We start from the raw sequence: 57,346 nt of genomic DNA on the forward strand, positions 1-57,346 counted from the left end.
GTGTTCAGAGATGTTGAGCTGACGGGCGATCGCCTTGTTCCCCAGTCCCGTTGCCAACAGTTGCAGCACTTCCACTTCGCGAGGAGTGAGAGGGGCATCCAGATCCTCAGAATGTACGGGTTCATTCGATTCAGGCAATTCCTGAAGCAGAACGTCAGATACATCAGGATGCAAAACTACCAAACCCGCCGCGATTGCCTCAACCGTGAGAATCATTTCGTCCGTTGTGATATCCAGGGGTAGAATTGCGCGAACACCTGATTTCAGCAGTGCTGTGGCAGAGTAGGCTTCAGTTGGGGTCACCAGGAGAGCGATCGCTACTTCCTCTTGACTGGTCAGCATCTCCAGGTTGGTATCTGTCAGCAGGGCAAACTCCAGTACCACCACATCGGTCTGTTGAGAGCGGAAGAATTGCTCCAGCGTCGTCAGATCGACTGTACGTCCGACGACTTGAATCGTTGGCTCGCGGACTAGCATTGCCTCCAGCCCTGCTTGCATGATTAATGAGCGAGTCACGATCAAAACACGAATCACCGGAGCTTCCTCACAGGCAGGGTTAACGTTCACCGACGGTTAGAGTCAACTCGATTAGCTGTCCGCCCCGAATCATTTGTGCAGTAATGGGCTGACCGACCTGCTCTGACCGAAGCTGCGATCGCAGCGCTTGCACATTGGCGATCGCCTCACCCCTCAACGTTAATAAAATATCTCCAATGAGTACTCCAGCGCGATCGGCGGGGCTATCTGCTTCCACACTCACGATTAACACACCCACCTCTTGAGTGAGGTTGAGTGACTGTTTCAACTGTTTCGTCAACTCCACAGGCTGTAGTCCTACGCCCAAATAGCCCTGTGTAATTCGTCCGTGCTGCACCAACTGATCCACGACGCGATTCACCGTTGTGATCGGAATGGTAATGGCAAAGCGACCGCGTGAATGCGTCGTATTGATTCCCAAAACATGACCCTGAGTATCGAGCAGCGGACTGCCAGAAAATCCTGGAAACGGTCGAATATCAGGACGAATTAAGCGATCAATTCGACCGCCTGTCCAGCTTTGCCACTCTCCTCCCAGTGATGCTAGAATGCCGCAGCTAGCGCGAATATTACCATCATCCGAACGTCCAAGCGCTAACACTAAATGCCCAACTCGCAGTGTATCCAGGTCGCCCAACTCAGCAGTCGGTAGATCAGGCGCATCAACGCGCAGCACTGCAAGATCTGTTCCCGGATCTGTGCCCACAACAGTTGCAGACAACGCACCCTCTGGAGTCATCAGCGTCATATCTCTTTTGCAGCGCACCGCATCAACAGTGGTGACAACAAGTCCCGATCGCCAATGAACTCCACTAATGGCAAAGCGTCCCGATGGTAAGGTGACAATCATCGGAGCAGCTTGGGTGATCGCATTTGCCAGTTCATCCGAAAAGTCTGATAGGGTCGTCATGGCAATTCTCCAATGCTTTTCCTTAGAATGCCAAATCGTTCTGGTTATCAGCATCAGGCAAATCGGTAGCCATGCCCCTAGAAAAATGGCTAGGGAGCCAGTCCGTCCAACCTTTGAGCATTCGTTAGGATAGGGAAGCTGTTGGATTTCCGTGTTTAGTTAGAAGCATGATCGCAATTTTGGGTTGGAGTTCGTTAATTTGGAAACCTCAGGATCTCCCCTATGAAGGAACTTGGCAGCAGGGTGGCCCTGTGCTTCCGCTAGAGTTTACACGGGTCAAAACTGCCCGTCCACTCACATTGGTACTTGATCCGGTGAATGGCGCTGATTGTCCTACACAGTTTGTTTGGAGTTCGCGGACAAATCTTGCTGATGTGATTCAAGACATCCAAGATCGAGAAAATGCAAGTCCAGAAGAAACTGGCTACATCGACCTACAGCAAAATCTGAGTTCTATCGAAGACTATCCCGAACAAGTTAATGTCGATCGCATTGTGCGGCAATGGTGTCACAAACAGCAAATTCCCGCCGCAGTTTGGACAGCAATTCCTCCTAACTTTACCGAAGAATTAGGAGTTGAATTTTCTGTTGAGACGGCAATGCAGTACCTTGAGCAAGTTCCTAAATCTGACCAGGATAGCGTCGTGGAATACATTCAAAACACACCACGAGAAATTACCACTCCATTTCGGCAACATGTAGAAACTGTATGGGGGATACGGTAGAAATTTATCCTTACAGCCATTTCCAGTTGGATAAACCACAAATCTCTGTAGGGGCAGTTCGCGAACTGCCCCTACGCTATGGCTTACCCATCCGAAAATGGCTGTAAGAAACCCTCCAAATTATTACAGCAACACAGGTAACAAGTCGGTTTGAATCATGAGTGCTGCATGGACGGCTGCCAAGATGTGATGAGTTGATGAATAGATTTTTGGGCAGTGGCGATCGCCAATTGTCGTTCTTCCGCTCCCATCGCCAAATTTTCTGCATGGATAAAGGCAATCTCAGTGATGCCAAGCAATTCAAACACTGCCCGCAAGTAGGGCTCCTGAAAATCTAGTGGCTCGCCTGCATAACTGCCACCTCGCGTGGTGATGACTACTACTTTCTTGCCTTTCACGAGTCCCTCATAGCCATCAGAACTAACCACAAAGGTTCGCCTTACCCGAACAATTTGATCCAGATAGGCTTTGAAATTGGCAGGAACGCTGTAGTTATACATAGGAACACCAAAAACCAGAAAGTCCGCTGCCAACACTTCATCAATTAACTCATTCGAGATCGCCAAAGCAGATTCTAAGGCTAGAGTCATCCCAGCGGGAGGGGTAAATGCTGCTGCAATCCAAGCTTCATCAATGGGTGGAATGGGGTGTCTTCCTACATCCCGATAGGTGATGTGTCCTTCTGGATAAGTGTGTTGCCATGCATGAACAAACTGTTTAGTTAATGCACGAGAGATAGACCGTTCTCCTCTCGGACTTGAATCTACTTGTAGAATATGTGCCATGTTTAGACATCCTTTGTGTAAGTTTGATACTTGAATTAGTAGTGAAAGATGTGTTTGACCTGATCAATCGACCAGGCACCTAATAAAATTCCGAGTGCCCCGACAAATCCCATCAGCGGAGGTGCAGGTAACGGCAGTTTTAACCACCCGAATAAAACACCCACAATCCAACCTGCAACTAACGAGAGAATAAATTCCTTCATGATTTGAACCTCTGATTGATTAGATGAAAAACCTATGTATCTTAACGAGTTGAAGAATTCGTTTTTATCAGAGCGTCTAGCAGAAATAGAACGCAGCCAGTCGTGAAAAGACAACACGCCATTAAAATGAGAAATGATCTTGGCGAAAAACTTATCCAAGTATTGTTAATCGCATCCCATGTGAATAGAAGTGAGCCAAGCAAAAACAGGAAATTACCCAATACGCTGTAAGAAGGCATGAGAAACCATTACTCCAAATCGTATGTTTCTACAGAAGCTCATGAGGTTGGCGTTTCTTCTGCTTGAGTGCTTGATAAACAGCAATGAGTAAGGCATTGCTGACCAACAAAAGAGCTCCAAATCCGATAAGGGTATTGACAATACCAAAGCGATCGGAGAGCAAGCCAATTAAAATCACAGGAATGCCATATCCCAGATAGGCACAGACAAGATAGCCGGAAATGGCTCGTGCTGGTTGAGCGCTATCTAGTCGCACGACTTCAGCCAATCCACCCAGGTAAGTAAATCCGTAACAAGCTGTACCTGCGATCGCCACCCCAATCAACACCAAACTCAAAATTTCAAATGCTGTACCCAACGTAAACAAGGCATATCCAATTACCAGTAGCAATGAACCGAGCTGGAGCGATCGCCGTGCTTCCATGTGTCGGGCAGCAGGTTGAAAAAAAACTCCTGCAATCACAATGATGAATAACATTGGACCCGACCAGTTGGGTAGCCCATAATGCGTGAGTTGAGCGGGTAAGATGATGCCTACAATGCCTGCTAATGACCAAGCAAGGGCGATTGCTAGTCCTGCCCAGATTGTCGCTGAAGGAAATACAGGCAGTCGAATCAGGGGAGTTGATGTAGTTGCCTGTTCAGGAATGCCAAAAGTTAAGCCGATGCAACCAAGAATCAAACCAAAGACAACCCAATAGCTAAATGGAACCAATGAATCCTGAATGGAGAGAACTGCATTGGTAAACAGGGCACCGCTAGAAAATCCTAGAGCAGTGGTTAAGCTGACGTAAGCAGCAACTTTAGCGGAGTGCTGAGGCATCAGAGTAGATAAATAAGCGGTTCCGGTTCCCGTAATTAACCCCACCCCGACTCCTTGCAACACCCGTGTTATTAACAGGGTGTAAATTGTAGGTTGGGCAATCATCAAAAACGTGGCAACACAGACCAATAACAAGCTGGTGAGAATCACCGTTTTGCGTCCAATTCGGTCAGACGCTCCACCTAGCAAAATTAATGTGGGTAGCAGCCCCGCCACATAGGTCGAGAAGGCGATCGCCGAGATGCTACTACCAAATCCCGCTAGTCTTGCATAAGTACCATACAAAGGAATTTGTAGATTGGTGGCATGGGTGATCAGAAAAATGGCGATCGCGACAATTAAAGCAGGTCGTTTCATCGCTAGTTCCTACATACAGGAAATTTTTTACGTTGAATTTTAGAAGCCTTGGTTTCTAAAGAAAAACCTTTATAAAAAGAGTAGGCGATCGCCATTGACTTTGTAAAGAGATTTTTTTACTTTGTAGGTGTGGTAAAGATCTAACTATGGTCAAGAAAACGCAAACTCAAGAAACGGCTGTTCGGACGCGGCGGGCGATCGTTCAACTCTTAAAGCAGGAGGGCAGCTTGGATGCAGAAACCCTTGCTGCTCGTCTGGGAATTACAGCGATGGCAGTGCGGCAGCACCTTTACGCCTTGCAGGGTGAACAACTGGTGACCTACCAGGAACAACCGCGACGCATGGGACGACCTGCAAAACTGTGGCAGTTGACCCCGGCCGCCGATCGCCTCTTTCCTGATGGTTATGCAGAACTCACTTTAAGTTTGCTGAATTCTGTCAAAGAAGCGTTTGGTGAAGCAGGGCTAGACCGCTTGTTAGAAGTTCGCACTCGGCAACAGCTTGAAACTTACACTCAGCAAATGGAAGGTAAGCTAGCACCCGACACAACTGCGGAGCAAACGCTCAAGCAACGTCTACACAAATTAGCTGAAATTCGCACTCATGAAGGCTACATGGCAGAGGTGCAGGCTCAACCAGATGGCTCATTTTTGTTTGTGGAGAATCACTGCCCGATTTGCGCTGCTGCTACTGCCTGCACTGGACTCTGCGCCAAGGAGTTAGAAATCTTTCAATCTATCTTGGGAAATGAAATTAACATTGAGCGTGTAGAACATATCATTGCCGGAGAACGGCGTTGCGCTTATCAAGTCAGCTTAAGCATGTTGCAAATATAGGTAGGGACGCACCGCAGTGCGCCCTTACAGAAATTGGTGTGTTGCGAAATCTATTGAAATCGGTATTAAACAACTCCTGGGTCAAGGAGTAAAATCTCTTTGCTTGGATAGACTGAAGTAATCGTGGGGTAGGAGCGATCGCAATGAGCAGTTCTGATTCGTCCAGCGGTGTAGAGGGTCAGATTGGCAAGGTGCTCCTGATTGGAGTCACTGGAGGTACAGGGCACCATGCGATTCAAGGGCTGCTGGAGCAGGGCATTACAGACCCACGAATTCTTACCCGTAAGCTTGATTTAAGCCGACCCTCTTTGGCTCAACTCAGCCAAGCCGGATTAGAGCTAGTGGAAGCTGATCTGGATGATGCCACTTCTCTAGCTAAAGCCTTTGCAGGAGTTGAGCGGGTTTACTGTCATGCGACAGCCGGAGATTCTGCTAAGCCTGACCCTCGTGAGGTTTCTAGAGCCAGAGTATTAGCCCAGGTGGCTCAAGCAAGCGGGATTCGCCATTTCGTCTACAACTCTGCTGGAGGAGCCGATCGCCATTCAGGAATTGGACATATCGAGCAAAAGTATCAGGTAGAGCAAATCCTTCAACAAGCTGGACTCCCGACTACGATGCTACGAGCCTGCTTGTTTATGGAGGAATTTTGGAAGCGGTATACGCGTCCATCTGTGCTTAAAGGCTCATTCTCCTTCGCAGTGCAACCGACTAAGCCCCTTCACCTGATCACCACTAAAGATATGGGACGGGTGGCTGCTTATGTGATGAAACATCCTGAACAATACATTGGCAAAGCGATCGAGCTAGCTGGAGATGTGTTGACACCCCGACAAATGGCAGACGCATTTGCCAAAGCTCAGGGAAAACCAGTCGTCTATAAGGAAGTGCCGCCGTGGATCTTTCTACTCCTGTTTCGCAAGTCACTGTTTGACCTGATCCAGTGGTATCGCAATCATGGCTATCAGGCAGATGTGCCCCACCTGCGGGATCAGGAGTTTCCCGGCTTACTAACAACTTTTCAGGAGTTTCTGGAAGAAAGCCATTGGGCAGACGAAACGTTGACGATACCTAATTGAGAGCAAACTGTTATGAACCAGACCCACCGCATTACACCCGATCGCTTTGACGCGGCTCTATTTGATTTAGATGGGGTGTTGACGGCAACGGCTAAGCTTCATGCGGCCTGCTGGAAGCGCTTATTTGATCAGTTTCTCAAGCAGCACAGCGAAACAACGGGTCAACCTTTTGCGCCATTTGATCTGGCGAATGACTACCAGCTTTATGTTGATGGCAAGATGCGGTATGTCGGCGTGGAGAGTTTCTTGGAATCGCGAGGTATCCAGCTACCTCATGGCGATCCGTCCGAGTCACCCAACTATGACACTGTGTGTGGGCTGGGCAACTTTAAGGACAATTATTTTGATGAGGTGCTGCATTCTCAAGGGATTGAGGTGTACGACGGCTCAGTGACCCTGGTTCGCCATTTGCGCCAGCAGGGATTGAAGACAGCGGTTGTATCCTCTAGCCATCACTGCAAAGAAGTGCTCAAAGTAGCTGATATTGAAGACTGCTTTAGTGCGATCGTCGATGGCAATCTTGCTGACGAACTGCACCTGGCTGGCAAGCCTGCTCCAGATGCTTTCTTGCTAGGAGCCCAACAGCTTGGAGTTGAGCCAAGCCGAACGGTGGTGTTTGAAGATGCGCTTTCAGGAGTTCAAGCCGGTCAAGCCGGTCAGTTTGGTCTGGTTGTGGGAGTCGATCGCGCTCAACAGGCTGATGCCCTGCTGCAACATGGAGCCGATATTGTAGTTCAAGATTTGAGTGAGTTGGTGCTGTGAGCCAATTCCGTCTCTAGCTGGTCATCGAGCCAAAAGCCAACGGGAGCAAGCGTCTGTCCCGATGAGCATTTGGCACTTTTGTGAATATTCTGGCTTGCCGATGGACAGATTGGAAAAGTGAAGTTTGAATATGGGAAACCAAATTTTCTGCTTGTCCTATTAGCAGGTAACCGGTTGGCTGCAAACTGAAATGGAACCGAACCAATGCTCGGATTTGAGTTTCTGACGTGAGGTACATCAGCATATTTCGACAAAGCAGTAGATCGATGCGGGGCAGGGGTGGAGCTTGAATCAAGTTGCGAGTCCGAAAGATAACGGAGTGATAAAGCTGCCGCCGCCAACAGTAGCCCTCCGCTGTAGGCTCAAAATATTTCTCCAAAAGGTCAGGGGGAACTGGCTCAACGGCATAAGAGGAGTAGCAACCTCTTTGGGCTTGCAGGATGGCCTCTGAATCCACATCTGATCCGTAGATTCGTACTCGTTGCTGAAATTGCTCTATTCCCAAGGCTTCTGCTAATAGGATTGCCAATGAGTAGGTTTCTTCTCCCGAAGCACACCCTGCACTCCAGATCCGAATCGGTTCGTCGGGTGCTTTGCTTGCAATGATTTTGGGGATCACTTCATTCTCTAGATGATCCCAGACGGGGCGATCGCGAAAGAAGGAAGTGAAGTTAATATAAACAGTATTTAAGAGATGGGTAACTTCATCCGGTTGCTGCTTTAAATAGTCAAGATAGTCCTGATGATGCTCAACTCTCACGTCCCGCATCCGCAGCCGAACTCGACGCAAGAGGCTAGGGCGCTTGTAACCCGTGAGATCAATCTGCTGAACTTGCTTAAGATACGTCAGTAAGTCTTCCAGGTCAGCCGAATCAGTGAAATCAGTTGTTTCTGTTGGTGAAACGGTTATGTTAGGAGGCAAACAATGGTACATGAATAGCAGCTAACCTGAATCTATGGGTTGAACTGAACAAGCTAACGACTGTCTAAATCTTAGATGCTCTCCTATCTGAGGCTCTGTCCAGTTTCGTACAGGAGAAAATCTTGATATCCTTCTGTTGGTTGAAATGGGCGACTGGACGGTGGACAATCTCTCACCTATGTACGAAGTGCGATCGCCTCCTGTGGAGCTATGCTATGGGTACGAGCTACGAGATTGCTATGGCTGCTAGAAATCGTCTGCTTGATTCTCTACCCCAACCCTTATTTGAAAAACTGACTCCTGCTCTCAAAAAAGTCTCGCTACAACTGGGCGATCGCCTGCATGATCCGGGTGAGATCATCTACGATCTCTACTTCCCTCTAGATTGCGTGCTGTCGATCACGTTGATGATGAGTAATGGCACAACGGCTGAAACGGGACTGGTCGGAAATCGGGAGGTGCTAGGGGTCAACGCCTTTATGGGAGGTCGAGAAACGACGCAAACCACCTATATTGTGCAACACGCAGGGGATGCCTTAAAAATTGATGCGCGGGTCTTGCTCAAAGAGTTTGATAGTAATAAAGACCTGCGCGATGTGATGCTACGCTACACCCAAGCCTTTATTGCCCAAATCTCACAAACTACTGCCTGCAACAGTCTTCACAAGTTAGACCAGCGATTGGCTCGCTGGTTGCTAGAAGTGCATGACCGCGTAGAGGCAGATGAGATAGCTTTAACCCAGGAATTTATTGCCGATATGCTGGGGGTGCGTCGTGCTGGAGTCACCCAAACTGCCCAAGCGCTTCAGGATCGTCGTCTAATTCGCTACCAGCGTGGGCACATTCATGTCCTAGATCGACCCGGATTAGAAGCCTCTGCGTGTGAGTGTTTCCACACCGTTAAGGAGGAATACGATCGCTTGCTGGGTAACCATCACAAAGTACTACCGTAACGCCACAGTTTTGGGCAAAGCAAGCAGGAAATGAGCCAGGAAACCCATGTGCTGAGAAGCGCGATCGCACTTATGCGCTTGAAGCGGGATTTTGCAAACACTTATCCAAACTGTTAGACGTTGGTAGGTTGATTGCAACAATAGCCTGTATCACTAAGCACACCCCTAACTATAACCCTTGCCTGTTGTATCGAGTCTCTGTAATCGACCAAAATTATCATAGGACAGGTTTCACTGTTGAGCCTTGGATTTTATCCAAAATCTGGGCTGTTAGATCTGCCCACACCAAGATGCATTTTATGAAAAGCCTCTTCGTAATCCTTTGAGGTTTATTATGACCGCTAAAAATCAAATATTGGCTGCTCTCTCTGCGGATGTGCGCGATCGCCTTGCGCCTCATCTCGATCGTGTCAGCTTAAAGCAGGGTACGCTCGTCCAGTCCTCTGGTGAGCCAATATCCTCCCTTTATTTCCCGATCAACTGCCTCTTCTCTATCACAATCACGATGCAAAATGGTGCAACAGCAGAAGTGGGGATGGCTGGTAGTCGAGATGTGTTGGGTGTTAACGCTTTTATGGGTAAAGAGGAAAGTACCCAAACAGAATACACGGTCCAGGTTGCAGGTGATGCGATGAAAATTGGTGCTCAAGCTCTGCGGCAGGAGTTTAACCGCAACGGTGAGCTACACGATTTACTGTTGCGCTATACCCAAGCATTTCTGGCACAGGTTTCTCAAACCGCGGCCTGCAACTCTCTGCACACGCTAGAACAACGCCTACCGCGCTGGCTGCTTGAAACGCAGGAGCGAATTCACTCCGACCGTCTACCTCTAACACAGGAGTTTATGGCTACGATGCTGGGTGTGCGACGGGCAGGTGTAACGCAGGTGGCGCAAAAGCTTCAGGAGCGGAAACTGATTCAATATCGTCGAGGAAATGTCCAGATTATCAACCAGGATGGGCTAGAAGCCTCTGCCTGCGAGTGTTTCAGAATGGTTAAGGCTGAATATAATCGCTTGCTAGGACAGCAATAATGGAGCGATTCATCCCGTCTTTCTCGCGTTATATCATTTCATTGGCAACCAAAGAGATGAACCAGCTACTTACACCATCCCCTCGCATTTTTGTCCTTGACTCAGACGACGATGCCCGACCGCTCTTAAAGCATAACCTCCAAATCTGGGGCTATTCAGTGACGCTAGCGCTTGATGAAGTGGATGCCCTTGAACGAACTCAGGGAAAAGGCGATCGCTTTGACCTGATTTTAATTAGCCAGGTCGGAGAAACGATCGATCGCTGGATGGCGATCGGACAAAAGATTCGTCAAAACACAGTCCTTGACAGTCGCACGCCAATTATCGTCATGGCAGAGCGGTACGGGGCAGACCTCGAAGGGCAAAACATTCAGATGGGCGACAATGAGTATGTGACCTATCTAGAAGACGGGCAACAGTTAAAGCGCATCCTCCAGCAGCTATGTCCGGTCTATTAATGCTGTCCATTCTGTTGCTGCTGTTGCTGTACCAAAGTCGCAACGGTTCTAATTAATGCCTCCGGCTCAACGGGCTTGGCAACATGCCGCTGAAAGCCCGCTTTGATGGCTTGCTGATGGTCGATTTCTGCGGCGTATGCGGTTAGGGCGATCGCCGGAACCTGACCGCCCTGATCGGGTGGGAGTAACCTGACTCGCCGCAGCAGGGTATAGCCATCCATATCTGGCATTCCAATATCGCTGAGCAACACGTCGGGTGTCGATTGAGATAACAGAGCTAGGGCTTCGTCTGCGGAGGTCGTCGATAAGACTTCAGCACCCGCTTGCTCCAGCACAAAAGCAGCAAACTCCAAAGCATCTGGCTCATTATCAACCACTAAAATTTGGGTGCCTTGCAAATCAAAAGAATCCTCTAAAGGCTGCCGGTCTAGCTCTGCTGTGGGCTGAGCAGACGTAAGCGGCAGTCTCACGGTAAAGGTTGCACCCTGTCCTTCTCCAGGGCTGTCTGCCAACACCGTTCCCCCATGTGCCTCGACAATCTGACGCACGATCGCCAGTCCTAACCCCAGTCCCCCAAATCGGCGAGTCGTTGCGCTGTCAGCCTGCTGGAAACAGTCAAACACGCACGGCAAAAAGCTTGGGTGAATGCCAACGCCTGTATCGCTCACCTTGATTTGAGCATGGTGATCCAACTGTTCTAATCGCACAGTGACCTGGCCCGCTTCCGGTGTAAATTTAACTGCGTTTGAGAGCAGATTCCAGATCACCTGTTGCAAACGGGTTGAGTCTCCCAAAACCGATGGAATCTTAGTGTCCAGCGTTGCTTCTATCTCGATTGACTTAGCCTGGGCTGCTAGTTGCACCGTTTCAATGGCGGCTCGAACAGTCGCCGCTAAACTGACTTGGCCCACATTCAAACTGAGCTTGCCTTGCAAAATTCGAGAGACATCCAGCAAATCATCAACCAACTGGGCTTGTAGTCTGGCGTTACGCTCGATGGTCGTCCAGGCTTTTTCAGTTTTGGCTGCGTCAAGATTGCCTCTCCGAATCATCTGAACCCATCCCAGAATCGGGTTAAGCGGCGATCGCAACTCATGCGATAGGACGGCCAAAAACTCGTCTTTAATCCGGTTGACCCGTTCAGCCGCTTCTCGTGCGGCTTGTTCTCGCTGTAAGATTTGCTCTCGTTCAATCTCAATTTGCTTGCGATCGGTAATGTCACGAGTTGTTCCCGCTACCGCTTGCACAGTGCCATCTGGGTTGAAGATCGGCACAAAGATATCTTCGTAAGCTCTGGTGCCAAATGCGGTTGTGTAAGATGACTCGTCTTTGAGCGGCTGTCGCGTGGCGATCACGTCCTGAATTTTCTTTTGCAGACGTGCGGCTAGCTCGGTTGGATAATCGAGTTCAAAGAAGTTTTTGCCCACCGCTTGGTACAGCGTTTTTTGCCAAAGGTCAAGTAAGGGTTGATTGGCGTAGGTGAACCGTCCTGAGAGATCAAAGGTGTAGATAAAATCTGGCACGGAAGACGCAACGGCATCAAACTTTTGGAGCTGTTGCTCCAGCTCGGTGGAAAGCTGCTTCAAGGATTCTTCTGCCTGTTTGCGATCGGTAATATCAATCAAGGCACCCGGAAAGGAAATGGGTTTGCCTGTTGCATCATATTCAACTCGTCCCCGTGCCCTGAGCCAACGCTCTTCTCCACAAGTCGTTTGAATGCGGTACTCAGCCGCATATTCCCTGCCTGTTTCGATCGCCTGCTGAATCGCAGCAGAAACGCGAGGGCGGTCTTCTTCATGGATGGACTGGACAAAGAACTCAAGCGGCAATCCCTCAGTTGTCGCAACGTCTGGGTCAACCCCAACCAAATAAGCAAACGCTCCATTTACCACAACGCGATCGACAGGGATATTCCAACGCCAGATGTAAATCGCTCCTGCTGCCAGCGCAGACTCTAACTGCACGTGCGCTTCTCGCAGCGCCATTTCTGCATGCTGACGTTCGGCTTCAGCACGCTTTGCTTCGGTGATATCCCGTGAGATTGCTACCAGTTGCACAACCTGACCAGCGGCATCACGCACGGGTGTAACAATGGTATCCCACCATTTGGGTGTGCCCTTAGCAGTAGGGAGATAGCCTTGAAATTGACCTGTGTTTCCCATTTTGGCAGCGGCGATCGCAGCTTTTGCTTTTTCATGGTCTTCACCCTGCCAACGGTCAACCCAAATGGTATTCAGGATAGAGGACGGATCATCGATTTCTAAAAGGCATAGCCCACCTTTACTGATATAGAGAATTTCACTAGTCAACGCTAAAACCTTGATGCAGTCTTTGCTGCTCTCCAAGATGCTTTGCTTTAACTCTTCACTCTCTCGCAATGCCTCTTCCGCTTGCCTGCGACCCCGCAAGGCGTTTTGTTGTTCGCTAATATCGCTAATCAACGCCACAAAACCCTCAACGCTGCCCGACGCGGCAAACTGAGGCACGTAGGTTGCCTCTACATGACGGATTCTGCCATCTTGAAGCAAAACCTCACGCTCGAATGTGACTTGCTCTCCTGTCAGGACTTGCTCTACATAAGGGCGAAGGGTGGCATACACCGTTTCCCCTAACACTTCCTGGATTGCCTTGCCACAAAGGTTGGTTACAAAACCCCCAAACCATTCTTCGTACTTTTGGGTGGTAAAGCGATATCTCTGCTCAGAATCGACAAAGGCAATGGAAGCGGGGATGACATTCGTGATCGATCTCAGTTCCGTTCCTGGCAGCAAACTTGCTTCAGCCTTCTGGTACAGGCTTAGACTCTGCAAAGCTGCTGCCGCAAAGCCTGCAAGGCTGGTCATTAAGCGCTGATCGCCCCAGTCAAACCGTTGCTGCTCAGTATGAGACAAAACCCAGAGAGTACCGAGCGGCTGATCGTTTACCCGGAGCGGCAAGACGAGTTCTTCAACAAAAGGATGTTGAAAAGAATGCAGGTGGGTGAAGTAACGTTCAGGATAGGTATAGAGTTGAGGGGCTTTGTGGTCTAGACAGACACCGCAAGGACAAAGGCTTTTCGGCAGTATTTCTCCCTCATGGTCAGCTAAGGCTCCGGTAACCGCAATCCAACGAAAGACTTCCTCCCCCTCAGCAGTGACCTCTAGTAAGCTCACCCCGGCGGTTCCTGCCTGGCACAAATCTCTCGCCACAGTCACCAGCGTTCTTAGCATGGTTTGTGACTGTGCTGCTAGCTGCTGCGCCAGCGTATGAAGGGCTTGAGTCTCAGCCTCCAGGTTTGCGGCTCGAAGCGATCTCTGAGCTAACGCCTCCGTAATTAGAATGTCCTCCAAACTCACAGAGGACGATGTTTTAGACATCCCTTTCTCCTTTTGAAGAAGACTGCCTTAACAGGTTCTTCCTGGGTTCGCCGATCGATTTCAAGTTCGATTTCATAATCTGACCAGCGTTAGTGCCATCGGTAAAGACATACAGTGCCTTTGCTCCCAGCAATTCACAGCCTTAGGGGAAATGTCTAGTTCTGCAGCAGATTTCTCCTGGGAGTTGAGATACTGTTGGAGGTGACAAGCCAAGTCTGGAATGGGCAGGAGTTTTGTGAGGGACATTGGCTTGCATCATAGGGCAGAGGGTGTAACTTTACCTACATTCCTAGGGCAGAGGTTGCACGACAGCTAAGGGCAGCTTTCGAGAAAGACACAATTGATACGGATACGTCGTTGGAAAGACGCAGCAACCTAACTGCCTCTTTAGGATCGACAAAAGGCTAAAGGCACATACTGCTGCCTATGTCTCTGGCACAGATCTTGCTCAGAGCAAAACAGCTTTAAGCAATTTATTGCACTGCTATTTATTACACGGCTGTTGGCTTGCGGTTGTAGAGCAGGTTTCGCTATCCCTCACAACTGGCAACCCCTTTAAAGATCGAATTCCCGCAGAGAATTTAGACGAGGATTTAGACCATGACGAATAGTTCACTAACTCGCCCCCTGGCTGTTGTGACGGGTGCCTCTAATGGCATCGGTTATGAACTCGCTAGGCAGTTTGCTCAAAAAGGCTTTGACTTGCTGGTGACCGCAACTGGAGCCAGTATCAATGAAGCGGCTCAAGCATTCAAGCAATTTGGTGCAAACGTTGAAACAGTCCAGGCCGATCTGGCTACCTATGAGGGGGTTGAGACGCTTTACAGCAAAATCCGAGCGATGGGGCGACCTGTGGAGGCGATCGCCATCAATGCAGGAGTTGGGGTCGGGGGTGAGTTTTCTCATGAAACGGAGTTAAACGACGAACTCAACCTGATCAATCTAAACGTCGTGTCGTCAGTTCACCTGGCTAAGCGAGTAGTGAAAGATATGGTCGATCGCGGCAAAGGACGGGTTTTGTTTACCTCCTCGATCGCTGCCCTCATGCCTGGCCCCTTTGAAGCAGTCTACGCTGCATCCAAAGCGTTCATTCACTCCTTTGCCGAGGGGCTTCGCAACGAGTTAAAGCACACCGGAGTCACGGTTACTTCGCTGATGCCAGGACCGACAGATACCAACTTCTTTCACCGGGCTGGAATGGATGACACCAGAGTAGGTGCCAACAAAAAAGACGATCCGGCTGAGGTTGCCAAGCAAGGGTTTGAGGCATTGATGACTGGCAAGGATTCGATTATCGCAGGGTCACCCATGACCAAGCTTCAGGGCAACGTGAGTAAGGTTTTGCCAGATACGCTCAACGCTGAACTACACCGTCAGCTTACGGAACCCAGCTAAGCCAACAAGTAACCGTATTGCTTCACTTCTTAAAGGGCATGAACTCAAAAGCGATGAACAATGGTTAGCGAATGCGGAAGTAAATGATTGGTAAAGTGAGCGACTAACTCTAGGGCATTGCACAAATTGAGAATGATGCAGGAATTCCCAATATGCGAATCGCCCACCGTAGGGGCACGACAATGCCGTGCCCCTACGAAAATTATTCGTCAAATGAGCAGCGCCAACTCTAGTGTGTCGTTTACTTTGCCCCAAGGCAGCGAATGCTTCAACCCTGCTCCACCAGAGGGGCACGAGCCTCACCACTACTATTTTTGGTCATATGTCTTGGATACAGAACTTGATTTCAAACCCGATATGAATCAAGAGCAACTGCTGGATGCGATCGCCAACTACATCATTCAGCAAGTTCGGTTAGTCAAAGTTTATCAGCGTTAGTAACAGGTGATCAGCAAACTTGTTGGTAAAGAAAATGATAGAAAATAGATTAAATTCAGAGATGTTATATCGAGAGCTTGGCAGTACGGGAGAGCAGGTTTCTGCGATCGGGCTGGGGGGATGGCATCTCAGCTTGAAGCATGTAGATGAAGACTTGGCAACCCGAATTGTTCGCACGGCGATCGATCGCGGTATCACCTTCATGGATAACTGTTGGGATTACAACGATGGAGCCAGTGAAGTTCGCATGGGGAAAGCGCTTCGGGATGGCTATCGCGACAAAGCGTTCCTAATGACAAAGATTGACGGCCGCTCTAAAGCAGAAGCTGCCAAACAGATTGATGAATCCCTCAAGCGATTACAAGTTGATCACGTTGATCTATTGCAGTATCACGAAGTTTTGCGATTTGAAGACCCTCATCGCATTTTTGATGAAGAAGGTGCTCATGTTGCTGTCTTGGAAGCTCAGAAGGCAGGAAAAATCCGATATATCGGTTTCACCGGACATAAAGATCCCTACATTCATCTGCACATGTTAGAAGTGGCGAACCAGCAGGGTTTTAAGTTGGATACGGTTCAAATGCCGCTAAACGTAATGGATGCCCATTACCGCAGTTTTGCCAAGCTCGTCGTGCCAGAACTGGTTAAACAAAACATTGGCATCCTGGGCATGAAGAGTATGGCAAATGGAATTTTGCTCCGGTCAAATACAGTAACGCCGATCGAATGTCTTCACTATGCGCTGAATCTACCCACCTCCGTTGTAATTACGGGCATGGACAGCCTGGAGTATCTTGAGCAAGCCTTTGAAGCGGTGCGAACCTTTCAGCCTATGACAGACGATCAGGTACAAGCGTTACTCACCAAAACAGCCGAAGCCGGAGCAAGAGGCGAGTTTGAGCCATTCAAAACCTCCTCTATTTTTGACGGCACTGCCCAGAATCCAGCCTGGCTGGGAGAAGAACCTCAACGCCTTCAACAACTGATGTCGGCAGCAGGATAAGGTTAACAGCATGAACATTACTCAAATCCAGCTTCCTTTGGAACTTTGTAGAACTTAGAAATCAGATATGACCTATACAACAACAGTCGACGCAACAACAGTCGGTGAAGCAACTTCACACTTTATGCAGACGCTCCAACAAATCGAGAAAACAGGTGAGGTTGAACCACTCGTCGAACTATTCTCAAATGATGCAGAGCTAACGAATCTTGCAATGCTAGAACCCCTCAAAGGAAAAGAGGGCGCTCGTCAATTTTGGCAAAAGTACCTTTCGGTGTTTGACCGTATCCATTCTGAATTCACTCATGTTGTTGAAGCCAACGATTCTTCAGTCTTAGAGTGGGTTTCAAAAGGAGCACTATCAACCTCTGAGGAGATTACTTATCGGGGTGTCAGCATATTAGAATTCAATCACGGAAAGGTGCAGCACTTTCGCACCTACTACGATTCAGCCGCCTTTTTGCCACAGGGCGCAAAGCACGGATAGAAGCAATAAAAGTAGTTTTTCCTAATAGGAGATGATAATGCAACTTAATCTGACTTTGTTGTGGGTCACTTTGTCGTTTGTGGTGGTAGGGGCGATCGCACTACTGCTTCAGCCTGCGATCGACTTTCATTCGTCACTATAGTATTCGTCACTATAGTATTCGTCACTATAGTATTTCTAATCTGAAGATGTTGCAGTAGATAGGGACGCACTGCGGTGCGCCCTTACAGACATTGCTGCGTCGTGAAATCTGTTCAACTCGACAAGATTGGGGACAGATTACGACTAGACGCTTGTATTGCAAACTACAAACTACATTTAGATATACGTTGTTCAGGCGTGAAACTGTTCTGAATATAGAGTTAATAGTATTGAGTGCGTTGCTACAAAAATAAATATTTGCTTCCATTGTTAATAGATAGGATATGCCAACCTCAGTTGAGTTCAAACTATTAGCGCCTCACAACAAAGCTGCCGTACTCATAGGTTCATTCTCCGACTGGAATGAAATTCCGCTGCAAAAGGATGATAAAGGCTATTTTCGTACATCCGTTGAGCTAGATGATGGCGTTTATCAATACAAATTTCGAATACAGTCTAAAAGCTGGTCGCATGAGCCGGACGAGTGGGTAGAGATCAACGACCCTTATGTGACAGAAATCGATGCATCCACTAGCAATGGAGTAGTGCGAATTAAGGATGGAGAACGCATCGTTGATGACTATGTGTGGCACCACGATGACAAACTCTTGCCTGAGAATCACGAATTAGTCATTTATGAGTTATTAGTTTCTGACTTCTTTCACGGCACTCAGGATAACCACCAGGGTCACTATACAAATGTGATTGAGAAGTTAGACTACTTGTGTGAGTTGGGCATCAATGCGATCGAACTCATGCCCGTCAACGAATCTCCTGGTCACTACAACTGGGGTTATATTCCCAGCTATTTCTTTGCACCAAAACCAGAATACGGATCAACCCAAGAATTGAAGCACTTGATCGATGAGTGTCATGTCAGGGGTATTCGCGTCATTTTAGATCAGCTTTACAATCACTCTTCAGAAGAAAGTCCACTGTTACACATCGATCGCGATTACTGGTATTACCACGATCGCCACCATCCAGATGCTGACCCCCAGGATTATTGGGGCCCTGAGTTTAATTACGAGTACAAAGATGAAACACTTGGTATTCGTCCAGCCTGGGAATTCATGGGTGATGTGCTGCGGTTTTGGGTGCAGGAGTATCACATCGACGGAATTCGCTACGATGCCCTGAAAGAATTGGATAATTTTGACTTTCTCCATTGGATGACCGAAGGCGCGAAGCAGGTCGCGGGACAAAAGCCTTTTTACAACATTGGGGAACACATTCCAGAAAAACCCGAGTTAATCAGTCCGAACGGTCCAATGGATGGCTGTTGGCACGAAAATTTTTACCAGACGTTGAAGCCTCCCTTGTGTGGGGAGGCTTTTGACCTTGACCAAATTAAGCAGGCGATCGACCCCACTCAACAGGATTATCCGCAGGGGTTAATAAAGGCGGTTAGTTACCTGTGTAATCACGATCAGAAGCGACTGTTACTCGAATTGGGCGATCGCGATATTCTTGACGATGCTGCCTTCAGTCGAGCAAAACTAGGTGCAGTACTGTTGATGACCGCTGTGGGCGTGCCCTTAATTTGGATGGGCGAAGAGTTTGGAGACTGCACGCCAATCAATGCAGATGAGCCAGATCAACAGCTTGGCTGGTTGTTGTTGCAGGGCGATCGCAATCGCGATTTGTTTGAGTACTACAAAGGATTAATCGCTCTACGGAAACAAAACCTGGCACTTCAAACGGCTAACATTGACTTCTTTCACGAGAACCCAGAGGATAAAGTCTTTGCCTACGGTCGTTGGAATGACCAAGGCGCACGAGTGGTAGTTGTCGCCAGTTTTTCTGATCAGTTCCGAGCAGATTACCAAATCCCTCACTTTCCTGCAAACGGAACCTGGCACGAGTGGACAAAGAATTACAAAGTTGAGTCGCAGAATGACCAGCTAACAATTAACTTGGGTGAATACGAAGCCCAAGTATTAATTTGGCAGTAACACCAAGGGTTACGCTTTTATGATCTCACTATGGCTGCGTTGCCTATTTGACAAACAACTTTCGTAGGGGCACGGCAATGCCGTGCTACCAACAAGGACGATTGCGATGAACACTCAAAAAATAATCCCGGCGATCGCCACCCAAATTATGCTCGTTGCATTCTCTATTTTCCTACCGCTACGGGCTGTCGCGCAGTCTACCCAACCGACTGAAGCCGATCAAGACAATATTTATCACGAAGATGAAAACTTACCGGATGATGCCGATGTTTTCCCTCGGATGGGACATACTGCCGGAACTGAGCAGGAAAACAATAACTGTCGAGCCAGCGCTTGGGGATCAATCATAACCACAGTTCCAGGTAACGCGTTTGTAGAAATCGATAACCGTACTGTCGATCGCACTGGTGAATCCTGGTTTCAAGTCACAAATTTAAACTGCTGGATTCACGAGAGTCGCATTGATCTGTTGTAGTTAGCTGTAGCTAAAAGAGAACAATGGACTTTTACGACTCATGCTTCAACTCAACACGCTACGGCTAAAACCAATCCACATTGTATGGATTGGAATGGTGATTGCGATCGCCGGATGCACTTCACCTCAAGCTCAAATGCGTGAGTCATCTCCCCCGGTTACAACACCCACAGCGGTTTCTCCAACGCCATCAACGCCTGAAGATGCCCTGGATCAGGAAGACTGGCTTGACCTTCTCCCAGGAGAAACTGTTCGTGACCTTTCCTTTACTCAAACGGGAGCATTATCCTATCAGGGCACAATCCTACAGTCTGAAATCCCGGTATCCACCAGTAGCGACGGTGCCGTAACTTATGCAAAACGGTTAATTGTCTCACCGACCTCTCCATCCGGTCGTTACACCATTCTCAAAGCCTGTGAAGAAGTCACAGACGAAGGGCTATGTTGGGCAATCTATAAAGTCGATCGCGCTCAGCAAACCGTTCAAACTGTGAGTATTGGCAAATATGGTGGGCTCGACTGGGTGCAGTGGTCTGCTGACGATCGCTATGCTGTTTTCCTGGAAAAACTGGAAGGAACAGCCTGGTTTATCATAATGGACTTACAGTCAGGAGAATCGAGCATTTCCGACGAAATACCTGCACAGCCCGAGTTAGACAGCTTCACCTGGACGGGCGATCGCACCTTTACGGTCACCCTTGCTGACCAGTCCCAGTTTCAGGGAGACATTGAAATTTACTTTCCGCCGAAATAAACGGGGTCTTGGTCACGTCGATGCTTCATGGGAATCGGCGGTCCTTGTCTGTCGCCCGCTAAAGCTGCCGTTTTCTCTAGCGCTTCCCTGAGTCGCTTAGCAGCATAGATGGACATATCGCGGGGGACATTGATGCGATCGCGCAAGTAGCGCAGTCCAAAATCTGAGCCATCGGGTGGAATACACACTTCGCCAGTCATCATTGAAGTCAGGGCACAGCGGAGAGCCTGATCAAATAACTCATCATCGGCGGGGTTTACCCGAACGATATTAGTGCGATGTTTGATCACGTAATACAGGGCTTCTCGGCGAGAGTTTGGAGGTTCTGGATAAGTCACATCCGGTAAGCCTAACCAGGGTCCATTATCCACTCGGTGCTGATTGGCGCGTGTTTGAGGTTCACGATTTTCCCAACAGCCGCCCATTTGCGGCGGCAAGTCGTGAACGTGAGTGTGAAAGTCACTTTGGGTGCCGCGATAGGTGGGTCGGCTTTCCATTGCAGCAAACCAGTCTGCAAAGCGAGGATCTTCCTCCCGCATGGAGTAGCCTTTGTAATAGTACAAACTGGCATTCATGCGCTCCACATACGGTGTGAAGATCACATCAGCAGTACCAAATTCTTCAAGAAAATAGGGTCCGGGAGTGCTGCCGAGGGCACGCTCAACTTTTTCCACCACGTTGACAAATTGCTGACGGCTACGCTGCTCTTGTGGAGGTGACGAAGGATAGCAAAGCCAGCTACACCAGGCGCGAAACAGCAATCGTTCCAATTGCCGCAGGGGAAGTACCCTGGAGTCTTCCATGCCCTGACCCAACGGACCAAAAGCCCGTTCCAGAGCCAGCAAAATGTCATCACTTTCGGTGGTCAGCCGTCCGTCTAGTTCGAGAGCGGGTAGCATCCCGGAGGGCACTTTGCGTTTGTACCAGCTTTCCTTTTCCCCGTAGCAAAACATTGTTACTTTCTCAATGCGATACGGGATTTGCTTTTCCTCAAGCCATAGCCAAACTTTTTGACAGTAGGGGCACCAGGCATGATTATCACGATACAAAGTCACCCGCACATCTGATTCGCTTTGGCCAAACAGACGCAACCGGGCTTGAGCATTGGTGGGGCCATTAACGGTATCGATCTGAAAATCTGTGAGGGCTTCGAGGTCTGCCCAACCGAGGGGAGCAAGGGTCATGCGATCGCGTTCTATAAGTCGTAAGTCATCTCAAAGCTAGCTTACAACAGCTTCACATGTGGGACTATTCCAGGACTTTACCAGCTATCCTCTTGCTCATCGGAGCCATTCCAAACTTCCAGATCGAGGTCATTGAGATAGAGCAAGGCGCTACGAATTTGCGGCACTGTTCCCTGAAGCTGGAGGTCAAACCAACCATCCTCTCGGGCATTTGCGCTTAGCAAAGCTGCCGAAATGTTGACGGTCAACCCATAATCAGAAATCAGGTTAGAAATGACAGGTTCCTGCTGGTAGCGCTTAGGAATTCGCACTCTGATGCGAGTTTGCGTCCGCCTTTGATCGTCAGATAGGGTTGTCATAGAACCTCCTGCCTTAAGCTTTACTCTGCATCTTTAATCGCTGTTTTCCGTTCCAGAATTTCTTTGAGTACCAGCGTTACAACGGCTAGCAAAGCCAGCAGCACTGCCGCTGCATAGGCGGACTGGGTTTGATATTGCTTATAAGCTTCTTCAACAAACAGTGGCAGGGTTTGGGTTTTGCCGCGAATACTACCTGAGACGACAACGATCGCCCCAAATTCTCCCATTGCTCTGGCGTTGGTCAAGATTAAGCCATAAAGCAAGCCCCACCGAATCGAGGGCAGCGTCACCCGCCAAAATACCTGCCAACTGCTTGCTCCCAGCGTTTTAGCTGCTTCTTCTAGTTCTGGCCCCATTTCTTCTAAAACGGGTAAGACTTCGCGGGCGACAAAGGGAAGGGTGACAAAAATCGTCGCTAGCAGCATTCCTGGAATGGCGAAGATAATTTTGATTCCGGCAGATTCCAGCAACGGCCCAAACCAGCCATTTCGCCCGTACAGCAACACAATCATCAAACCCGCGACGATGGGGGAAACGGAGAAGGGCAGGTCAATAATACTGATCAGCAGGGTGCGTCCGGGAAAGCGTTTGCGGGCTAGCGCCAGGGCTGCACAAATACCAAAAACGGTGTTGAGCGGAACGGCGATCGCTGCCATCAGCAGTGTCAGCTTTAGCGCATTCACAAACTCTCGCTGTCTGATTGTTTCAAGAAATCCTTCCATGCCGCCATCAAAGGCTTGCACAAACACATTGATTGCTGGAACCAGCAACACCAGCGCCAGGTAAACGACCACAATTCCAATCAGAACTAGCTTTGGCCATTCCCCTCGTTTGGCTAATTCTTTACTGTCCGTCTTAGGGGATGGCTTACGCGAGAATGGATTAAAAACTTCAGATGTCATAACGCCGTCCCCACGCTTGTAATAGATTAATTGCCAGCAAAATCACCAGTGAAGCACCCAGCATGACGGAACCAATTACTGTTGCGCCAGCATAGTCATACTGCTCCAAACGCTGAAAGATTAGCACCGGAGTGATCAAATCCTTAAACGGAACGTTTGCTGCCACAATCACAACTGAGCCATATTCCCCTACAGCACGAGAAAAGCCCAGCGCTACTCCTGTCAGAATCGAGGGCAGCAGTGGTGGCAATAGCACTCGCCAAAATGTTTGAAATTGGGATGCGCCCAAACTCCAGGCGGCTTCCTCCAGTTCAGGTTCTAGTTCTCTTAAGACGGGCTGAACGGTGCGAACCACAAACGGCAGTGAGATAAATAGCATTGCGACCGCAACGCCAAGGCGGGTGAAGGATACTTTAACGCCAAAGGGAGCTAGCAGCGAACCAATCCAACCGCTATCGCTGTAGATCGTTGCCAGAGTTAGACCTGCAACCGCAGTAGGCAGGGCAAAGGGTAGGTCAATGGCGGCATCTAAAATGCGTCTAAATGGAAACTCATAGCGCACCATGACCCAGGCGATGATCACGCCCATCACACCGTTGATCGCGGCTGTTACCAATGCGGTGACAAAGGTGACATCATAAGCAGAAAGCGCGATCGGAGAAGTCGCGATGCGCCAAATTTCAGCCGGACTAAGTGTGCTGGCTTTCAGCAAAAGGGCGATCACTGGCACAAACAGCATAATCGTCAGATACACCCAAGTAAACTGCCAGATAAATGGCAGTCGGGGAACTTGACGCAGTCTGCTGAGAAAAGATGCAGACTGAGAGTTTGAAGAAGGGGTCATTAGTCAAGACTCTAGTAACATGGGTCAGAATTAGCTATTGACGCGATGTGCAGATTGCAATTTGGACATCGCGTCAATGATTAAAGACAAAACAAACTAAGCACCCGCTTGAATCTGGTCAAAGACGGCACCGTCATCAAAGAATTTTGCCTGAATTTCGTCCCAACCGCCAAAGTCATCAACGGTGAATAGGGTTTTAATTTCGGGATAGTCGTTAGCAACTTCCGCTTTGACGCTTTCTTCAACCGGGCGGAAGCCAACCTTTGCAAATTCTCGTTGTGCTTCGGGGGTAAACAGGAATTGTACAAAAGCCTCTGCAACTTCACGAGTGCCGTGCTTGTCTACGTTGGCATCGACTACTGTGATTGGATTGTCGATGGAAATGTTGACATCAGGGATCACGTATGGTAGTTCTTCCCCATTCAATTTTGCCAGCAGCACCTCGTTTTCGTAGTTGATCAGCACATCTCCCTGACCTTGCTTGAAGAATACATCAGTCGCTTCACGCGCATCTTTGGGCAGAACAGGAGCGTTTCCATAAACTTGAGTGACGTAATCTAAAGCGGCTGCGTCATCTCCGCCCGTCTGGTTGATTGCGCCCCACATCGCCAGGAAATTCCACCGCGCGCCACCTGAAGTTTTAGGATTGGCGGTAATGACAGCTACATCTTCTTTGGTCAGGTCCTGCCAACCTTGAACTGCTTTGGGGTTGCCTTCACGAGTTACCAGTGCAGCGACAGAGGAGTGAACGATTGAGCCGTTAGGAGCTTCTTCTTCCCAGCCTGATTCAATCAGTCCGGCTTCTTCGATTTTTTTGGTATCAAGGGCGAGAGCAAGAGCTACGACATCTGCCTCTAAGCCATCGATGACTGCGCGAGTTTGAGAGCCGGAGCCGCCATAGCTCTGATCAAAGATAACTTCCTGTCCGTCATGCTCGGCTTTCCACTGCTCGTTAAATAGAGGAATAATTTGCTCGTAAGCCGCCTGGGTGACAGCGTAGGAAACCAGGGTTAGCTCAACGGGTCCGCTTGCCGCTTCACCACCGGATGTTGATTCGCTTTCGGTTGTGCTGGAGGGGCTGCAAGAAGCGATCGCTAAACTCAGCCCTATTCCTACTAAAAACAGGGAGATTGGCCGCTTAAGCAGACGCAGCGATCGCCCCAGCGTTAGCGGGGACAACCCACCCGCAACTGGAGATTTCAACCTTCGTAAGCCAAAAAATCGAGTGAAACGCTGCCACAGGTACATGAGAGAATACTCCTATTAAACACCGGTTAACGGATCGGAATACCGGATTTAGTTTGAATAAGACTGTACCATATATAAAATACAAGTGAATCATAAACGAATTGAATTTCGGGTTCGATATAAAACTAAATTTGTCAGAATATTTGCCAGAATGGGGTATTCCCTAATCGAGCAGCAATGGCATGGCAGTGAAAGCCAAGCAGTCTTTAGAACCCGATTCTTTGCAACTGCTGATTCAGGGCAATTGCCTGTTTCGGGGAATGGATATGGACTGGCTGGCGAACTATGTGTCGCCTGAGCAAATTATTCGAGAAAAGTTATACTCCAGTCGTCCGGTATACACAGCTTTTCGACCAGGGGTATCACTAGAGTTTTTGTATGCAATTTCGGCGGGCGGCCCGGTTATCGTTCGCAGTACGCCACTGGATCGGGTGATTGCGCTGAGCTATCCGGGAAGCTGCTTTGGAATGCGAAATCTTGCATTTGCCTATGGCAAAATCTCCCAGGCGTTTCCCAGTCTGGTTGAGGCGTATAAAACGACCGATGTGTTCAAAATTCCACTTGCGTCGGTGCAAGCACTTTACGAGGAAAGTGAAGTGTTTCGCGATCGCTATCACCTGCTGTTTGAGCTACGGGCTAAGTTTGAATATCATTTGCTCAATTGCAGCACCCATCCACCTCAAGCAGTGGCGGCTTTGCTGCGGGCGCTGATCTATCAGGAGCGATCGCTGGGAAATCAGCCCCAGGCAGACGGCACCTTTATGTTTGATTTGCCGATTGACATCATTGCCCGCGCCAGCCAGCTCAATCACCGCACCGTTGAGCAAGTGCTAAAAGGAATGCGGCAGGTGAAGCTGATAGATTCCGCAAAATCCACCGATCCTTCCAGCGATACAGTACGAGTGCTTGATCCCGAAGGGCTAAAGGAAGTCTATGGGGCAACCCGCGATAAAGTGTCCTGGTGGCCCCTGCGTTGAAAACTTGGCTTCTCGTCAGCTTCTCGTTCCCAGGTTTTACCTGGGAACGAGTATAACCAGCATATTCTCTTCCTGAACCTGTATGACTGTTTCCTTACCCTCACCTATTCCTGTAGCTCTAACTATCGCCGGATCAGATAGCGGTGGTGGTGCAGGCATTCAAGCCGATCTCCGCACCTTTGCCTTTCATCGGGTGCATGGCACCAGTGCGCTCACCTGCATCACCGCACAAAACACGTTAGGGGTGAGTCGGGTAGATGCGCTGCCTGCGGAGTCGGTGGTATCTCAAGTCGCAGCAGTCGTGGAAGACATTGGTGTTCAAGCAGTTAAGACCGGAATGCTGCTGAATCAGGAAATTATTGCAGCGGTATCTAAGCAGGCAGCAGAAATTCACCTGCCCAATCTAGTTGTCGATCCGGTGATGGTGTCGCGTACGGGGGCGCAACTGATTGACGATGAGGCGATCGCCACCCTCCAAAACGACCTGCTTCCTTTGGCGACCATTCTCACGCCCAATCGCTACGAGGCACAGATTCTCAGCGGTTTAGAGATCAAAACGTTAGAAGACATGCAGGCTGCTGCCCAAAAGATTTTTCAGCTTGGGGCAAAGTCTGTGTTAGTTAAAGGCGGCGGTATGGAAGGCGATTTGCGCGGGGTCGATGTGCTATTTGATGGCGATCGTCTCGATACTCTACAAACTTCAACCGTTAACACGACTGATACCCACGGAACGGGGTGTACTTTGTCAGCGGCGATCGCGGCTAACCTTGCCCTTGGTAAAGACCTGCATTCAGCCGTGCGACTAGCAAAGGATTACGTCACGACTGCCCTAAACTATTCTTTGCGGATTGGCAAAGGACAAGGACCCGTCGGGCATTTCTTCCCACTAATTCGTTAATCCTTCCAGCTTGACTCCCAATCTGGGCAGGTTTCCGTCTCCGAGCCATAGGGGTACATCGCGCAAACTAGGACATTGCCACCATACATCTGTCCGTGATAGTGGCGACAACCGACACAGGCAGGATGCTCATTCAGCATCGGCTCCAGCGTGTGAGTGACGGGTTCTGCGGCTTCACTCAAAGTAGCCTCTAGCCCGGTAAAAGCCTGCAAAATTGACTCGATCCACGGGTCTAGCTCTGCGTCGAGGTTCGCGAGTTCAGGGGCGATCGCGCTTTCGAGTTCAGACGCAACATCTTCAGAAAATTCTGCGAAGGCATCTAGAGCTTCAGTCATTTCTTTCGTGGCTTCCAGGAAAAACTGCTCTACTCCGGCGGCGACCGTCTCAAACATCTTCACCCAATCGTGCGACCAACCTTCCATAATTTCCCAAACCTAAGCTGCAACTGAACTTATAGCCCTGACGTGTAGATGAGGTGGACATTGCTCACCCTACAGAAGCTAAATTCTTGATCTTGAAACGCTAGTAGCCCACCCTGTAAAAGCTTTATCCCTGAGGATTTGTTGGGTTCCGCCCTGCTCTACCCAACCTACAGTTCTGCCATCTACAGGTTGTGTAGGTTGGGTGAAGCGCAGCGTAACCCAACATTCTAAGCTTGACACGCTACTACGACTACTGCTCATCCTTCACCCTTTATTTTTCCCTTAGTCTCGCTTCAGCCGTCGCAGTTCTTCCTGTAGTTTTGTGACCTGATCGCGCAAATCATCAACTGCTTCGGGGGGCGCTTCGGATGGAGCTTCGTCTTCAGAGAGAATTTCGATTCGGCGGGGTTCGCCAGGTCTAGCATCAGTTGGGGGATTTGCTGGAGCCTGTTGCGCCCGATTCACCATTTCATCGACCAGCCGCTTTGCTTCCTCGGTGGTCATTTCGCCGCGTGCCACCATTTCATCAGCAATCTTTTGGGCTTGCGATCGCAACTCGGTTAGCGTCATGCCAGCCTTTTCGCCTGCATAGGAGGCGATCCCAACCCCTAAGTAAAATGCCTTTTGGACTAAATCTCCAAAGCCAGCCATCGCTACAGCGACTCCTTAAATATCACAGGAAATGATCAAGAGAGATGCTTCCAGAATAGGAGTAAATCTGCCAAACTGCCTACCCGACTTTACAAAAGTCTCTCAAACCCAGGGCTTCTTCAAGTACCCCTCAACAAAAGTGACCCGGAGACCACGCCTATCACAAGCATCCCGTATTGCTGCTACCTTCCGGTCCTGACAAAGTTTGGGCGTTGTGATCGCATGGGTCCAGGTCAGCTTTAGCATAACACGTCCAGGAGGCGTGAGACAGGTCAACCGACTTTAATGGCACAATTTTCTGGGTGACTTCTCTAGGGGCTAAAGGACGACTAAAAAAGTAGCCCTGCATGGCATCGCAATCGATCGATTGCAGGAAATTCCACTGCTCCAATGTTTCTACCCCTTCGGCAACCACTCCCAAATTTAAACCGTGTCCTAAGGTGACGATCGCTTGAATCATCGCTGCATCTTTAGGACTGGTGGCAAAATCTTGGATAAATTCGCGTGCGATTTTAAGCGTGTGGAGTGGAAACTGCTTTAGTGTAGCGAGCGATGAATAGCCTGTACCAAAATCGTCAATTGAAATATAGATGCCCATCTCTTGCAATTCTTTAAGGACTGAGATAGTCAACGGCAAATCGTGCATCGCGATTGTTTCAGTAATTTCTACTTCTAAATAGTGCGGATCGAGTCCTGTGTCTGATAAAACTTGAGTGATTAGCCGAGCCAAATTGGGTTGAAACTGGCGACCTGAGAGATTTACGGCAATCCGAATAGGGGGAAATCCGGCTAGTTGCCACGCTCGATTTTGGGCACAGGCAGTTCGCAGCACCCACTCACCAATGGTGTTGATTTGTCCGGTTTCTTCGGCGATCGCAATAAACTGATCGGGAGGAACAAGTCCACGTTGCGGATGCTGCCAGCGAATCAGTGCCTCTAGCGCCACAATTTGTCCGGTTTGTAAATTGACTTGGGGCTGATAGTGCAACAGGAACTCACCTCGCTCCAACGCTCTGTAAAGGTCGTTGACCAATACCAACTGATCTAACGCCCGGAGGTTCATATCAGCAGCATAAAGCTCAAAACTGTTTCTGCCTCGTTGTTTGGCTCGATACATCGCAGTATCTGCATTCTTAAGCAATGTCTCAGCATCTTCACCGTCATAAGGCGCAAGTGCAATCCCGATGCTCGCTGTGATGTGTAACTCCTGCTGCTCAAACTGGAACGGAGCTTCCAGCACAGTGAGAATTCTTTGAGCAATTTTAGTAATATCTTCTGCGGAATAAAGGTGGGGCAAGATTAGGGTAAATTCATCGCCGCCCCAACGAGAGATGGTGTCACTTTGCTTTAGGCACCTAGCGATTCGTTGTGCCACCTGTTGTAATAGTTGATCTCCAATGGCGTGTCCCAATGTATCGTTAATCGACTTAAACCGATCTAGATCTAGAAACATAACCGCTAGCATCTCTTCATACTGATGAACATGCTCTAGCGCCAAGGTGAGACGCTCGTCAAACAGTAATCGGTTAGGCAACTCAGTCAATCGGTCATGGGAGGCTTGATGTCGTATCGTATCTTCTACGCGCCTTTGCATCACTGCCATATATAGATGAGTTCCCAAAGCTTGAGCCAGCTTAATTTCCTCTGGAGTCCAACTTTGAGGGATTGTTTGCTGCCACGCCGCGGATGCATCCTGTATGTGACTGCCGTGTTCATTCTGCTCCAACCAATGCTTCCATAGGATTTCTGGACCAATCTCCTGACGAAAGATGCTTAAACACCCAAGATATTGCTGTTGATATTGAAGCGGCACGATTAGAATGGCGCGAATCGAAGTGGCTTCAAATGCAGGGGCTAAAGCTTGAAATTGAGCATTGTGGTCACGACTGTGAATGCTACAAGGATAGTGATTGGGGGAAACTGTGTTGTACTGACTGTGCTGACTAATCGGGCAAGGAACAGGTGCAGTGACCGCCAGGCGAGATTGAGGTGACAATTTGTAGGCGATCGCTTCGTAGCAGTCTGTGGATACTGTCAATGAGCCAGCGACAATGCCCATTGCCTGTTGCCAAAAATGGCTCTCTTCTAGCTGCACTAGCGCGGGCTGATCTCCAGAAGTGTAAAGTTGAGCCGCTTGTCCCGTTGAGTCGGCGGTAATGTAAAGCCGACCCCCAATTCCTCCAAAGGCGCGAACGGTTTCATCCAGCACCGTTTGTCGAATTTCTGATATCTCACAGGGGGAGTGAAGCAGGCGACTAATGCGGTTAAGAGTCGCTTCATATTCGACTTGTTGCCGAGTTTGACCCAGTAGATTAGCCTGAGCAATGGCAATTGCCACATGAGTTGAGAGCTGTTGGAGCAATTCAATTTCCCAGGGTTGCCATTCACGAGACTGCTTGCACTGGTGAGCGATCATCAGCCCCCACAGTTCTTCTTTGTGTAGGATGGGGACAACCAGCTTTGATTTCACGCCTAACTCTCGCAGGGTTTCGACTAGGCAAGAGGATATTTCATTCTGTTCGATGTCAGTGATGGCGCGAATCCGCCCCTGCTGATATATCTGGTGACAGCTTAAGGGAAAAATCTCTTCGGGCAAGGGGTGATCGAGCAGCGATGTGCATCCAGGAGCAACTGCTTCGTTGGTTACATATCCGGTGCCATTTGGATGAACTCGATAGGTCAAAACCCGATCAGCTTGTAGAAACTGCTGAATCTCTGAGACAGTCGTATTGAGAATCTGATCGAGATCCAAAGACTGGCGAATCCGTTGAGCAATCTCACTGATGAGATGTTCTCGTTCAACCTGCTGCCGCAGCGCTATTTCTGTTTGCTGGCGGTGAGAAATTTCATCCTGGGCTTGCTGGTAAAGTTCTGATTGGTTAATGGCGATCGCCGTCTGAGTTGCCAATTGTTTCAGTAACTCGATCTCATCCAGGTGCCACTGGCGAGATTCGCTGCACTGCTGAGCCACCAGCAATCCCCATAGTCTTGCTTCACTGACAATCGGTACTGCCAGATTCGCCCGCACCTGGAATCCTTCTAACAACTCCCGATGACAGGGGGTCAGGTTTGCGGTGTGAATGTCTGCAACCGCCTGGACTCGTCCCTGTTGATAAAGATGAATGTATGTTTCGGCAAAGTGGCGATCGTAAACCAGCGTACCCGTAATGGGGTGCCACTTCGAACCGACCGACTCTACTACCACATAGCCACTACCGTCAGGTTTTAGCTGGTAAATCAGCACGCGATCGCACTGAAGAAAATGCCGAACCTCGGATACTGTGGTATTGAGAATTTCTTCAAACTGAAGTGAGTGATGAATCCGCTGAGCCATTTCTGCAACTAAGCTTTCTCGCTCTGATTGCTGTCTTAACATCTCTTCTAGCTGCTTTCGCTCGGTGATATCGTTGCGAATTGCAACGTACTGGTAAGGTTTACTCTCGCCGTTCAGAAATGGAACAATAGTAGTATCAACCCAGTAATATGTACCGTCCTTCGCCCGATTTTTAATCTCACCTCGCCAAACTTGTCCTTGAGCAATAGTGCTCCACATCCTCTGGAAGAACGCTTTAGGATGGTAGCTAGAGTTGATAACGCGGTGATTTCGCCCGATCAGTTCCGCTTTGGAATATTGAGAAATCTTACAAAACTTATCGTTGACGTAGGTAATCGTTCCTTTAGCATCAGTAATAGCAACAATTGAAGATTGGTCAAGTGAAAACTTAATGTCTGCTAGCTCTTTCAGAGATCTTTGCAGTGCCCTCTCAGATGTTTTGCTCTTGTTCAGATCCCGATCGCTTGCATCTTTGATTGCTGCATAACTACGCCGCAGTTCTAGTTGGCTCATAACGTGACGGCTGAGGGCTTGCACGGCTTTGATTTGCCCTGCTGAGAGTTGACGGGACACCCGGTCAATCACACACAGCGTTCCAATTCGATAGCCTGCTGGCGTCACCAGAGGAAAGCCCGCGTAAAATCGAATATGAGGCGCACCCGTGACTAACGAGTTTGTAGCAAATCTTGGGTCTAAAGCAGCATTCTTGATAATGAATGGGTCTGATTGCAGAATTGCGTAGGTACAAAAAGCGATGTCGCGATGGGTTTCTGATACGGCTAGCCCTACTTTTGACTTGAACCACTGACGGTTTTGATCAATTAGACTGATTAGAGCAATTGGAGTACTACAAATGTCGGCCGCTAGTTGAGTCAAATTATCAAATTCAGGTTCAGGCTCAGTGTCAAGAACTTGGTATTGATAAAGGGCGTTGAGCCTTGCGGGCTCATGCTCAACTACTGGAACACACATTTTTCTGATTCCTGATTACTCTGTGGGTTGCGCTATGGACAGGTTACGTACGGCTGATGAGGTATGGAATCAATCATCTCAGCGGTAGTTGTATCGTAAAGCAGGTTTGTCCACTCCCACTTTCGATATAAATAGAGCCGCGTAGATGAACAAGCATTTCTTTGACTAAGGTTAACCCCAGTCCTGTACCGCCTTGTTTCCAGCGATCGCTATTGGGAATGCGATAAAACTTATCAAAAATCCGAAGCTGTTCTTCGACCGGAATTTCAACTCCGGAGTTCCTAATTTCAATTTGCACACATTCTGAACTCGATCGAGCATGGATTGAGATAGTTTCATGAGGTGGTGTGTATTTGCAGGCGTTGTGTAAAAGCTCGGACAGCACACGGTGCAGGGTGTCTGAGTCAGATACTATTGTTGGAAGGCAAGGCGCGATTTGAAGTTCTAGCGTGATTTGCCGTTGCTGAATGCGGTCTTCAAACGGGCGGATCAAATCTATCAGCCAATCCCTTAAATCAATTGCATCTACCAGATCTAAGGATTGCTTTTCAGACGCTAGTCCAGACTCTAATCGCTGTAATTCTAGCAAGTTGTTGACCAGGGTAAGTTCTCGTTCGCACTCGGTTTGCAGAATCTTTAAATGAGTCAGCGTTTTGATGTAAGCAGGATTTTGTTGCGAAGTATCACCGCTATCAGATCTTCCTGCCGCTAGTTGATGCTCCAACATGTGGATTGCTAATTGCATATTGGCAAGAGGCGATCGCAAGTCATGAATCGCCTGGTTCAAAAAGTTGTCTTTTACCTCATTGAGTTGCTTTAGCTCTTCCACTTGGCTTTGGGCTGCCTGGTAAAGGCGTGATTGCTGGATGGCGATCGCACATTGCTTCGCAACTTTTTGCAGCAAATGGATTTCAAGTTCTGTCAATGTTTTAGATGTTGCTTGAATCACCCATAGGTTTCCCAGGTTTTCATCATTATGGTTAACTGAGCAGGCAAACAGTGTGAACTTTTCTTCAGGCAAATTTGTGTTGAAACAGAACTGAAGATAATCTGTTGCTCGAAGACAATGATTAATTTCCGGATCGTGATCTAGCGAGAGAACTTTAGTTTGAAAGCTAGAAGTAGGGGCTTGGGACGAGGAACTAGAGATCAATCTTTGTTGATCAGTATCTGTTCGTAAGACAATGTAGCAGTCTGCCTCTAATTCTAGAGCTAGCTCTTGCACGACAGCGTTTAAGCTGAAGGTTTCATCCAGCGAAGCTCGTACTGTCTCGCTGATGCGAGATAGTGTTTGTTCGATCTCTAATGCTTGTTGAAGCTGTACAACACAACCCTGCATCTGTGCCTTTAAATCAACATCGGTTGAGCTCAGACTAGACAAGAACTGTGAGCAAATTTCAGGAAGTGATTCTGGCAGGGATGTTAGCATCTTGCTATCCATTAACAGGTGAGGAGATGTGAAGGAGATTGGAACTAATGAAAGGATTGGAAGTTTGAAAGAAGTGTGGACACAAGCAATCATCAGTAAAGCGTCAGTAAATAGTGTTGATGCTTCAAAGCATCTAGACACAGCTACTTAACAAATAAAGAGAACTTCCTCAATTAGCAGGCGATCGCCTATCGAAGCGTCTTCTAGCAATGCAGCCTTGATGGGTTCCCCTGCTTCCAGTGTTCCATTCACTGTAAAGTTAAAATCTTGAGTAAATATCAATCCTTGGCTTTGTAATCTTTCCGTTACGATAAATCGCGCAACTTCCATTAAATTGAGTTCCGGTTCTAGATGTTGGTGATGATGCAAGATCCAGCGACAGGCTTCTGGATCTTGTTCGGCTAATTCGTAGATCGCTTGTAGCAAGGCATCTCGGATGTAGCTGGGACTGGGTAAAGCAGTCAGAAACTTCTTCAGCGATCGGATTGCCGCTAGGTTTTGAGTTTTGAATACTTCAACAGCAACGCCTTGAAACGCACTGTAGTTTTGGGGCTGTCTCGCCATTTTTGGAATTCCTTCACTAGAACGAGAAGGTGAGTGAACTAAACAGACAGCTCTCATGCAATCTGTACAGGCAGGTAATACAACCTGTTGGGATTGGTTAGGGCTTATGGGAACTGCCTTTGAAGCAAGAAATTGAGGCACAGGATTGCTATGACATTGGATTATCAGATCGATAATTTGGTATTGCACAAATTGAGAATGATGCGGAAATTCCTAATATCCGAATTGCCCGCTGTAGGGGCACGGCATTGCCGTGCCCCTACGACATCATTCGTTAAATGTGCAATGCCGATGATTTGAAGCTAAATCGAGAGTGTGAAAATTTTGTGACAGTGTCCCAAACCTTATCTATTCTTGCCAATTCAGGATTGCTCGAATTTGGGCAATCAGGGCTGGTATCTTGAATGGTTTAGTAATAATTCCTGCAATGCCCAGTTCTACCAGGGGTTGATGTTCTGCGGGATTTGCCTTGGCGGTCAGCATAATAACTGGAATTGATCGCGTTTCTGGATTCTCCTGCAATCTTTGAAAGGTGGCGGCTCCATCTAGATCGGGCATCATCACATCCAGTAGAATTGCGTCGAATGGTTCTGCCTCAGCTAGGTTCAATCCCTCAGCTCCAGAAGCTGCGGTTAACACCTCCCACCCAGCCGCCGCTTCTAAGCTGAATTGGATAATTCGCCGTGCTCCGTCTTCGTCGTCAATGAGCAGAATCCGTTTTGGCATGGCTTCTTTAGTTTTCTGCTGAAAAAGGTAACGTAAAGTGAAGGCTGCTTCCCTGATCTAAGCTACTCGTGGCCCAAATGTCTCCCCCATGCTGCTGCACAATACTTTGGCAGATGGCTAGTCCTAACCCGGTTCCGCCTTTCTTGCGAGAGTCTGAGGCATCGACCTGCTGGAATCGCTCAAAGATGCTCTCTAGTTTATTGGTAGGAATGCCGCGTCCCTGGTCACGAACCGTAATCAGGATATAGGGTGGGAAAGTTTGTAGTGGCTGTTTTGCTTGCTGATTTGTTTCTGCTTGCTGACTGGTTTGAGCCTCTTTGCAGATCTCGGCAGTTAGCCAAATTGTACTGTGGGCAGGCGAGAACTTGACCGCGTTACTCAATAGATTTGTCAGGACTTGGAGAATGCGATCGCCATCAACCTGCAAAGTGACTGATAGAGGCTCAACGGATAAGGTAATCGCTGCTTGAGTGGCTGCAAGCTGCATAAAGTCAGCTGCTCGGTTCATCAGTTCTGCTAGATTCCACGATTTTTGCTCCAGGCGAATTTTGCCCGATTCTAACCGTTCCAAGTCCAAAATATCGTTCACTAGGCGAGTGAGGCGATCGGTCTCGGCTGCGGCAATGCTAAGGGTTTCCTTTCCTCGCTCTGATTCGGGTTGAATTAAACCTGTGGATAGTAATTCCAGTGCGCCACTGATCGAGGTTAATGGAGTTCGCAGCTCATGGCTGACGATCGAGATAAACTCAGCTTTCATCTGGTCCAGGTTGTGGCGTTCGGTAATATCTTCACCAATGCTAATCGTGCCAATGGATTTCCCTTCTGCATTTTGCAGTAGTGTATTGTTCCAGGCAATCATGCGTTCCTCTCCAAGCTTGGTTACGATTGAGTTTTGGTAGTGTGGATGAAAACCTTGTTCCAACACTTCCTGGAAACAAATTTGGACGGTGGATTTTTGGCTCGAAGGAAGGAAGTGGTTAAACCAGTATTTCCCTAACACTTCCTCTTTTGTATATCCGGTTAGCTTTAGAAAGAAGGGATTGATGTACTCGACGTTGCCATCCTGATCTAAGCCAACAACTATTAGCTGCACATTGTCTAAAAGAAAGTGCCAGCGTCGATCGGCTTCTACCAGAATGGCTTCGGCTCGTTTGCGATCGCTAATTTCAGTCACAATTACTCCTACTCCGACCGTTTGAGTCTGACTGTCGTCATCCAAAATCGGAAAGTAGGATGCCAACCAGTGCCGGATTACTTCGGGCTGGCTTGGCACGGCTGTGGCAATCTCCATGTCGAGAATTGGCTGTCCTGTCGTGAGAACCTGCTGGTGCAGAGGGGTTACAACAGGAGCCAGTTCTGGTAGTAATTCTGTGGCTGTCTTACCAAGGTGAGCCTCTACCGAGTGTCCATCAATTGCTGCAAGGGCTTCGTTGATTTGGATAAAGCGCAGACCTTGATCGTGAATGCATAGCCCAATCGCTGCTGAAGATGCTGCATTAAAAAAGTTATTCAAAAGGTTGCTCGTTCTTTGAAGTTCAGCGGTTCGCTCAGCTACCCGTCGTTCTAATTCTGCATTTAGCTGTTTCACGGCTGCTTCTGCCTGTTTGCGCTCAGTCACATCTCGGGTCACTGCTAAAACCAGGGAGCTTGTTTCATTAGAGGTGTGTAGGGGTACTGCATGAGACTCTAACCACCGTCGAGTTCCCTTTAATCCAGTGATTTCAAACTCAAGGGTCGTAGTCTTTCCCCGGGCGACTTGTTGCGTGAATTCTAGAAACGCTTGCTGCTGAGCGAGTTCAATTAGGGGGCAGATGCACTGACCCAACACTTGTTCTAAGCTATCAGCCTCAATCATTGCAAGTCCGGCGGGATTCATGTTTTGCAAAATTCCGTCAGCCGTAATTACCTTGACGCATTCCGGCTCGGCTTCAAAAATCGCCCGAAATTGTTGTTCGCTTTGCTTTAATGCAAGCTCTAACCGTTTGCGATCGTCAACATCCATTAACGTTCCGCTCATGCGAACTGGCTTATCCGTTTTGTCATAAAAGGCTTGCCCTCTGCCTTCAACCCAATGAACGCTGCCATCTCTCCAAAAGATACGATACTCATGTTTATAGATACTGTGCTCTTGAATGGCAGTTTGAACGGCTTGATTTAGCTTTTCTCGATCGTGTGGATGTACGCAAGCCTCAAATGTTTCAAACCGACCATCAAATGTATTGGGAGCAAAATTCAACAGTTGCTCATGTTCTGGGCTCCAGGTAATCTCTCCGGTGATTAAATTCCAGTTCCACATCCCCATGCGGGCAGCGTGCATCGCAAGTCGCAGTTGCTCTTTCCTTTCTTGCAGGCGGCGATCGCTGATCTGCTGAATCTGATGCCGAGCATTCCTCAATTCTGAAATTAGGTAATTAATCAGAAATGAAACAATGGCAATCAAACTTAATCGCAGCAGTCTAGCTGGGTCAGTGATTGGGAGCGAAGAGGCTGAAGGGAGAAAGAAGTAGTCGCTTGAGAGCAGGGAGAGCAATGTTGCGAGTAATCCCGGTTTGGTGCCACCGATCCAGGTGCTGATGGCGATCGCTGCGTAGAATAAGCTAAATGATACCGAGGCAATCAGGGAGTAGAGTAGCTGGGTTAGAACAGTCGCCACAACAACTGACAGCACCGCGACAGCATAGGGGGAGGTGTGACGCATTTTGCTCAACATGGCTGCTTAATTCTCCATTCCCCGTAATTTTTTCAACACCATCGCATGTTCTAATCGTCGGATCACTCGGGCTACCAATTCTGCTGCTCGGATGGGTTTGCTAACATAATCGTCTGCTCCTGCCATAAATACTTGTTGAATGGTTTCGTCATCATTACTAGCAGAGATCATCAGAATAGGTAAATCTCCGAACCGTGAATTGTTGCGAATCTTCTGACACAACTCGATGCCATTTGTCCCTAGCATTTCGATATCTAGCATGAGCAGGTCGGGTTTCACTGCTTCTAAGCTGCTCCAAATCTGCTGTGGGTCATTCAGTAGTGCCACCTGAAAGCCCCAAGGCTGCAACATAGACTGCATGAAAGCTAAGAGCTGAGTATCGTCGTCTACAATCAGTAATTGCGATCGCTGGGGTAATGCAAGCTTCTCTGGTGAAGAACTGGAATGATACCCTTTTTCAGTTGTTGACGGTGATTGCATTTGAGGAAACGGCTGTATTGCTTGGCGCAACTTTGACGTTAATTCAAGCAAATCCGCTTGCTCTGGCTGATTCAATAGGGCTGTTTTAAGCAGTTGCTCAATCTGTCCTGACATTTCAGAAGCATCGTCCAGATCAAACAACCCTAAGGAACCTTTAAGCGTGTGGGCTTCTCGCTGCGCCTGCTGTCGGAGTTCCTCGCTGAGCAAGTTAGTTTGTAAGGCGGAAACTGCCCGTTCAATCACTGAGAGGCGATCGCTGTACTGCGCCCGATACTGCTCCCAGAAGGGATTGGTCGGGATAGAAGAGTAAGGAGATAGCGAAGTAGGCTGTTGGGGGATATCTGCCTCTCCTACCGCTGCGGATTCTCTTGCAATCTGAGCTTCCTTTAACCGATAGCCCAATCCATAAACTGTCTCCAGCCAATCTTCAACGCCAATTTCCTTAAGCCGCTTGCGTAACCCTTTGATTTGCGCTCGAACTGCATTTTCAGTTGGCGTATCCTCTAGCATCCAAAGATGCTCGATCAATGTTCCATGACTAAAAATGCGCTGAGGATGCCGCAGGAAAAGCTCTAACAGGCTATATTCCTTGGAACTGAGATGAAAGGGTTGACCTTGGTAGCTAGCCTGACAAGCACTGGGGTCTAGCTGCAACTGTCCCCATTCTAAGCAGGGCGATCGCCCCACATTGCCTCGGCGCAATAAGGCTCGAACTCGCGCCAAGAGTTCATCCAGGTTAAAGGGTTTGACAATATAGTCGTCGGCTCCTGCATCTAGCCCTGCGACTCGACTGCTGCTTGCACCCTCAGCCGTCATCAAAAGGATGGGAGTATTAAGATTAAACGGTTTTAGCGAAGAACGTCTTTCATGCCGCAATCGTTGGCAAAAGCTGATTCCATCTAGCTTTGGCAACATCAGATCCAGCAGAATCAGATCATACTCAAAAGTTTCTGCTAAATCCCATCCTGTCTGCCCATCTGCTGCGACCTCAACTAAGTAGTGTTGGGCTGTTAAGGACTGTCTGAGTAACTCAGCGATCGCTTGATCATCTTCAATCAGCAACACTCTCATGGGAAAGTCTGATCCTTAGGCAGAATAGGGAGATTTGGGTCAAGCAGTTTCGTACCTTTTGATATCCGGTTTTTGACGGGTTGTTACTCGGTGCAATGCCAGTAGAGCAGTCCTGTTTCCCCCTTTAACCCTGAGTTAGAGACGCGATCGCTTCTAACTGAAAGTTATTGACCAGGGATGTCATGCTCTCAACCAGCAGCAGTTCGTTATCTGGAATTTGGGCAATCAACTGATGTAATTTCTCATCGTCTAAGTCAAGTGCAGCTTCATGAATCTGGTTGATCCATTCGATTGGCATTGCCTCAAAGTCTTGTGGAGCAAGCGTTTTTCGGATTGAACGAGATGGTGTTTGCGGTTCGTCTTTGTAGCGGTAGTGAACTCCTAGATGACGAGCGATCGCCTCAAAAACAGTGCTTTCTGTGAATGGTTTGGCAATATGTTCATTGCAGCCTGCTTGGAGACTGGCAGTGCGATCGGTTTCAAAAGCGTAAGCCGTAAGCGCAATGATGGGAATTGGTTGTCGCTGCTCAGAGGTTTCCTGAGCGCGAATCTGCCGAGTTGCCTCATGCCCATCCATTCCTGGCATTTGAATGTCCATCAGAATTAGGTGAGGGTGCCAGGATTGCCACTGGGCGATCGCCTCTTCGCCATTCTCAGCTGTACGGACTTCAAACCCAACGGGTTCTAGCAAAGCCTTTAAGAGTTGCCAATTTTCAGGAACATCCTCTGCAACTAAAATCCGGTAAGTGGGCTGCCCTGGCTCCAGACCTATCACCAGATTGGCAGTCTCTGACTCAACTAGATCGACTATGTCTGGACAGTGTAAAAGAATGTGACAAGTGAAGGTTGACCCCTGGTTGACTGTACTTTGAACCGTAATGTCGCCTCCTAGCAAGCGAGCAAACTGGCGGCTGATTGACAAGCCCAGCCCGGTTCCCTGAGCATAACGCCCCTGCTCAGTTTGCATAAAGGCTTCAAAAATCGACTCCCAGTCACTGCTATGGATGCCGCACCCCGTGTCTTCAACTTCAAAGGCGAGAGTCAGCGCACGGCAAGGTGATGAAGTGTTGGGGTAACAGGTGCAGCTTGGTTTACTCGTCTCTGCTGGCTTGGTTCGCACCTGAATAGTAACGCTGCCTTGCGTTGTAAATTTGATCGCATTGCTGATCAGATTAATCAAAATTTGCCGCACTTTTGCTTCGTCGCTGCACACATAGTGAGGAACACTTTGATCTTTCTCTAGTGAGAAAGTTAGCCCTTTCTCACTGGCTTTGAGTGCAAACATTTCGTGGAGCGATCGCAGCAACTGGTGCAGATTAAAAATCTTTTCGGTTAGAATCAGCTGCCCTGCCTCAATGCGAGACATCTCTAGCACGTCATTAATCAGGGTTAGCAGATGTTCTCCACTGCGGTTAATGATACCTAAATGCTCCTGGAACTCTGGAGGCGTACTGGTACTACGGTTCATCATTTGGGCAAACCCCAGAATCGCGTTCAGGGGGGTTCGCAGTTCGTGACTCATTTTGGCAAGAAAGTGGCTTTTGGCTCGGTTGGCGATCGCTGCCCGTTCAGCAGCTTGCTCTAATGCCGACTGAGAGAACTCCAACAGAGCCAGCATCAGCGTACTCCGCATCATTCTTGCCGCTTCGATCTCGACGGATTGCCAGGGCAGCGATGTTTCTTGCACCGTTTCCTTCCACAGATCAAAAGATTGGCGGGGACACAGTTGCGGTTCACCTGACTCATCAATCTTCACTGCATCCTGTGGGTTGCCCGCCCAGTTCACCGTTTGGATTTGCTCGGGTCGGAACCAGACTAAGTGGTAAGACTTTTGGTGCAGCACGATGGAGATCGCCAGAATGCCACTTGCGGTCTGTGTGAATGCTCTGGCGGGCGGGTAGGGTCGCACCAGACAGTTGGTTAGGTAAATTTCAGGCTGGTTGAGTTGGGGCAGCCAAGTGAGAAGATTTTGAACTGCTTCCAAAGGTGGAGTTTGCCCGATCAGTAAGATCTTTTGATCAAGGGCGATCGCCACTCCTTCGGCGCGAACCAGATTAAGCAAGTCAGCAGCATTACGAGTGAGTACCTGTTGAATGAAATTTGGCTCCCGCAAAAATGCCTGCTGAAGCTTGTCTTGAATTGTTTGGACCTGAGTACGGTAACCCTCCAATTCTCGCTCTTGCTGGTGGACGAGTTCAATTGAAGCAAACTGCCCGATAAATTCACAGGTCTTACGCGTTTGATAATCGATCTGTTTAGGGCTGTAATGGTGACAGGCAATCAGTCCCCACAGACGTTGATCATTGATCAGTGAAATTGTGAACGTCCCAGCAACCCCCATGTTCTGCAAATATTCAATGTGATAGGGAGAAACGCCTCGTAACACACAGTCACGCAGGTCTGTTGGTGTTTCAACTGAGCAACCGTCAGCCGCAATGAGAGCGACAGGGCTATAATGAACGTCGGGAATTTGCCGCACCCAGTTGCGAAGAAACAGCCTGCGGGCAGGGGCAGGAACATCAATCGCTGGAAAGTGTAATCCTAAAAAGCTCTCTAAGTGATTCTCTTTTTCTTCTGCAATCACAACTCCATGATCATCTGCTTCAAATCGATAGATCATGACACGATCAAACCCTGTCATTTCTTTTACTTGTGTAGCCAGGGTTTGGGCTAAGTTACTGAGACTCGCTGCACTGCGGAGGCTCAAAACTGTAGCTTGAAGGCGATGATAAAACTGAATGGAATCGGAGCTATCAGCAGGAAACTGAGGCTCCAGTTCTAGGATTAGAGAATTTTCAGTTCGGTGCAGAATGCTTCTGAAGGTTTGTGTCTTCACCTTCGGCTCTGCTCTCTCAGGGGAAAAGGCTTTGATCCGTGCTTTTAACTCAAATGGATTGCACAGTTCCAAATTGTCTTGTTGCAGGAATTGGGCAATTCGTTTGACTTGAGTGCGAGAAAAGAGCCGCTGTAGGGATTGCCCAACCAGGGCGGCGGCGGAAATGCCCCAAAACTGCTCCACATTTTCACTGATCTGCAAAATTTTGAGGTCGGGTTGCAGCACCAACAAAATGCCATACGGCTGAATATAGCCAGGAGCATATACCGATTCTTCGCTGCAATTTTCTAATGTAGTTAGTAATGCAGGCGTAAATGCAGATTGTTTAAAGGCAGTTAAGGCGTTCATTTCAACAAGCACGACTGGATTCAAAGGGGATAAATGCAGAGATGAAAGTTATGGGGAAGGATTGCTGTGAATCGGTGAAACAATCTGCTCAAACTAAAACTTATTGGCAAGTTGCATTAACTGGACGTGCAATGAGGCAAATTCTGGTGAGATTTGGGATAGCTGGTCTGCGATCGCCCCATCGTCCCCATGCACTGCTGCATTTTCCAGGGCCGCCAGCTAATCTGTTGCCAAGTAGGCAAGTGAAGTTGAGTCAAAGAGAGCTGGTACATCTGCATTAGTCCTATATGAATCAGCAGGCAACGGGTTGGGATTGGAGGGTCGCTCAGCGTCAAGATACTCTAAATCTAAATATTCCCGCATCTTAAGAAATATTGTTTCGCCTTGCAAAGGTCTACTCATGTATCGTTACAGCCTGCGGTCAGGACGATCGTGCGATCGCAATGTGTAATTGATCCTGCACAAGGAATTGTTGCCACAATCCTAAAGCTGCGATCGTAGCAACAATTCCTAACTGCAGGGGTAGCCACTGATGCAGGTAAACTCTTTTGAACCAGTGGCACTTCTGATATCTATGCGGTTGATTCACTAAACCTAGAAAACGCAAGTTTAATGCAATTTCTCAAATGGTAACGAGCGATCGCTCTGCATTTGCCAGCACAAAACGTCGCTCCAATGAAGCTGAAACTAAATTCAAGCTGGGTTGCATCAAGGGCATTTCTTGCCAGCAGCTCCGACAAAACCAATAGGTTTGGTTATGACGAATATGACGCAGCATCTGATCAGAGCAGCAGGGACAACTTGCCATAAAACCTCATCCTTTTTATTTTAAAAAAAATTCATTGATTTTCGGTGATGTTGAGTCGCTCCTCGTGACTCTGTTGAGGAAATTCCTGATGTTTTCACCTTAGAAATGAAATATGGGGATCTGGTGAGGAAGGTCTGAATGTTAAGGAAATGATTCAGATTGAAATACTTTGCAAAGGAAAAACAACCGTAACGATATGTATCGATAACGCAATAACTACTATCTTCCTTTAAGCGCTGCAATTTCTAATCTCCAGGGAGCGAGCAGACTGGACAACAGTGCTAGTATTCCCAGATTGTTATCAGTGATCAATAAGATTAATAACGTTTCTCTAGAAAGAGGCTACAGATGAAAGGGCACCTCGCTTAGCGGGGTGCCCTTTCATCTGTAGCCCTAAGGTTTGGATAAGTTTTGGAGTTGGTATAACAGCACGGTGGTGTAGAGGGGTTCTTGCGATCGCCCCTTGTGCCAGCTCTATAGTGAAAAGATTTCCTCGGCACTAGATGGATGAATTCCGATCGCACTATCCAGGTCATGCTTTGTTACACCTAGCCTGAGCGAAACGGCTAGACTTTGCACAATATCTACTGCTCGATCGCCCATAATGTGAATTCCCAAAACTCGTTCTGAATCCTGCCGATTCACTACTGCTTTCACAAACATCTGCTCATTCCCTGCCGCCAAGCAATAGAGCAGGGGACGAAACCGCGTCTGATAGCAGAAAACAGCATCACCAAACTTTTGACGTGCCTGCGACTCAGATAAGCCAACTGTCGCAGCTTCCGGCTGAGACGCGAGCGAAATAGGTACCCAATCGAGCCTGACGCTGGAAGATTTTCCTCCAAATTCGGCATCTGCAAAGGCTCTTCCCTGGGCGATCGCACTGGGAGTAAGGGGAATACGTCCTGTACAATCCCCAATTGCAAAAATGTTGCTCTGAGTGGTACGACTCGATTCATCAACGCTGATTGCCCCTGTTTCCGTCAACTGGATATTCGCTTTTCCTAGATTCAGTCCTGCTAAATTGGGCTTGCGAGGTACATCCATTAAGACCGCATCAACAGTTAGGGAACTTGGCTGTTTGGAGTTCGATTGATTGGACAAAGTGAGACACAAACCTTTCTCTGTTTTCTCAATTTTGGCAACATTAGTTTTGGGTAGAATCTGCACTCCTTGTTTGCTCAACTGTTCCTGAATTTCCTGGGCTAATTCTGCATCAAAAGCAGCAAGAATGTGGTCTTCAGGGATGATCTGAGTCACGTTTGACCCTAGCGCGTTTATGCTTCCGGTAATCTTTACCCCGATCGGATCACCACCAACTACAGCAAGCGATTTAGGTTGTTGGGGTAAGTGATAAAGTTGGTGCCAGGTAATCGTATGTTCGATTCCTGGAATTGATGGTTTGCTCGGTTTTGCACCAACGGCAATGAGAATTTTTTCTGCTGTGATGGAGCGATCGCCCACAGTTACCGTATGAGCATCAAGGAAGTGAGCTTGTCCTTGAATGACTTGAATATTCCCCTCTTGCAGGTGACGAAGATGCACCCCATTGAGGTGCTCAATATGCTGTTCCTCTGCCCTGACAAACTGTGACCAGTCAAACTCACGGTTGCTCTCCTTCCAGCCATAGCTCACCGCTACTTGCTCCAAATTACGAAAGCCAGCCGCATAGTCCAGCAATTTTTCTGGAATGCACCCGTGGTTAACGCAGGCTCCCCCTGGTTTGGACTGTTCTGCGATCGCGACACTCGCGCCATAGGTTACTGCCCGCTGCGCTGCTGCCAGCCCTCCAGAACCCGCTCCAATTACAAAAAGGTCATAGTCGTAAGCCAAGTTATGTTGCGCTCCTTTCAGGTGCAATTGAGTTGTGATGGATTTTTACAAACAAGGGCAAGTTCCGGTTTCTCAGTTTACGAGGCTAAAAATTCAGAACGTGACTAGAGTTCATTCAAGAATGATTTCGATTGAACTACTTCATCCTAAGTACCGAACTCAGCTAGCTCCAAAGGAGTAACCAGCCTGAATTAGAGGCAACTCTCTAAAGTAATGAAAATTACATTTGGAGCACCTTCAAGTTGTTTTTTTTGAAGGTTAAAGCAAGAAAGGTGTAGTCTTTTTTGTACCAGGTGACAGTTTTATCCGTACAAGCTGGGATGTTGTCTTGTTCGAGGTCAAAACCACAAGTCTGGGCGATGGCGATCGCTTCTTCAACTTGAGGCTTGGAGAAAATCTGCCAGGAAAGCCCAAACGGTTGAATAGAGGAATCTACTTCCACTTTGTCTTCCCAGTAATCAGTCGTGACAAAAAGCATCCCGTTTGGCTTGAGAATCCGGTAAGCTTCATGGAAAAAGGCTTTTAGATCGACTCCATGTTCAATCACAGAGATACTAACTGCCCAATTAAAAGATTCATCGGGGAAAGATGTATTCATCAGATCTCCCTGATGCAGCTTGTAAGGCAGTATGGAGGAGGATGGGGGAAGATGAAGATCAATCCCAGACAGGTTGGTGAAACCCAACGCAGCTAAAAACTTCAAGGTGCAGCAGTCGCCACAGCCAAGATCCAGGATCGCAGACTGTTTAGGCGTATGTAGAAGTTGTTGAGCCAGCAAAAACTGATCCCAATTTTTTTGAACCGTGATGTGAGTCGGTAATTCCTGATGTTGCAATGACAGTGTTGCGTTACCAATCTCCAACCAACTCTGTAAAACCTGGATCATGCAATACTCCTCTCACAAGTCGCTCAATTAAAGTTCATTTCTCTAGCGATCTTAGGTTATACCAAGTCCAAAAATTAGGGCTACACATGGAAGGGCACTCTATTTAGCGGGGTGCCCTTCCGTCTGTAGCCTCTTTTTAGAGAAACGTTATTATTCCTGGGGTAGAGACGCAATAGAGAATCGCTGGCTACTCTACAGGAGGACGATTGTATTCTACAAAATCTTGGTTTGCTAAAAATGGTAATTGACCGTGAGAGTGTAGAAAAGCCGCCTGAAGTTATTGACCCGCCTAAATCTTTACCTACGGCTGATTTTTATCAGCTGATTCATGAGCAGATCAGCAATGAAGATGACTCAATGAATCAACGGGTGAACTGGCTCATTATTTCACAATCCTTTTTCTTTAGTGGGTTCGCAACGTTACTCAGTTCGCCTCCAAAGCCAGAGAATGATGGCTATGCTGATCTGCATGATCTTCTACTCTGGATTATTCCTGGCATTTCTTTGATTACTAGCCTGCTCATTTATGTGGGTATCTTGACTTCTCTGGTTTACATGGCTAGCTTGCGAAAGTCATTTCAAACCTATCCCTCAGACAACACTACAGAACATTTTCCCCCAATTCAAGGTACGACAACCACTCGCCGTTTGGCTCAGATGCCTGCGGTCGTGGTGCCACTACTTTTTATTTGCACCTGGATTGTTTTGTTGGTTCAAGAGCTGCGTTGACTACAGGTTAAGCGAATGATGCAGCTCATTACCTAGAACTCATTACTTAAGTGAGCGTAGCCTGTAGTGGCTTAGGGAGTAGCGGCAGTCTCATTCATAAACCATTCTAAAGCAGCACGCCTGATCTCACCTGGAACAGTGTGAGGGCCGTCAAACTCCTGATACAGCACGTCATAACCTGCTTGCTGCAACCGAGGCACAATTCGACGGCTACATCGATCGATGGGCAAAACCGTATCCCGCTGACCATGAGAAACAAACAGCCGGGGTGAACCAACCTGATCTGCTGGTGCCATGAATCCAGGTGAAAAAGCAATGATGTGCTTAAACAAATCTCCATTGGTGAGTCCAACAGAGAGGGCATAGGAAGCCCCATCAGAGAAACCTGCGATCGCAATCCGGTTAGGATCTATGGCATACCGGGTAAACGTTTGCGTTAGTGCTTGATCGATGAAGGCAACATCAGGCCCATATTGGCTCATGATGACGTCCCACGTCTGGCGACGTGAGTCTACAGCCAGCAAGATTGTCTCGAATGGATCCGCCAAGTCTTGGAGTATATTCATAGCTCCCTCGGCATCTCCTCCCGCCCCATGTAGCATCAAGATTAGGGGAGCGGAGCGCTCGCCACGATAACCAGCAGGTACATAAATAACACCATCTCGGCTATCACTTAGTCCTAGGGGATGAAGCTCCACAGAACCAGTCTCTGTAGGTTGTGTAGGGCGGGCACGCAATCGCCCTGTGGTTAAATTGGTTTGCTTTGAAGATCCCATGCTTAGCAGGTTGTGTGTTGTGCAACTTGATGTTTGAGCAACAGCGATTGGTATAGCACCTGTTACTCCCAACCGGAGTAGCCGTCGTCGAGTCCAATGATGAGGAGAGTGGTTAAATTGCTTCATTCAGTGTTGCTCACTGCGATCGCTTGCCGCTCTTCGACACCTCAGTAGCACATAGTATGAATTCCGTAGGGGCATGGCATTGCCATGCCCCTACGGAGGGGATTGAAATCCATGAATCATACCCGCATTCAGCAACGCCGTATGTCTTTGAACGTGAAGTTGCTACGGTGATACTAGAACCCGGGACTATCCTGACGAGTAAACCACCCTGCCCAAACGACTAAAAGTATTTGGAAGGGAAGTCGCAGCCAAATTAAGGGCGGATCATTGGGTAGAGCGGGTACTGGAATGTTATGGATGGCCTGATACAGGTTGGCTGGAAAAACGGCAATAAATAAAATGACGAGAATCCAGGCTGCTGCACGACTAAATTGAGGAATGAGTAATCCAGCTCCGCCCAATATTTCAAAGAAGCCACTGCCGTAAACCAGTGCCAGCGGATGAGGAAGAGAGGATGGCACAATGCTGACGAAGGGAGCCGGGTCAGTGAAATGCTTGATGCCAATCACAACCATTGCGATCGCCAGAAAAATCCGAAAAACAGTCTTATATCGGGTCATTGCGTTTATCAGGTCAGCGACTTCACAAAAACTAGCGAGAGTCTGTTCCCTGGTTAGGAGACCCTTCAACCTCATTTTTCTTTTGTTCAGCTTTTACCTGTTCAGCTCCTATTTTTCTGTATTCCTCTCTTTCTTGCTCATCCTGATATGCCGCAGGAGCTTGTTCTTGAGGCGAGGGGGCACCTCCAAGATCGATACCTTCTCTATTCTTATCTTGAGTCATGACTCGTACCTCTAATTCGTTAACTTTACTACTTCATCCTGTGGAGTACAGGCTTATCTAGACGCTAGCAAACCGGTTGATCGGAGCTATCCCCCTTTAGCGGGAGAGTGAGGTGGGTTATGTTGTACCTACAAGTCACCTGTTTAGAACACCTACATCTAACTTTGGCTAGGTGGATATAAATCTATGCATTTGCAGAATCTAAGGTACTGGGTACTGCGGCATTAAGCAATTCAAAGCTTGATGCCGTATTCCAGCGATGGTATTTCAAGTTATTTTTGCAGGAGTTATTTAGCATGGCTGTATCGTTGAACGACGAAAAGCGACGTATGATTGGTGAAAGGCTGGCAGACTTACAGTCCTTTCAGAATTTAATTATCTCTAACGATCAAAAACTGATTAAGGCTTGCCCTTACAACGATGTGCGTGAGCGTCTCCAAAATATGCTCCAGGATGACCAGAAAAATCTGGGCATTATTGAAACTGTAATTGTTCAATATGGCATTCAAGTTGAACCCAGTGCTGCAACTAAGACATTTACTCAGCAGTTTGAGCAGATGATGTCGGGTGATGAGTTTACGTTCTACCAAAAACTCATACACCATGAGTTGATGAAGCATGGTCAAGCTATGAGTGGGATAACTATTCACAAAGCAGCCCAAAAAGTAGGGGCAGATATCGAAGTGGCGATCGCTCCCCTGAACACAGTCAACTTTGAGGGACGTGCCCATCAGGAACAGCTTAAAGGAATGTTAGAGCAGGTCGGTGTCCGGGAAATGACTGGGCAGGATGCTGATCAGGGGCTATGGGCACGGGTACAGGATGCGATCGCTGCCCTTTCTGGTGTAGCTGGCAGCGTTGTCACCCAAAATTCGGACAAGCAGGATATGAACATCCAGACCTTGATCCGGCTAGATCACAATAAAGTGAATACAATTTTCACCGAAATTGGTGCGACTAAAGATCCGCAAAAGCTGCAAGAGTATTTTGGGCAGCTCTACAAAGATTTGCTCACCCATGCTCAAGCTGAGGAAGAATTGGTTTATCCAAAAGTACGCCCCTTCTATGGGGATGGTGATACGCAAGAGCTTTATGACGAGCAAGCTGAAATGAAGCGGATGTTGGATCAGATCCGATCGCTTGATCCCAACTCAAATGCGGATGAATTTCGCTCTCGGATTAAGGACTTGATGGATGTTGTGGGTGATCACATTCGTCAGGAAGAAAGTACTTTGTTTGCAGCGATTGATAAGAACTGTAGTACTGAGCAAAAGGAACAAATGGCGACGGAGTTCAAAGCTGCTAAAAGCAGGATTCAGCAGGAAATGACAGTGTAGCTTTTGTAGTTCTGCCATTCCAATAAAACGGGCTATAAATAGAAGGGCACCCTGCTAAATAGGGTGCCCTTCTATTTGTATTCTGACTTCAATTTTCGGCGTTGCTGAATGCGGGTATGATTCACGGATCTCAATTCCCTGGGTAGGGGCGGGCATTGCCATGCCTCTACGAAATTTGTACATTAGATCAGCAATGCCCAATTTTCTTTGTTCTCTCGTTCTTGGCTTGTTCCCTAGTTCCTACAGCTACTTTAAAGTGGATAAACCATAGCGTAGGGGCGGTTCGCGAACCGCCCTTACAGGAATTTGTAGGATACAAGTGGAAATTGCTGTAGTTCCTAGCAGGAAGCCAATGTTGAGGCTTTACCTCCGATCGCTCACTTCTAGAGCAAAGTATGGAAACGAGGCGATCATAAAAAGAGGGTTATAGTACTACGCGCCTTGGTTAAAGCACTTTAGTGTAAGAAAGCTCCCGTACGTGGGAGTTTTCTTACACTAAAGTGCTGTCTTAAGAAACAGACGCAGCTATATCCTTAACCTCGACGGTCTTGATAGTCTTCTGAGGATGTTGGGTCTAGCTCCCAGCGGCGATCGTCGCGCTCTTCTAACATGTCATTTGTTCTCAAAAAGCTGCGATCGTCGGTTTGAATCCCTACCGCTGCGGCCAATTCTTCAACCACATCTTGATCAGGAGTGTCTACAGTTCCACCGACTCCCTCTTCACCTACTGCCTCTGCATCTTCATAGTTGGCATCTACATCTCCACCAGTTAGGACGTAGTCGGGTTCGTTTAATGTGTGGCTGCCACGACGTGAGTAGCGACCGGCGCGATCGCTCGGTTGTCCTTGAAGCCCAGTACCGTAGGATTCAGTAGATTCTTGTGGAAGGTTGCTGATTGCTTCTTCGTTGTCATCAGCATCCATAACGCCATCATCATCAGCATCCAGGTTGTCATCCGTGTCGTCTGTTGCAACGGTGTCAATTACAGCCTGATTAAGGTCAACCTGCTTTAAACCAATTTCGTTTTCAATATCGGGAAGTGCTCCTGGCTCTGAGCTAATTGAATCCTTCAAAGGAAACTCGGCTTCAAATTCTTGCTCAACTTCTTCTCGAATTGCCTCGAAGTCTGCATTTTGTTCTGGTTCTCTAGCATTTTCCATACTGGTCATCCTGCAAAGCCTCGGTATCTATATCTGCACATTAGCTAATCTGGGTCTTAATCAAACTCTTCATATGGACAGACAAAAGTCGACTAATAGGCTGAAAAATACCTGTGTTTGCACTACCTTTTCAATAAAAACGGACAACAGATGAAAAGATCTTCCCCGTCGAGGAAGGTCTTTCCACCTATCGCCCTAATTCTAAGAATTGGCATTAGATAGACTAGGACAATAAGTCGGTGAAGAGATATCTGTTAGAGTCATGAGTCACTTCTTTAGCCTGGATACGCTGATTGAAGTTTTATTGGGGATTAGTCTTAGTGTGGCTGCGGGCTTTCGAGTCTTTGTGCCGCTGTTGGTGCTGAGTGGGGCTTCTGTCGTGGCTCACCTAAATCTGCCAACAGACTTTGATTGGCTTGAAACACCCCAAGCACTCGCTGTGTTTGCGATCGCCTGCGTTCTAGAGATCACGGGTTACTATGTTCCCTGGCTTGATCATCTACTTGATATCGTCTCAACCCCAGCAGCCGTAATCACTGGGACCGTGGTTGCAGCTTCCCTAACTCCAGATGTTAACCCGGTCGCCCAGTGGACCCTTGCTTTGATAGCGGGGGGTGGAGCCGCCGGATTGACAAAAGGAGTGATGAACCTGTTTCGGCTTACCTCAACTGCTGCATCAGGCGGGTTAACCAATCCGATTTTGGCGACAATTGAGTTAGTGTTAGCTGTTACGCTTTCAGTCTTAGCTGTCACTGTGCCTCTGGTTGCAGGAGCTTTGTTGCTTATCCTGTTAATCGTTGGAACTCAGCGACTTTGGGTGTTTCTTGCTGCGCTGCGATCGCCCCAAATCACCGACCCTAGTGAAAGTTGAGAGGACAAATGTACTAAAATATTGGAGCCGCTGAACAATCTCTGAGTATGTCTGCTCCTCGCAAAATCATCCACATTGATATGGATGCCTTCTTTGCTTCCGTCGAGCAGCGTGACTATCCCCCTTATCGCAATAAACCGATCGCAGTAGGCGGCAAGCCAGAGCAACGAGGAGCAGTGGCTGCGGCTAGCTATGAAGCCCGCAAGTATGGTGTTCACTCGGCGCTGCCTTCTCGCATTGCCAAACAGCGGTGTCCTCATTTGCTGTTTGTCACACCTCGATTTGAGGTTTATCGGGCTGTCTCGCAGCAAATTCGAGAAATCTTTTATCGTTACACTGACCTGGTGGAGCCATTATCACTGGATGAGGCATACCTGGATGTGACTCAAAACAAGTTGGGTATTCCTTCTGCAATGGCGATCGCCCGTGAGATCAAACAAGCGATTTGGCAGGAGACTCACCTGACCGCCTCAGCGGGTGTATCTATCAACAAATTTCTTGCAAAGATTGCTTCAGGGTTGGATAAACCAAATGGACTGTACCTGATTTCACCCGAACAGGCCGCATCTTTTGTAGAGAGTTTGCCCATCGAAAAATTTTATGGTGTGGGGGCTGCAACTGCGCGAAAGATGGAATCTTTGGGTATTCACACCGGTTTGGATTTGAAGCAATGGTCAGAAACCGACTTGGTGCAGCGGTTTGGTAAGGCAGGACGCTATTACTACCGAGTCGCTAGGGCTGAGGATGATCGACCCGTCAACCCTAATCGAATTCGTAAATCAATCGGGGCAGAGGAATCCTTTGCGGAAGATCTGGAAGAGCTTGAGACAATGACGGCAATGTTGAAGAAATTGGCTGAGGAAGTCGTCGAACGGATGAACAAACATCAGCGATATGGATACACGTTAACCCTAAAAATCAAATACGCTGATTACCAGCAGATTACTCGTGCTCAAACGGTGAATGTATTGTTGCGAGAAGCCAGCGTGCTCTCCAACCTGGCAACTGCTTTGCTGCTAGAGCATCTTGACCGCTCCCGAAAAGTCAGATTGTTGGGTTTAACCGTGTCTAACCTTACCGAACCGTCTGTACCTCTTTGCTACGACCAACTTCTTCTGGAATTACCTCCATTTTTTCATTCGTAATCCCCCGAAAAAAATTGCTGTAATACCGTTTCCACAAGAACAAGCTACAGATGGAAGGGCACCCCGTTAAGTGGGGTGCCCTTCCATCTGTATCCCTAATTTTTAGAAGAGTATAAGAAACGACTACACTAATGGCAGCGAGCGCCCAAACCATTCTGGGAGTTTTAGAAGATCTTTTGCGAATTCTGGTCGAGATTCTGGAACCGTAGGTTTTTAACGTCGTCTACGGGGTCTACTTGACCTGCCGCCAAAACCGCTAGGTTGACGGTAAGTAGGTCTGGGAGCAGAACGGTTGCGACGCAAGGTCGAGGAACCATAACCTGAACCCGTCCCGCGATCGCCACTGGTTGTTCGGCGAGTTCTGGTTTGACCGGCTGTGGGCGAGCGCAGTCGTCCACTGGTTCTCAACACTTGACGGTTGCGAACTTCAGCCGGAGGAGCCTGATAGCGAGTCTGATAGCGCTGCACTGCCTGATTATAAGTTCTGCCATATCCGCCATAGCCAACCAGAGCTACTCCAGGACTATAAACGGGTGGCACGTAATAATGGGGCGTAAACAGTAGACTGCCCAAAGCTTGCCCTGCCAATGCTCCAGCAAACGGTGTCCAGAAGCTTGTGTCCCTTTGAACAATCACCGTCTCCTGCTGACCCGTTTGAGGATCGGTGACCGTCTCAGCCACATTGTGAACATACTCAATTCTAAAGTCTTCTGTGAGATGCAGAGCTGGCTGTCCTTGCTCAACCGCCAAATAACTTTGTTTCCCACTGTTGATCTCCTCGTCGGTCAACCGCGCCATCGCCAAGTTGCTCGTCCGAAAAACCGAAGACTCACCAGGAGCCGTATTGAGAAGCATCGCACTGTATTCCCCTGAAGCATCGTCATATGTCACCTGCTGAACAGGATATTGTCCATCCGACAACTGACTTTGAGGGGTTGGCGAGCTAGCAGGTTGACTTTGAGGCGAGGGTGAAGTACCGGAATAGGGATCTCCAGCATAAGGAACACCACAAGAAACAGTCGTCACTCCTAATGCTAGAACCATTGAAAAGATCAGGAATTGGCGAATTTTAGTGGTTAAAGTTTGAATACTATTCATAGTTATTCTTTTAGAGTTGTTGAAGCTAGAGAGGCAGAAGTTCTGGAAAGTTGAGCAATAGTTGTTCTGAAGTCAGTTCATCTCCCAACTGTGCAGGAGAGAAGTGAACCTGAACCGTTCGTAATCTGCCCTGATAGTGAAGATTAATCATTGCTTTCAGACCTGCTTTAAGAGCGGCTAGATCAGCCAGGTCAGTTTCTAAATCGGGTGATTCTCCCTCATACGCTACTGTCAGCATGACAACTAAGTTATGAGTGATGGGTAAGGATAAAGCGTCTTCCGGAGAAGCATCCAGGTCTAAACCGCTCTGATAACGCCCAGCAGAGTCTGTAAACAACTCATCGACGTAGTCACCAGCCTCCCCTTCATCCCAAAAGACATCTCCCTCGTTGGTAGCTGACTGCCAGTAGAGGTCGTACTGTAGGAGCGTTTGGCAAATCTCAGCCAACCCTTCTCCTAAAACATGCATATCTCCCTCATGCTCTACCGCTTGCCGCCCTGTCTGGTTAAGCACTCCTAGCAGGGGTGCAACTTCCCTGCCTGCCAAGTGGAGCAGGATACGACAGACTGCAAAACGGGTTTTGCCGCTGGCTCGGTTGAGGCGATCGCGCCAAGAACTCATTCCTTTCACACCTCTAATTTTAGCTCAACCCCAGCCTATAAAAATTGCCTCTCTCTCATACTCAGTAGGAAGAGAGAAGTTGAGCCATTTGCAAGTCATCCTTAGGTAGACCTCTCGTGTAAATGTAGTGAGACGGAACTACATTACTATTTTGCGTCAAAAAGTGATTTACCAGGAGGTCTGGTGAAAGGGGTAATTACCGACCAACAGCATTCTTTAAGCGGGCGATCGCCTGAACTAGCTCGACAGGTTCTATCGGTTTAGCAATATGTTGCTGGAATCCAGCCGCAAGCACTTGTTGCTGATTTACTTCGCCTGCGTATGCTGTCACAGCGATCGCCGAAATTCGCTCTCCCTCTGGCATCGCTCGAATTTGCTGCATTAACATATAACCGTCCATGTCCGGCATTCCAATATCACTCACCAATACATCCACTTTGGTTTGTCTGAAAACTTCTAATGCTTCAGACGCAGAGCCCACAGTAGATACCTCTGCGCCACTTCCCTTTAGTATGAAGCTAATTAAATCTCTCGCATCAGCTTCATCATCAACTAACAGTATCCGAACGCCTGAAAGCAGGGAAGGAAGAGGAGGGGAGCGGAAAAGATTGGTCATTTTATTGCTTGCTGCTTCTCGCTCATCTCTGAACAGTGGCAGCCTCACCGTAAACGTTGCCCCCTGGTCTTCTCCAGGACTTTCTACTTGAATAGTTCCGCCATGTAGCTCGACCAATTGACGAGCGATCGCCAAGCCTAACCCTAACCCACCAAACTGCCGAGTTGTTGTGCTGTCTGCCTGACGGAAATGTTCAAATACATGGGGTAGAAAATCGGCAGGAATGCCTTTGCCTGTATCGCTGACCTGAATTTGAGCGTAGGTAGGAGCAGCGGGAGAGCTGATGTTACGTTCCGACTCACTTTTGTCCGACTCAATCTGCGTCAAACGTACCTCAACCTTACCTCTGTTGGGTGTAAATTTGATGGCGTTGGAGAGCAAATTCCAAACGACCTGTTGCAGCCGAGCAGAGTCACCTAAAACCAAAAAAATGGAATTTTGGGTTCCAGGATTTGGTTGATTGGACGGCTGATCAGCCTTAGTAGATGCTGAGAACTGCCCGCTGTCTGAGCCAAAAGCTAAAATTGTGAACTGCAAGTCGATGGATTTCGCTTCTGCGGCAAGCCGCACAGTTTCCAGGGCAGCACTAATGATTGCGGCTAAGTTCACAGGAACCCGATTAAAGGTGAGTTTGCCGCGCAAAATTCGAGAAATGTCTAGCAAATCTTCAATCAGCTGTGTTTGTAGTCTGGCATTGCGCTCAATTGTTTCTAGGGCATAGGCCGTCTTTGCTGCGTTTAACCTACCGTTGCGAAGTAACCCGATCCAGCCCAGGATGGGATTGAGAGGCGATCGCAACTCATGGGACAGCACTGCCAAGAATTCATCTTTAATCCGGTTAGCGGCTTCTGCTTCCTCCCGTGCTGCCTGCTCATGGGCGAGCAACTGCTCCCGCTCCAGTAGAGCAAGCTGGAGACGGGACTCACTTTGGCGTAAAGCTTCTTCTGACTGTCGTTGAATCGTCTTATCCTGCATAATTTTGACAAACCCTCGAACCGAGTTGTCCTCATCGCGTAGAGGCATGACTAAACCACTGCCCCAAAAGCGGCTCCTATCCTTTCGCACATGCCAACGCTCGTTTTCTTTCCGCCCTTGGGTGAAGGCAATTTGCAGTTCCCTTTCGTGTTCCCCTAAGGCCCTGTCTTCAGGTGTAAAGATGATCCTTCCACTTTCTCCGACAATCTCAGCTTCTTCATATCCCAACAGTCGTTTTGCTCCTGCGTTCCAACTAGTAATTCGCCCTTTTAGATCCAGGGTGAAGATGGCATAGTCTTTAGCGCTCTCAAGGATTAAATGTAGACGAGCTTTTTGATCACGAAGTGCTTCTTCAGTTTGTTTGCGATCGCTAATGTCAAAGAGCAAACCATCCCAAACGGCTCCTTCACCTGTTTCTTCAGAACTGGAACTGCCCTGAATCCATTTGAGTTGACCCGACGGAGTAATGATGCGTCCTTCCCACTGCCAGGGCAAAAAATCTCGAATGGCGGCAGCAATCGAATCTTTTAGAGATTGGGAATCATCAGGATGAACTAACGTCCACAGTGCATTAGCATCCTCAAGGATTGCCTCTGGCTCTAATTCAAAGAGCTTACGGCAACAAGAACTGACATAAGTGAAGGACTCTGTATTTCCGTTATATCGATACACCATCCCTGGCATATTAGTGACGAGCGTTTGAAACCTAGCTTCACTTTCACGCAAAGCTTCTTGCCTTTCTTCAGCAATCTGACGGGCTTGGGCACTAGACAAAGCTACGGCTAAAAATTCCGTCAGGCTTGCTAGCACCCGCGCATCCTCACGATCAAACTGTCGTTGCGGCTCGTGTGTCACAACCCAGATGGTGCCCAGATTCCGATCTGCCAACAGCAGCGGCACCATCAGCATTTCCACAGGTGGCGGAGTCAAGGATTGTAAACAGGTGAAGTAGCGCTCAGGATAGGAATAAAGCTGGGCGTTTTTTTGATCCAGGCAACTCCC

Annotated in this window: 53 protein-coding genes, 1 other RNA gene and 2 pseudogenes (2 of these 56 only partly in view); 20 read left to right on the top strand and 36 right to left on the bottom strand. The window is 48.3% G+C overall.

The features are described 5' to 3' along the window. Together H6F93_RS35385 and H6F93_RS21680 are read right to left on the bottom strand one after the other, a co-directional pair. On the bottom strand, positions 1 to 567 hold the 5' portion of the coding sequence (locus tag H6F93_RS35385) for a LuxR C-terminal-related transcriptional regulator (protein WP_199313880.1). Its footprint begins 102 nt before the window's first position; the window shows 567 of its 669 coding nt (coding positions 1-567); it begins with the start codon at positions 565 to 567; its stop codon lies beyond the left edge, outside the window. Beyond that, complete coding sequence (locus tag H6F93_RS21680) at positions 557 to 1,447, bottom strand: S1C family serine protease (RefSeq protein ID WP_190685199.1); 891 nt, start codon at positions 1,445 to 1,447, stop codon at positions 557 to 559. Before H6F93_RS21680 ends, H6F93_RS35385 begins: the two co-directional genes overlap by 11 nt. 167 nt (positions 1,448 to 1,614) lie before the next feature. Between H6F93_RS21680 and H6F93_RS21685 the strand changes: the two genes are divergently transcribed. Next, entirely contained in the window at positions 1,615 to 2,172 is a 558-nt protein-coding gene (locus H6F93_RS21685) for a hypothetical protein (protein WP_190643780.1), read from the top strand. A 155-nt stretch (positions 2,173 to 2,327) separates the two neighbouring features. Here the strand turns inward: H6F93_RS21685 and H6F93_RS21690 are convergent, their stop codons facing one another. The 3 genes from H6F93_RS21690 to H6F93_RS21700 all read right to left on the bottom strand — a co-directional run bounded on the left by H6F93_RS21690 (position 2,328) and on the right by H6F93_RS21700 (position 4,580). Next, entirely contained in the window at positions 2,328 to 2,957 is a 630-nt protein-coding gene (locus H6F93_RS21690; RefSeq protein WP_190685201.1) for an FMN-dependent NADH-azoreductase, read from the bottom strand. 35 nt (positions 2,958 to 2,992) lie between these two features. Further along, the gene (locus tag H6F93_RS21695; protein WP_190643782.1) at positions 2,993 to 3,160 is read right to left on the bottom strand and encodes a DUF1427 family protein; all 168 of its coding nucleotides are present in this window, start codon (positions 3,158 to 3,160) and stop codon (positions 2,993 to 2,995) included. A gap of 268 nt (positions 3,161 to 3,428) precedes the next feature. Next, the gene (locus H6F93_RS21700; protein WP_190685203.1) at positions 3,429 to 4,580 is read right to left on the bottom strand and encodes an MFS transporter; all 1,152 of its coding nucleotides are present in this window, start codon (positions 4,578 to 4,580) and stop codon (positions 3,429 to 3,431) included. A gap of 146 nt (positions 4,581 to 4,726) precedes the next feature. Here H6F93_RS21700 and H6F93_RS21705 point away from each other — a divergent pair, with 146 nt between their 5' ends. From H6F93_RS21705 to H6F93_RS21715, 3 genes are all read left to right on the top strand, one after another. Further along, positions 4,727 to 5,416 carry a helix-turn-helix transcriptional regulator gene (locus H6F93_RS21705; RefSeq protein WP_190685205.1) on the top strand — a complete coding sequence of 230 codons (690 nt, stop codon included), beginning with the start codon at positions 4,727 to 4,729 and terminating at the stop codon, positions 5,414 to 5,416. Positions 5,417 to 5,559: 143 nt separating this feature from the next. Further along, the gene (locus H6F93_RS21710) at positions 5,560 to 6,492 is read left to right on the top strand and encodes an NmrA family NAD(P)-binding protein (RefSeq protein ID WP_190685207.1); all 933 of its coding nucleotides are present in this window, start codon (positions 5,560 to 5,562) and stop codon (positions 6,490 to 6,492) included. A 12-nt stretch (positions 6,493 to 6,504) separates the two neighbouring features. Continuing rightward, positions 6,505 to 7,254: an HAD family hydrolase gene (locus H6F93_RS21715; protein WP_190685210.1), complete on the top strand. Its 750-nt coding sequence runs from the start codon at positions 6,505 to 6,507 to the stop codon at positions 7,252 to 7,254. A 13-nt stretch (positions 7,255 to 7,267) separates the two neighbouring features. Here H6F93_RS21715 and H6F93_RS21720 read toward each other — a convergent pair whose 3' ends face one another. After that, entirely contained in the window at positions 7,268 to 8,188 is a 921-nt protein-coding gene (locus H6F93_RS21720; protein WP_190685212.1) for a CheR family methyltransferase, read from the bottom strand. Positions 8,189 to 8,298: 110 nt separating this feature from the next. On the opposite strand from H6F93_RS21720, the gene H6F93_RS21725 reads away from it, so the two are divergent. The 3 genes from H6F93_RS21725 to H6F93_RS21735 all read left to right on the top strand — a co-directional run bounded on the left by H6F93_RS21725 (position 8,299) and on the right by H6F93_RS21735 (position 10,620). Further along, positions 8,299 to 9,129 (top strand): Crp/Fnr family transcriptional regulator, encoded by an 831-nt coding sequence (locus H6F93_RS21725; RefSeq protein WP_199313881.1) that lies wholly within the window; start codon positions 8,299 to 8,301, stop codon positions 9,127 to 9,129. Positions 9,130 to 9,463: 334 nt separating this feature from the next. Beyond that, on the top strand, positions 9,464 to 10,162 hold the full coding sequence (locus H6F93_RS21730; RefSeq protein ID WP_190685215.1) for a Crp/Fnr family transcriptional regulator: 699 nt from the start codon (positions 9,464 to 9,466) through the stop codon (positions 10,160 to 10,162). Then, positions 10,162 to 10,620, top strand: a complete 459-nt coding sequence (locus H6F93_RS21735) for a response regulator (RefSeq protein WP_206755755.1) — start codon at positions 10,162 to 10,164, stop codon at positions 10,618 to 10,620. Before H6F93_RS21730 ends, H6F93_RS21735 begins: the two co-directional genes overlap by 1 nt. On the opposite strand, the gene H6F93_RS21740 is transcribed toward H6F93_RS21735, so the two are convergent. Next, positions 10,617 to 13,976: a PAS domain-containing protein gene (locus H6F93_RS21740; protein WP_190685222.1), complete on the bottom strand. Its 3,360-nt coding sequence runs from the start codon at positions 13,974 to 13,976 to the stop codon at positions 10,617 to 10,619. The two genes, H6F93_RS21735 and H6F93_RS21740, sit on opposite strands and share 4 nt — an antisense overlap. Positions 13,977 to 14,576: 600 nt before the next feature. On the opposite strand from H6F93_RS21740, the gene H6F93_RS21745 reads away from it, so the two are divergent. The 7 genes from H6F93_RS21745 (at position 14,577) to H6F93_RS21775 (ending at position 20,624) form a co-directional block, all read left to right on the top strand. Continuing rightward, positions 14,577 to 15,371 carry an SDR family NAD(P)-dependent oxidoreductase gene (locus H6F93_RS21745; protein ID WP_190685225.1) on the top strand — a complete coding sequence of 265 codons (795 nt, stop codon included), beginning with the start codon at positions 14,577 to 14,579 and terminating at the stop codon, positions 15,369 to 15,371. Between the two features lie 132 nt (positions 15,372 to 15,503). After that, a complete protein-coding gene (locus H6F93_RS21750; protein ID WP_190685230.1) occupies positions 15,504 to 15,809 on the top strand; it encodes a YbhB/YbcL family Raf kinase inhibitor-like protein in 306 nt (101 codons plus the stop codon). A 34-nt stretch (positions 15,810 to 15,843) separates the two neighbouring features. Next, positions 15,844 to 16,812, top strand: coding sequence for an aldo/keto reductase (locus H6F93_RS21755; protein WP_190685233.1), 969 nt, complete (start codon positions 15,844 to 15,846; stop codon positions 16,810 to 16,812). A 67-nt stretch (positions 16,813 to 16,879) separates the two neighbouring features. Then, on the top strand, positions 16,880 to 17,299 hold the full coding sequence (locus tag H6F93_RS21760; protein WP_199313882.1) for a nuclear transport factor 2 family protein: 420 nt from the start codon (positions 16,880 to 16,882) through the stop codon (positions 17,297 to 17,299). 425 nt (positions 17,300 to 17,724) lie between these two features. After that, positions 17,725 to 19,395: an alpha-amylase family glycosyl hydrolase gene (locus H6F93_RS21765; protein ID WP_190685236.1), complete on the top strand. Its 1,671-nt coding sequence runs from the start codon at positions 17,725 to 17,727 to the stop codon at positions 19,393 to 19,395. 106 nt (positions 19,396 to 19,501) lie between these two features. Then, a complete protein-coding gene (locus H6F93_RS21770; RefSeq protein WP_190685239.1) occupies positions 19,502 to 19,870 on the top strand; it encodes a hypothetical protein in 369 nt (122 codons plus the stop codon). Positions 19,871 to 19,910: 40 nt separating this feature from the next. After that, a complete protein-coding gene (locus H6F93_RS21775) occupies positions 19,911 to 20,624 on the top strand; it encodes a hypothetical protein (protein WP_190685242.1) in 714 nt (237 codons plus the stop codon). On the opposite strand, the gene H6F93_RS21780 is transcribed toward H6F93_RS21775, so the two are convergent. From H6F93_RS21780 to H6F93_RS21800, 5 genes are all read right to left on the bottom strand, one after another. Further along, entirely contained in the window at positions 20,606 to 21,808 is a 1,203-nt protein-coding gene (locus tag H6F93_RS21780) for a glutathione S-transferase family protein (protein ID WP_190685246.1), read from the bottom strand. The genes H6F93_RS21775 and H6F93_RS21780 overlap by 19 nt on opposite strands. A gap of 77 nt (positions 21,809 to 21,885) precedes the next feature. Beyond that, complete coding sequence (locus H6F93_RS21785) at positions 21,886 to 22,167, bottom strand: NIL domain-containing protein (RefSeq protein ID WP_190685248.1); 282 nt, start codon at positions 22,165 to 22,167, stop codon at positions 21,886 to 21,888. A gap of 20 nt (positions 22,168 to 22,187) precedes the next feature. Then, positions 22,188 to 23,069, bottom strand: coding sequence for a sulfate ABC transporter permease subunit CysW (gene cysW / locus H6F93_RS21790; RefSeq protein ID WP_190685251.1), 882 nt, complete (start codon positions 23,067 to 23,069; stop codon positions 22,188 to 22,190). Further along, entirely contained in the window at positions 23,059 to 23,913 is an 855-nt protein-coding gene (gene cysT, locus H6F93_RS21795; protein WP_190685254.1) for a sulfate ABC transporter permease subunit CysT, read from the bottom strand. Before cysT ends, cysW begins: the two co-directional genes overlap by 11 nt. Positions 23,914 to 24,009: 96 nt before the next feature. Further along, on the bottom strand, positions 24,010 to 25,161 hold the full coding sequence (locus tag H6F93_RS21800) for a sulfate ABC transporter substrate-binding protein (protein ID WP_190685257.1): 1,152 nt from the start codon (positions 25,159 to 25,161) through the stop codon (positions 24,010 to 24,012). 182 nt (positions 25,162 to 25,343) lie between these two features. On the opposite strand from H6F93_RS21800, the gene H6F93_RS21805 reads away from it, so the two are divergent. Together H6F93_RS21805 and thiD are read left to right on the top strand one after the other, a co-directional pair. Further along, complete coding sequence (locus H6F93_RS21805) at positions 25,344 to 26,138, top strand: Crp/Fnr family transcriptional regulator (RefSeq protein WP_190685260.1); 795 nt, start codon at positions 25,344 to 25,346, stop codon at positions 26,136 to 26,138. Between the two features lie 82 nt (positions 26,139 to 26,220). Next, entirely contained in the window at positions 26,221 to 27,036 is an 816-nt protein-coding gene (gene thiD, locus H6F93_RS21810; protein ID WP_190643802.1) for a bifunctional hydroxymethylpyrimidine kinase/phosphomethylpyrimidine kinase, read from the top strand. Here thiD and H6F93_RS21815 read toward each other — a convergent pair. The 17 genes and pseudogenes from H6F93_RS21815 to H6F93_RS21895 form a co-directional block, all read right to left on the bottom strand. Next, positions 27,033 to 27,458 carry a hypothetical protein gene (locus tag H6F93_RS21815; protein ID WP_190685263.1) on the bottom strand — a complete coding sequence of 142 codons (426 nt, stop codon included), beginning with the start codon at positions 27,456 to 27,458 and terminating at the stop codon, positions 27,033 to 27,035. The genes thiD and H6F93_RS21815 overlap by 4 nt on opposite strands. A gap of 282 nt (positions 27,459 to 27,740) precedes the next feature. Next, entirely contained in the window at positions 27,741 to 28,109 is a 369-nt protein-coding gene (locus H6F93_RS21820; protein ID WP_190685267.1) for a phasin family protein, read from the bottom strand. A 138-nt stretch (positions 28,110 to 28,247) separates the two neighbouring features. Further along, positions 28,248 to 28,344, bottom strand: an RNA gene (gene ffs, locus H6F93_RS21825) — signal recognition particle sRNA small type. 99 nt (positions 28,345 to 28,443) lie between these two features. Continuing rightward, positions 28,444 to 29,712: pseudogene (locus H6F93_RS35390) on the bottom strand (putative bifunctional diguanylate cyclase/phosphodiesterase); the annotation flags it as partial. Positions 29,713 to 30,052: 340 nt separating this feature from the next. After that, on the bottom strand, positions 30,053 to 30,181 hold the full coding sequence (locus H6F93_RS34770) for a hypothetical protein (RefSeq protein ID WP_277882873.1): 129 nt from the start codon (positions 30,179 to 30,181) through the stop codon (positions 30,053 to 30,055). 22 nt (positions 30,182 to 30,203) lie between these two features. Beyond that, a complete protein-coding gene (locus H6F93_RS33465; RefSeq protein WP_206755756.1) occupies positions 30,204 to 30,389 on the bottom strand; it encodes a hypothetical protein in 186 nt (61 codons plus the stop codon). 52 nt (positions 30,390 to 30,441) lie between these two features. After that, positions 30,442 to 32,415, bottom strand: a pseudogene (locus tag H6F93_RS35395) (GAF domain-containing protein); the annotation flags it as partial. A 73-nt stretch (positions 32,416 to 32,488) separates the two neighbouring features. Continuing rightward, entirely contained in the window at positions 32,489 to 33,844 is a 1,356-nt protein-coding gene (locus H6F93_RS21850; RefSeq protein WP_190685269.1) for a GAF domain-containing sensor histidine kinase, read from the bottom strand. Positions 33,845 to 33,991: 147 nt separating this feature from the next. Further along, entirely contained in the window at positions 33,992 to 34,408 is a 417-nt protein-coding gene (locus H6F93_RS21855; protein ID WP_190643806.1) for a hypothetical protein, read from the bottom strand. 348 nt (positions 34,409 to 34,756) lie between these two features. Next, positions 34,757 to 35,134: a response regulator gene (locus tag H6F93_RS21860; RefSeq protein ID WP_190643807.1), complete on the bottom strand. Its 378-nt coding sequence runs from the start codon at positions 35,132 to 35,134 to the stop codon at positions 34,757 to 34,759. 7 nt (positions 35,135 to 35,141) lie between these two features. Further along, positions 35,142 to 37,844: a PAS domain S-box protein gene (locus tag H6F93_RS21865; protein WP_190685272.1), complete on the bottom strand. Its 2,703-nt coding sequence runs from the start codon at positions 37,842 to 37,844 to the stop codon at positions 35,142 to 35,144. A gap of 6 nt (positions 37,845 to 37,850) precedes the next feature. Continuing rightward, a complete protein-coding gene (locus tag H6F93_RS21870; protein WP_190685276.1) occupies positions 37,851 to 39,395 on the bottom strand; it encodes a response regulator in 1,545 nt (514 codons plus the stop codon). 124 nt (positions 39,396 to 39,519) lie between these two features. After that, positions 39,520 to 42,591: a response regulator gene (locus H6F93_RS21875; RefSeq protein ID WP_199313884.1), complete on the bottom strand. Its 3,072-nt coding sequence runs from the start codon at positions 42,589 to 42,591 to the stop codon at positions 39,520 to 39,522. An 81-nt stretch (positions 42,592 to 42,672) separates the two neighbouring features. Then, positions 42,673 to 42,774, bottom strand: coding sequence for a hypothetical protein (locus H6F93_RS35890; protein WP_524537993.1), 102 nt, complete (start codon positions 42,772 to 42,774; stop codon positions 42,673 to 42,675). Between the two features lie 427 nt (positions 42,775 to 43,201). Beyond that, positions 43,202 to 43,387, bottom strand: coding sequence for a hypothetical protein (locus H6F93_RS21885; protein WP_190685284.1), 186 nt, complete (start codon positions 43,385 to 43,387; stop codon positions 43,202 to 43,204). A 474-nt stretch (positions 43,388 to 43,861) separates the two neighbouring features. Further along, on the bottom strand, positions 43,862 to 45,220 hold the full coding sequence (locus H6F93_RS21890; RefSeq protein WP_190685288.1) for an FAD-dependent oxidoreductase: 1,359 nt from the start codon (positions 45,218 to 45,220) through the stop codon (positions 43,862 to 43,864). 220 nt (positions 45,221 to 45,440) lie between these two features. Next, positions 45,441 to 46,106 (bottom strand): class I SAM-dependent methyltransferase, encoded by a 666-nt coding sequence (locus H6F93_RS21895; protein WP_190685291.1) that lies wholly within the window; start codon positions 46,104 to 46,106, stop codon positions 45,441 to 45,443. Between the two features lie 237 nt (positions 46,107 to 46,343). Here H6F93_RS21895 and H6F93_RS21900 point away from each other — a divergent pair, with 237 nt between their 5' ends. Further along, complete coding sequence (locus tag H6F93_RS21900; RefSeq protein WP_190643815.1) at positions 46,344 to 46,835, top strand: hypothetical protein; 492 nt, start codon at positions 46,344 to 46,346, stop codon at positions 46,833 to 46,835. 71 nt (positions 46,836 to 46,906) lie between these two features. Here H6F93_RS21900 and H6F93_RS21905 read toward each other — a convergent pair whose 3' ends face one another. The 3 genes from H6F93_RS21905 to H6F93_RS21915 all read right to left on the bottom strand — a co-directional run bounded on the left by H6F93_RS21905 (position 46,907) and on the right by H6F93_RS21915 (position 48,520). Then, positions 46,907 to 47,611, bottom strand: a complete 705-nt coding sequence (locus H6F93_RS21905; RefSeq protein WP_199313885.1) for an alpha/beta hydrolase — start codon at positions 47,609 to 47,611, stop codon at positions 46,907 to 46,909. Between the two features lie 299 nt (positions 47,612 to 47,910). Continuing rightward, positions 47,911 to 48,297 (bottom strand): DoxX family protein, encoded by a 387-nt coding sequence (locus H6F93_RS21910; RefSeq protein ID WP_190685298.1) that lies wholly within the window; start codon positions 48,295 to 48,297, stop codon positions 47,911 to 47,913. Positions 48,298 to 48,328: 31 nt separating this feature from the next. Then, positions 48,329 to 48,520: a hypothetical protein gene (locus H6F93_RS21915; RefSeq protein WP_190643818.1), complete on the bottom strand. Its 192-nt coding sequence runs from the start codon at positions 48,518 to 48,520 to the stop codon at positions 48,329 to 48,331. Between the two features lie 296 nt (positions 48,521 to 48,816). Between H6F93_RS21915 and H6F93_RS21920 the strand changes: the two genes are divergently transcribed. Next, complete coding sequence (locus H6F93_RS21920; RefSeq protein ID WP_190643819.1) at positions 48,817 to 49,857, top strand: hemerythrin domain-containing protein; 1,041 nt, start codon at positions 48,817 to 48,819, stop codon at positions 49,855 to 49,857. Positions 49,858 to 50,390: 533 nt separating this feature from the next. Here the strand turns inward: H6F93_RS21920 and H6F93_RS33475 are convergent. Continuing rightward, positions 50,391 to 51,017, bottom strand: coding sequence for a DUF6335 family protein (locus tag H6F93_RS33475; protein ID WP_206755757.1), 627 nt, complete (start codon positions 51,015 to 51,017; stop codon positions 50,391 to 50,393). Between the two features lie 262 nt (positions 51,018 to 51,279). Between H6F93_RS33475 and H6F93_RS21930 the strand changes: the two genes are divergently transcribed. Next, on the top strand, positions 51,280 to 51,888 hold the full coding sequence (locus H6F93_RS21930) for a DUF4126 domain-containing protein (protein ID WP_190685301.1): 609 nt from the start codon (positions 51,280 to 51,282) through the stop codon (positions 51,886 to 51,888). Positions 51,889 to 51,935: 47 nt separating this feature from the next. Beyond that, positions 51,936 to 53,033, top strand: a complete 1,098-nt coding sequence (gene dinB / locus H6F93_RS21935; protein ID WP_190685304.1) for a DNA polymerase IV — start codon at positions 51,936 to 51,938, stop codon at positions 53,031 to 53,033. A 213-nt stretch (positions 53,034 to 53,246) separates the two neighbouring features. Here dinB and H6F93_RS21940 read toward each other — a convergent pair whose 3' ends face one another. The 3 genes from H6F93_RS21940 to H6F93_RS21950 all read right to left on the bottom strand — a co-directional run. Further along, positions 53,247 to 54,131: a hypothetical protein gene (locus tag H6F93_RS21940; RefSeq protein WP_190685309.1), complete on the bottom strand. Its 885-nt coding sequence runs from the start codon at positions 54,129 to 54,131 to the stop codon at positions 53,247 to 53,249. 25 nt (positions 54,132 to 54,156) lie between these two features. Continuing rightward, entirely contained in the window at positions 54,157 to 54,753 is a 597-nt protein-coding gene (locus H6F93_RS21945) for a DUF1517 domain-containing protein (RefSeq protein ID WP_190685313.1), read from the bottom strand. A 196-nt stretch (positions 54,754 to 54,949) separates the two neighbouring features. Then, positions 54,950 to 57,346: the 3' portion of a hybrid sensor histidine kinase/response regulator gene (locus H6F93_RS21950; protein WP_190685316.1), read on the bottom strand. It continues 309 nt past the right edge of the window; only the last 2,397 of its 2,706 coding nucleotides appear in the window; the start codon falls outside the window, past its right edge — the gene reads right to left on this strand; its stop codon occupies positions 54,950 to 54,952.

The sequence above is a fragment of the Leptolyngbya sp. FACHB-671 genome (genome assembly GCF_014695745.1).
GTDB lineage: Bacteria > Cyanobacteriota > Cyanobacteriia > Elainellales > Elainellaceae > JAAUTN01.

Excerpts from the sequence above, each read along its gene's own strand:
- H6F93_RS21680 (WP_190685199.1), bottom strand. The coding sequence starts at position 1,447 with ATGACGACCCTATCAGACTTTTCGGATGAACTGGCAAATGCGATCACC.
- H6F93_RS21685 (WP_190643780.1), top strand. The coding sequence starts at position 1,615 with ATGATCGCAATTTTGGGTTGGAGTTCGTTAATTTGGAAACCTCAGGAT.
- H6F93_RS21690 (WP_190685201.1), bottom strand. The coding sequence starts at position 2,957 with ATGGCACATATTCTACAAGTAGATTCAAGTCCGAGAGGAGAACGGTCT.
- H6F93_RS21695 (WP_190643782.1), bottom strand. The coding sequence starts at position 3,160 with ATGAAGGAATTTATTCTCTCGTTAGTTGCAGGTTGGATTGTGGGTGTT.
- H6F93_RS21700 (WP_190685203.1), bottom strand. The coding sequence starts at position 4,580 with ATGAAACGACCTGCTTTAATTGTCGCGATCGCCATTTTTCTGATCACC.
- H6F93_RS21705 (WP_190685205.1), top strand. The coding sequence starts at position 4,727 with ATGGTCAAGAAAACGCAAACTCAAGAAACGGCTGTTCGGACGCGGCGG.
- H6F93_RS21710 (WP_190685207.1), top strand. The coding sequence starts at position 5,560 with ATGAGCAGTTCTGATTCGTCCAGCGGTGTAGAGGGTCAGATTGGCAAG.
- H6F93_RS21715 (WP_190685210.1), top strand. The coding sequence starts at position 6,505 with ATGAACCAGACCCACCGCATTACACCCGATCGCTTTGACGCGGCTCTA.
- H6F93_RS21720 (WP_190685212.1), bottom strand. The coding sequence starts at position 8,188 with ATGTACCATTGTTTGCCTCCTAACATAACCGTTTCACCAACAGAAACA.
- H6F93_RS21730 (WP_190685215.1), top strand. The coding sequence starts at position 9,464 with ATGACCGCTAAAAATCAAATATTGGCTGCTCTCTCTGCGGATGTGCGC.
- H6F93_RS21735 (WP_206755755.1), top strand. The coding sequence starts at position 10,162 with ATGGAGCGATTCATCCCGTCTTTCTCGCGTTATATCATTTCATTGGCA.
- H6F93_RS21740 (WP_190685222.1), bottom strand. The coding sequence starts at position 13,976 with ATGTCTAAAACATCGTCCTCTGTGAGTTTGGAGGACATTCTAATTACG.
- H6F93_RS21745 (WP_190685225.1), top strand. The coding sequence starts at position 14,577 with ATGACGAATAGTTCACTAACTCGCCCCCTGGCTGTTGTGACGGGTGCC.
- H6F93_RS21750 (WP_190685230.1), top strand. The coding sequence starts at position 15,504 with ATGATGCAGGAATTCCCAATATGCGAATCGCCCACCGTAGGGGCACGA.
- H6F93_RS21755 (WP_190685233.1), top strand. The coding sequence starts at position 15,844 with ATGATAGAAAATAGATTAAATTCAGAGATGTTATATCGAGAGCTTGGC.
- H6F93_RS21760 (WP_199313882.1), top strand. The coding sequence starts at position 16,880 with ATGACCTATACAACAACAGTCGACGCAACAACAGTCGGTGAAGCAACT.
- H6F93_RS21765 (WP_190685236.1), top strand. The coding sequence starts at position 17,725 with ATGCCAACCTCAGTTGAGTTCAAACTATTAGCGCCTCACAACAAAGCT.
- H6F93_RS21770 (WP_190685239.1), top strand. The coding sequence starts at position 19,502 with ATGAACACTCAAAAAATAATCCCGGCGATCGCCACCCAAATTATGCTC.
- H6F93_RS21775 (WP_190685242.1), top strand. The coding sequence starts at position 19,911 with ATGCTTCAACTCAACACGCTACGGCTAAAACCAATCCACATTGTATGG.
- H6F93_RS21780 (WP_190685246.1), bottom strand. The coding sequence starts at position 21,808 with ATGACCCTTGCTCCCCTCGGTTGGGCAGACCTCGAAGCCCTCACAGAT.
- H6F93_RS21785 (WP_190685248.1), bottom strand. The coding sequence starts at position 22,167 with ATGACAACCCTATCTGACGATCAAAGGCGGACGCAAACTCGCATCAGA.
- cysW (WP_190685251.1), bottom strand. The coding sequence starts at position 23,069 with ATGACATCTGAAGTTTTTAATCCATTCTCGCGTAAGCCATCCCCTAAG.
- cysT (WP_190685254.1), bottom strand. The coding sequence starts at position 23,913 with ATGACCCCTTCTTCAAACTCTCAGTCTGCATCTTTTCTCAGCAGACTG.
- H6F93_RS21800 (WP_190685257.1), bottom strand. The coding sequence starts at position 25,161 with ATGTACCTGTGGCAGCGTTTCACTCGATTTTTTGGCTTACGAAGGTTG.
- H6F93_RS21805 (WP_190685260.1), top strand. The coding sequence starts at position 25,344 with ATGGCAGTGAAAGCCAAGCAGTCTTTAGAACCCGATTCTTTGCAACTG.
- thiD (WP_190643802.1), top strand. The coding sequence starts at position 26,221 with ATGACTGTTTCCTTACCCTCACCTATTCCTGTAGCTCTAACTATCGCC.
- H6F93_RS21815 (WP_190685263.1), bottom strand. The coding sequence starts at position 27,458 with ATGGAAGGTTGGTCGCACGATTGGGTGAAGATGTTTGAGACGGTCGCC.
- H6F93_RS21820 (WP_190685267.1), bottom strand. The coding sequence starts at position 28,109 with ATGGCTGGCTTTGGAGATTTAGTCCAAAAGGCATTTTACTTAGGGGTT.
- H6F93_RS33465 (WP_206755756.1), bottom strand. The coding sequence starts at position 30,389 with ATGAAGCGACTCTTAACCGCATTAGTCGCCTGCTTCACTCCCCCTGTG.
- H6F93_RS21850 (WP_190685269.1), bottom strand. The coding sequence starts at position 33,844 with ATGCTAACATCCCTGCCAGAATCACTTCCTGAAATTTGCTCACAGTTC.
- H6F93_RS21855 (WP_190643806.1), bottom strand. The coding sequence starts at position 34,408 with ATGGCGAGACAGCCCCAAAACTACAGTGCGTTTCAAGGCGTTGCTGTT.
- H6F93_RS21860 (WP_190643807.1), bottom strand. The coding sequence starts at position 35,134 with ATGCCAAAACGGATTCTGCTCATTGACGACGAAGACGGAGCACGGCGA.
- H6F93_RS21865 (WP_190685272.1), bottom strand. The coding sequence starts at position 37,844 with ATGTTGAGCAAAATGCGTCACACCTCCCCCTATGCTGTCGCGGTGCTG.
- H6F93_RS21870 (WP_190685276.1), bottom strand. The coding sequence starts at position 39,395 with ATGAGAGTGTTGCTGATTGAAGATGATCAAGCGATCGCTGAGTTACTC.
- H6F93_RS21885 (WP_190685284.1), bottom strand. The coding sequence starts at position 43,387 with ATGGCAAGTTGTCCCTGCTGCTCTGATCAGATGCTGCGTCATATTCGT.
- H6F93_RS21895 (WP_190685291.1), bottom strand. The coding sequence starts at position 46,106 with ATGATCCAGGTTTTACAGAGTTGGTTGGAGATTGGTAACGCAACACTG.
- H6F93_RS21900 (WP_190643815.1), top strand. The coding sequence starts at position 46,344 with ATGGTAATTGACCGTGAGAGTGTAGAAAAGCCGCCTGAAGTTATTGAC.
- H6F93_RS21905 (WP_199313885.1), bottom strand. The coding sequence starts at position 47,611 with ATGGGATCTTCAAAGCAAACCAATTTAACCACAGGGCGATTGCGTGCC.
- H6F93_RS21910 (WP_190685298.1), bottom strand. The coding sequence starts at position 48,297 with ATGACCCGATATAAGACTGTTTTTCGGATTTTTCTGGCGATCGCAATG.
- H6F93_RS21915 (WP_190643818.1), bottom strand. The coding sequence starts at position 48,520 with ATGACTCAAGATAAGAATAGAGAAGGTATCGATCTTGGAGGTGCCCCC.
- H6F93_RS21920 (WP_190643819.1), top strand. The coding sequence starts at position 48,817 with ATGGCTGTATCGTTGAACGACGAAAAGCGACGTATGATTGGTGAAAGG.
- H6F93_RS33475 (WP_206755757.1), bottom strand. The coding sequence starts at position 51,017 with ATGGAAAATGCTAGAGAACCAGAACAAAATGCAGACTTCGAGGCAATT.
- H6F93_RS21930 (WP_190685301.1), top strand. The coding sequence starts at position 51,280 with ATGAGTCACTTCTTTAGCCTGGATACGCTGATTGAAGTTTTATTGGGG.
- dinB (WP_190685304.1), top strand. The coding sequence starts at position 51,936 with ATGTCTGCTCCTCGCAAAATCATCCACATTGATATGGATGCCTTCTTT.
- H6F93_RS21940 (WP_190685309.1), bottom strand. The coding sequence starts at position 54,131 with ATGAATAGTATTCAAACTTTAACCACTAAAATTCGCCAATTCCTGATC.
- H6F93_RS21945 (WP_190685313.1), bottom strand. The coding sequence starts at position 54,753 with ATGAGTTCTTGGCGCGATCGCCTCAACCGAGCCAGCGGCAAAACCCGT.